This is a genomic window from Subtercola lobariae (assembly GCF_014640255.1).
In the GTDB taxonomy this organism is placed as follows: domain Bacteria; phylum Actinomycetota; class Actinomycetes; order Actinomycetales; family Microbacteriaceae; genus Subtercola; species Subtercola lobariae.
The window spans coordinates 1-57671 of the sequence record NZ_BMGP01000008.1; the positions used below are offsets into that span (position 1 = coordinate 1).

The 57671-nt window shown below is 64.6% G+C and carries 51 protein-coding genes (1 of these 51 running past the window's edge); 40 read left to right on the top strand and 11 right to left on the bottom strand.

The window, feature by feature from the left end:
• Positions 1-347: 347 nt before the first annotated feature.
• Positions 348-1514, bottom strand: a complete 1167-nt coding sequence (locus tag IEX24_RS18325; protein WP_188681019.1) for a winged helix DNA-binding domain-containing protein — start codon at positions 1512-1514, stop codon at positions 348-350.
• Positions 1515-1598: 84 nt separating this feature from the next.
• The gene (locus IEX24_RS18330) at positions 1599-2669 is read right to left on the bottom strand and encodes an App1 family protein phosphatidate phosphatase (protein WP_229715549.1); all 1071 of its coding nucleotides are present in this window, start codon (positions 2667-2669) and stop codon (positions 1599-1601) included.
• A gap of 202 nt (positions 2670-2871) precedes the next feature.
• On the opposite strand from IEX24_RS18330, the gene IEX24_RS18335 reads away from it, so the two are divergent.
• The 5 genes from IEX24_RS18335 to IEX24_RS18355 all read left to right on the top strand — a co-directional run bounded on the left by IEX24_RS18335 (position 2872) and on the right by IEX24_RS18355 (position 6885).
• Positions 2872-3531 carry a TetR family transcriptional regulator gene (locus IEX24_RS18335; RefSeq protein WP_229715551.1) on the top strand — a complete coding sequence of 220 codons (660 nt, stop codon included), beginning with the start codon at positions 2872-2874 and terminating at the stop codon, positions 3529-3531.
• A gap of 173 nt (positions 3532-3704) precedes the next feature.
• Positions 3705-4517: an ABC transporter ATP-binding protein gene (locus IEX24_RS18340; protein WP_188681021.1), complete on the top strand. Its 813-nt coding sequence runs from the start codon at positions 3705-3707 to the stop codon at positions 4515-4517.
• Between the two features lie 13 nt (positions 4518-4530).
• Positions 4531-5223 carry an ABC transporter permease gene (locus tag IEX24_RS18345; RefSeq protein WP_188681023.1) on the top strand — a complete coding sequence of 231 codons (693 nt, stop codon included), beginning with the start codon at positions 4531-4533 and terminating at the stop codon, positions 5221-5223.
• The gene (locus IEX24_RS18350) at positions 5220-5957 is read left to right on the top strand and encodes an ABC transporter permease (RefSeq protein WP_188681025.1); all 738 of its coding nucleotides are present in this window, start codon (positions 5220-5222) and stop codon (positions 5955-5957) included. The genes IEX24_RS18345 and IEX24_RS18350 overlap by 4 nt, the downstream gene beginning before the upstream one ends.
• A gap of 1 nt (position 5958) precedes the next feature.
• Entirely contained in the window at positions 5959-6885 is a 927-nt protein-coding gene (locus tag IEX24_RS18355) for an ABC transporter substrate-binding protein (protein WP_188681026.1), read from the top strand.
• 106 nt (positions 6886-6991) lie between these two features.
• Here the strand turns inward: IEX24_RS18355 and IEX24_RS18360 are convergent, their stop codons facing one another.
• Positions 6992-8005, bottom strand: a complete 1014-nt coding sequence (locus IEX24_RS18360; protein ID WP_188681028.1) for a M56 family metallopeptidase — start codon at positions 8003-8005, stop codon at positions 6992-6994.
• A gap of 166 nt (positions 8006-8171) precedes the next feature.
• Positions 8172-8573, bottom strand: coding sequence for a BlaI/MecI/CopY family transcriptional regulator (locus IEX24_RS18365; RefSeq protein WP_188681030.1), 402 nt, complete (start codon positions 8571-8573; stop codon positions 8172-8174).
• Between the two features lie 143 nt (positions 8574-8716).
• Between IEX24_RS18365 and IEX24_RS18370 the strand changes: the two genes are divergently transcribed.
• The 4 genes from IEX24_RS18370 to cydC are packed head-to-tail and all read left to right on the top strand — an operon-like array spanning position 8717 to position 14725.
• Complete coding sequence (locus tag IEX24_RS18370) at positions 8717-10126, top strand: cytochrome ubiquinol oxidase subunit I (RefSeq protein ID WP_188681032.1); 1410 nt, start codon at positions 8717-8719, stop codon at positions 10124-10126.
• A gap of 2 nt (positions 10127-10128) precedes the next feature.
• A complete protein-coding gene (gene cydB / locus IEX24_RS18375; protein ID WP_188681034.1) occupies positions 10129-11223 on the top strand; it encodes a cytochrome d ubiquinol oxidase subunit II in 1095 nt (364 codons plus the stop codon).
• Positions 11223-12998 (top strand): thiol reductant ABC exporter subunit CydD, encoded by a 1776-nt coding sequence (gene cydD / locus IEX24_RS18380; RefSeq protein ID WP_188681036.1) that lies wholly within the window; start codon positions 11223-11225, stop codon positions 12996-12998. The genes cydB and cydD overlap by 1 nt, the downstream gene beginning before the upstream one ends.
• Positions 12998-14725 (top strand): thiol reductant ABC exporter subunit CydC, encoded by a 1728-nt coding sequence (cydC, locus tag IEX24_RS18385; RefSeq protein ID WP_188681038.1) that lies wholly within the window; start codon positions 12998-13000, stop codon positions 14723-14725. Before cydD ends, cydC begins: the two co-directional genes overlap by 1 nt.
• 210 nt (positions 14726-14935) lie before the next feature.
• Here the strand turns inward: cydC and IEX24_RS18390 are convergent, their stop codons facing one another.
• On the bottom strand, positions 14936-15811 hold the full coding sequence (locus IEX24_RS18390) for an aminotransferase class IV (RefSeq protein ID WP_188681040.1): 876 nt from the start codon (positions 15809-15811) through the stop codon (positions 14936-14938).
• 21 nt (positions 15812-15832) lie between these two features.
• Between IEX24_RS18390 and pabB the strand changes: the two genes are divergently transcribed.
• The 5 genes from pabB (at position 15833) to holA (ending at position 24655) form a co-directional block, all read left to right on the top strand.
• Positions 15833-17248: an aminodeoxychorismate synthase component I gene (gene pabB, locus IEX24_RS18395; protein WP_229715553.1), complete on the top strand. Its 1416-nt coding sequence runs from the start codon at positions 15833-15835 to the stop codon at positions 17246-17248.
• 175 nt (positions 17249-17423) lie between these two features.
• The gene (gene leuS / locus IEX24_RS18400) at positions 17424-20060 is read left to right on the top strand and encodes a leucine--tRNA ligase (RefSeq protein ID WP_268236297.1); all 2637 of its coding nucleotides are present in this window, start codon (positions 17424-17426) and stop codon (positions 20058-20060) included.
• 63 nt (positions 20061-20123) lie between these two features.
• Positions 20124-21083, top strand: coding sequence for a ComEA family DNA-binding protein (locus IEX24_RS19740; RefSeq protein WP_229715556.1), 960 nt, complete (start codon positions 20124-20126; stop codon positions 21081-21083).
• 22 nt (positions 21084-21105) lie between these two features.
• Positions 21106-23589, top strand: coding sequence for a ComEC/Rec2 family competence protein (locus tag IEX24_RS18410; RefSeq protein WP_188681042.1), 2484 nt, complete (start codon positions 21106-21108; stop codon positions 23587-23589).
• 7 nt (positions 23590-23596) lie between these two features.
• Positions 23597-24655, top strand: a complete 1059-nt coding sequence (gene holA / locus IEX24_RS18415) for a DNA polymerase III subunit delta (RefSeq protein ID WP_188681044.1) — start codon at positions 23597-23599, stop codon at positions 24653-24655.
• A gap of 89 nt (positions 24656-24744) precedes the next feature.
• On the opposite strand, the gene rpsT is transcribed toward holA, so the two are convergent.
• Positions 24745-25005 (bottom strand): 30S ribosomal protein S20, encoded by a 261-nt coding sequence (gene rpsT, locus IEX24_RS18420; protein WP_188681046.1) that lies wholly within the window; start codon positions 25003-25005, stop codon positions 24745-24747.
• A 211-nt stretch (positions 25006-25216) separates the two neighbouring features.
• On the opposite strand from rpsT, the gene IEX24_RS18425 reads away from it, so the two are divergent.
• Positions 25217-26365: a pyridoxal phosphate-dependent aminotransferase gene (locus IEX24_RS18425; RefSeq protein WP_188681048.1), complete on the top strand. Its 1149-nt coding sequence runs from the start codon at positions 25217-25219 to the stop codon at positions 26363-26365.
• A 79-nt stretch (positions 26366-26444) separates the two neighbouring features.
• On the opposite strand, the gene IEX24_RS18430 is transcribed toward IEX24_RS18425, so the two are convergent.
• Both IEX24_RS18430 and IEX24_RS18435 read right to left on the bottom strand, forming a co-directional pair.
• The gene (locus tag IEX24_RS18430; RefSeq protein WP_188681050.1) at positions 26445-27896 is read right to left on the bottom strand and encodes a putative Ig domain-containing protein; all 1452 of its coding nucleotides are present in this window, start codon (positions 27894-27896) and stop codon (positions 26445-26447) included.
• Positions 27897-28192: 296 nt separating this feature from the next.
• Positions 28193-28795: an NAD-dependent epimerase/dehydratase family protein gene (locus tag IEX24_RS18435; protein ID WP_229715559.1), complete on the bottom strand. Its 603-nt coding sequence runs from the start codon at positions 28793-28795 to the stop codon at positions 28193-28195.
• A 186-nt stretch (positions 28796-28981) separates the two neighbouring features.
• On the opposite strand from IEX24_RS18435, the gene lepA reads away from it, so the two are divergent.
• The 3 genes from lepA to IEX24_RS18450 are packed head-to-tail and all read left to right on the top strand — an operon-like array spanning position 28982 to position 32806.
• Entirely contained in the window at positions 28982-30832 is a 1851-nt protein-coding gene (gene lepA / locus IEX24_RS18440) for a translation elongation factor 4 (RefSeq protein WP_188681052.1), read from the top strand.
• 11 nt (positions 30833-30843) lie between these two features.
• The gene (locus tag IEX24_RS18445) at positions 30844-31509 is read left to right on the top strand and encodes a DUF1990 domain-containing protein (protein ID WP_188681054.1); all 666 of its coding nucleotides are present in this window, start codon (positions 30844-30846) and stop codon (positions 31507-31509) included.
• Positions 31502-32806, top strand: a complete 1305-nt coding sequence (locus IEX24_RS18450; protein WP_188681056.1) for a coproporphyrinogen-III oxidase family protein — start codon at positions 31502-31504, stop codon at positions 32804-32806. The genes IEX24_RS18445 and IEX24_RS18450 overlap by 8 nt, the downstream gene beginning before the upstream one ends.
• Before the next feature lie 4 nt (positions 32807-32810).
• On the opposite strand, the gene IEX24_RS18455 is transcribed toward IEX24_RS18450, so the two are convergent.
• Both IEX24_RS18455 and IEX24_RS18460 read right to left on the bottom strand, forming a co-directional pair.
• Positions 32811-33239 carry a DUF4870 domain-containing protein gene (locus IEX24_RS18455; protein ID WP_188681058.1) on the bottom strand — a complete coding sequence of 143 codons (429 nt, stop codon included), beginning with the start codon at positions 33237-33239 and terminating at the stop codon, positions 32811-32813.
• 15 nt (positions 33240-33254) lie between these two features.
• Positions 33255-33668: a DUF4870 domain-containing protein gene (locus IEX24_RS18460; protein ID WP_188681060.1), complete on the bottom strand. Its 414-nt coding sequence runs from the start codon at positions 33666-33668 to the stop codon at positions 33255-33257.
• Positions 33669-33928: 260 nt separating this feature from the next.
• Here IEX24_RS18460 and hrcA point away from each other — a divergent pair, with 260 nt between their 5' ends.
• The 21 genes from hrcA to dapF all read left to right on the top strand — a co-directional run bounded on the left by hrcA (position 33929) and on the right by dapF (position 55472).
• Positions 33929-34951, top strand: coding sequence for a heat-inducible transcriptional repressor HrcA (hrcA, locus tag IEX24_RS18465; RefSeq protein WP_188681168.1), 1023 nt, complete (start codon positions 33929-33931; stop codon positions 34949-34951).
• Between the two features lie 66 nt (positions 34952-35017).
• Entirely contained in the window at positions 35018-36133 is a 1116-nt protein-coding gene (gene dnaJ / locus IEX24_RS18470; protein ID WP_188681062.1) for a molecular chaperone DnaJ, read from the top strand.
• 31 nt (positions 36134-36164) lie between these two features.
• On the top strand, positions 36165-36956 hold the full coding sequence (locus IEX24_RS18475; protein WP_188681063.1) for a 16S rRNA (uracil(1498)-N(3))-methyltransferase: 792 nt from the start codon (positions 36165-36167) through the stop codon (positions 36954-36956).
• Positions 36957-37053: 97 nt separating this feature from the next.
• Positions 37054-37422, top strand: a complete 369-nt coding sequence (locus IEX24_RS18480; RefSeq protein ID WP_188681065.1) for an HIT domain-containing protein — start codon at positions 37054-37056, stop codon at positions 37420-37422.
• A 91-nt stretch (positions 37423-37513) separates the two neighbouring features.
• Complete coding sequence (locus IEX24_RS18485) at positions 37514-38623, top strand: PhoH family protein (protein ID WP_229715568.1); 1110 nt, start codon at positions 37514-37516, stop codon at positions 38621-38623.
• A complete protein-coding gene (ybeY, locus tag IEX24_RS18490; protein ID WP_188681069.1) occupies positions 38620-39087 on the top strand; it encodes an rRNA maturation RNase YbeY in 468 nt (155 codons plus the stop codon). The genes IEX24_RS18485 and ybeY overlap by 4 nt, the downstream gene beginning before the upstream one ends.
• On the top strand, positions 39084-40382 hold the full coding sequence (locus IEX24_RS18495) for a hemolysin family protein (protein ID WP_188681072.1): 1299 nt from the start codon (positions 39084-39086) through the stop codon (positions 40380-40382). Before ybeY ends, IEX24_RS18495 begins: the two co-directional genes overlap by 4 nt.
• Complete coding sequence (era, locus tag IEX24_RS18500) at positions 40379-41293, top strand: GTPase Era (RefSeq protein ID WP_188681074.1); 915 nt, start codon at positions 40379-40381, stop codon at positions 41291-41293. Before IEX24_RS18495 ends, era begins: the two co-directional genes overlap by 4 nt.
• Positions 41294-41328: 35 nt before the next feature.
• The gene (dapA, locus tag IEX24_RS18505; RefSeq protein ID WP_229715562.1) at positions 41329-42333 is read left to right on the top strand and encodes a 4-hydroxy-tetrahydrodipicolinate synthase; all 1005 of its coding nucleotides are present in this window, start codon (positions 41329-41331) and stop codon (positions 42331-42333) included.
• Positions 42334-42384: 51 nt separating this feature from the next.
• A complete protein-coding gene (locus IEX24_RS18510) occupies positions 42385-44061 on the top strand; it encodes a ribonuclease J (protein ID WP_188681078.1) in 1677 nt (558 codons plus the stop codon).
• A gap of 71 nt (positions 44062-44132) precedes the next feature.
• Positions 44133-44615: a hypothetical protein gene (locus IEX24_RS18515; RefSeq protein WP_188681080.1), complete on the top strand. Its 483-nt coding sequence runs from the start codon at positions 44133-44135 to the stop codon at positions 44613-44615.
• 138 nt (positions 44616-44753) lie between these two features.
• A complete protein-coding gene (locus IEX24_RS18520) occupies positions 44754-47771 on the top strand; it encodes a DNA translocase FtsK (RefSeq protein ID WP_188681082.1) in 3018 nt (1005 codons plus the stop codon).
• 4 nt (positions 47772-47775) lie between these two features.
• Entirely contained in the window at positions 47776-48456 is a 681-nt protein-coding gene (pgsA, locus tag IEX24_RS18525; protein ID WP_372435819.1) for a CDP-diacylglycerol--glycerol-3-phosphate 3-phosphatidyltransferase, read from the top strand.
• Complete coding sequence (locus IEX24_RS18530; RefSeq protein ID WP_188681088.1) at positions 48453-49013, top strand: CinA family protein; 561 nt, start codon at positions 48453-48455, stop codon at positions 49011-49013. The genes pgsA and IEX24_RS18530 overlap by 4 nt, the downstream gene beginning before the upstream one ends.
• A 162-nt stretch (positions 49014-49175) precedes the next feature.
• Positions 49176-49481 (top strand): helix-turn-helix domain-containing protein, encoded by a 306-nt coding sequence (locus tag IEX24_RS18535; protein ID WP_188681090.1) that lies wholly within the window; start codon positions 49176-49178, stop codon positions 49479-49481.
• 16 nt (positions 49482-49497) lie between these two features.
• Positions 49498-49722 (top strand): DUF3046 domain-containing protein, encoded by a 225-nt coding sequence (locus tag IEX24_RS18540; RefSeq protein ID WP_188681092.1) that lies wholly within the window; start codon positions 49498-49500, stop codon positions 49720-49722.
• Between the two features lie 428 nt (positions 49723-50150).
• Complete coding sequence (gene recA / locus IEX24_RS18545; protein WP_188681094.1) at positions 50151-51230, top strand: recombinase RecA; 1080 nt, start codon at positions 50151-50153, stop codon at positions 51228-51230.
• Positions 51231-51232: 2 nt separating this feature from the next.
• A complete protein-coding gene (locus tag IEX24_RS18550) occupies positions 51233-51820 on the top strand; it encodes a regulatory protein RecX (RefSeq protein ID WP_188681096.1) in 588 nt (195 codons plus the stop codon).
• A gap of 74 nt (positions 51821-51894) precedes the next feature.
• On the top strand, positions 51895-53592 hold the full coding sequence (miaB, locus tag IEX24_RS18555; protein ID WP_188681098.1) for a tRNA (N6-isopentenyl adenosine(37)-C2)-methylthiotransferase MiaB: 1698 nt from the start codon (positions 51895-51897) through the stop codon (positions 53590-53592).
• Between the two features lie 14 nt (positions 53593-53606).
• Positions 53607-54581 (top strand): tRNA (adenosine(37)-N6)-dimethylallyltransferase MiaA, encoded by a 975-nt coding sequence (miaA, locus tag IEX24_RS18560; RefSeq protein WP_188681100.1) that lies wholly within the window; start codon positions 53607-53609, stop codon positions 54579-54581.
• Positions 54582-54590: 9 nt separating this feature from the next.
• Positions 54591-55472: a diaminopimelate epimerase gene (gene dapF, locus IEX24_RS18565; protein WP_188681102.1), complete on the top strand. Its 882-nt coding sequence runs from the start codon at positions 54591-54593 to the stop codon at positions 55470-55472.
• On the opposite strand, the gene IEX24_RS18570 is transcribed toward dapF, so the two are convergent.
• Positions 55459-56079, bottom strand: a complete 621-nt coding sequence (locus tag IEX24_RS18570; protein ID WP_188681104.1) for a class I SAM-dependent methyltransferase — start codon at positions 56077-56079, stop codon at positions 55459-55461. The genes dapF and IEX24_RS18570 overlap by 14 nt on opposite strands.
• Positions 56080-56119: 40 nt before the next feature.
• Here IEX24_RS18570 and hflX point away from each other — a divergent pair, with 40 nt between their 5' ends.
• Positions 56120-57671: the 5' portion of a GTPase HflX gene (hflX, locus tag IEX24_RS18575; protein ID WP_188681106.1), read on the top strand. It continues 38 nt past the right edge of the window; the window shows 1552 of its 1590 coding nt (coding positions 1-1552); it begins with the start codon at positions 56120-56122; its stop codon lies off the right edge, out of view.

The following is a 57671-nucleotide window of genomic DNA, read 5'->3' on the forward strand; positions in this document are numbered from 1 at the left end:
CACGTCCGGCCACACGAAGCGATCGCCTGGAACCGGCCCGCCGACGTTCACGCCGGCCTCGCCGACCCCACCATCCCCAACTTCGAAAAAGAAGAAACCCTGCCAACTACTTGACGCGGGACACGGTCACGCCCCCGTGCTGCCGGGGTGGGTGTCGGGCGATTGTTTGGCTGCCTGTCGAGTTATGGATGCCAGCGCCGCCGCACCCCAACGCTCCCGCACAAACAGCGCTGACATTCATTGTTTGAGCTGGGCAGACAAATTATCGCCCGACACCCACCCCACCACCCCAAAACCACCCCACCACCTCAAAACCACCCCACAACGCCGAACCCAGCAAAGGCGGGCTACTCAGCGAGCGGCACCCCGAGATACCGAGAGTAGGTGCGCGCAGCGGAAGAAGCACCCGCGAGTTGCGCAGCCGTCAGCGTCACGAAGGGGTCGAACGTGACCGTCACCTTTTTCGCCGTGGCGCGGCGCGACCAGGTGCCGAGAACGCGGCCACCAGCCACGATGGTCGGCAAGAACATCCCGTTGCCCCCGGGAACGATCCGCTCGAAGTGCGCCGCATCGAGGGCAGCGCTGCGGTCGGTGTAGCCGAGGAGGTACTCGTCGAACCCGGGCAGCAGGTGCACGGGAGGCTTGCGCGGTGGGCGGGCGGCAGCGACCGCCGGAATGCCGGTACTGTCGCTGACAGGCGAGCCCGGGTCAGAACCGCCTCGCGAGGCGGCGTCGAGCGTGCCGGCGCCCATCCAGTACGTCACACCGTCGAGTTCCAGCGACTCGAGACCCGGCCGAGCGATGTTGAGACCGGTGGCCGCCTCTTTCGCCAACACTTTCGACCACCAGAGAAAGTCTTTCAGCGTTGCGGGCCCGTGGCTGGTGAAGTAGCGCTGCACCAGTTCGCCGAGACTCTCGTCGCGCTGCAAGCGGCGAGGCGCGGTAACCCACTCGTCGAGCAGCACCAGCGCCTGCGCATTGCCGATCATCGGGCCGAAGCACAGCGTTTTGGTGTGGCTGAGGTACCAGAGCACGTGCACCCCGCGTTGGCCGTCGGTCGCGACTCCGCCTGCGGCGAACTCAGCGAAGAGTTCGTCGCGGGTCAGTGCCCGCCCACCCGAGAGCGCACTCTCGGCGATGACCCGCGCTTGCTCGAACGTCGACGTGTCGAGACCGAGGCCTCGGTGTCTGGTTGCCGCACCGGCTATCGTTCGCGAAGCCGTCAGATCGAGCATCCAGCCCAGGTCTTCGCCTGCCACGAAATGAAGCGTGCCCCGAAACGGCCACGATCGCACGAACTCGCCACCGTTCAACGACGCGTCGACGTCGGCGAGCGTGCAGCCGGGTGTGCGCAGCCCGACCGACCACTTCGCGCCCGGCAGGTCTTGGGCTTGCATCGCGGTCATCCAGCGCACGGTTTCGCTGGCCGAGGCCGGCGTTGCACCGGGCGCGATGCGCTGGCTGGCCAAGCGCAACCCGGTCAGTCGCTTGCGGTCAGCATTCGTTTTCGCCATCGTTCGCCTCGCCCCGCTCCGCCTTACCCTCGCCTCGCCTTACCGTCGCTCCGCCTCGCCCAGCCCCGCCGAATGCCGCTGCGCTCAGAGCAGCCCGGCGGCCCGCAATTGCTTGGCGAGACCGGCACCGTCGGGCGCGTACACCCACAACGCCTGCGACTTCTCTGACATGTCTTCGGCCTTTGAACGACCGCCGGCGAGTACCGCCTCGCTTGGCGAAAGCTGTCGTATCGCGATAGCCGCCACGTTGTTCGGGTACAGCTCTTCGAATTCGCCGTAGATCTCTTCGTCGTGCTGGCCGTCGTCACCCACCAGCAGCCACTTCATCTCAGGAAACTCCTCGGCGAGCCGGTGCAGGTTGTCGCGCTTGTGCTCCCGCCCGCTGCGAAAAAGCCGGTCGTGCGTGGGCCCCCAGTCGGTGAGCAGCAGGGCGCCAGAGGGGTAGAGGTTGCGCGACAAGAACCGGGTCAACGTGGGTGCCACGTTCCATGCTCCCGTCGAGAGATAAATTGTGGGCGAACCCGGATGCACGGAGGCAAGCCGATCGAGCAGCACGGCCATGCCGGGCGTCGGCATACGAGCGTGCTCGTCGAGCACGAACGTGTTCCACGCGGCCAGCAGCGGCCGGGGCAACGCCGTCACCATCACGGTGTCGTCGATGTCACTGACCACGCCGAACTTCGCTGAAGGGTCGATGACGAACACGGGGGCTTCGACGATCTGCGAGTCTTCGGCTTGCAGTTGAATGGTGTGCCAGCCGGGTTCGAGCGAAACGGCGAGTTCAGCATCCACTACCCCGCCGCGGTCGGCCTTCACCTGGTGCACGACCCCGTCGACGGTCACCGTGACCTCGACCTCGTTCACAGGAACGCTTGTGAAGCTGCGCCAGCCACGCACGGTCTCGTCTCGCCGGCCGATAAGGGGCAGCCGACGGCGATGCTTCTTGTCGCGGGTCAGCAGCACGCGGCTGAGCACCCGAATCCAGGTGGTCGAGCCGTAGCCGGTGTACGGGATGACCGTGGTGTAGTACCCGCGTTTGCGCGCCCTATTCTCGCGAAATTCGTGAAACGCGTCTTCGATTCGGGCAGCCCTGTGCAATATGAGTTCAGGGGTGACCTTGGTTACGGGGAAGGTCGGTGCTGGCTCGGTTGACACCCGCACAGTCTGTCAGATCAGGCTGAAGACTTCGGAGATTGGGCTCTCAGTCGTGAAGATAAATCGAAAATGAAATGTTGTTCGGCCACTTTTCCTGGCAAACGCGAGAGAATTTACTCAGACTCGGTGACTCGTACGTAGATGATTCCTCGCCTGCGAGTAACATGAGACTTACTTGTTACAACGAAGGGGATGGCCCAAAGTGTCGCTCAGTAAGCTCATCGACGAAACCCTGCTCGAGATGGTCAACGTTCGAAACGAGCCTGTTCAGGTTCGCAGTTCGACACGTATTTCTGCCTTGGTCGATGCCGCAGCCGAGGTCGTCGAAGAGGTCGGCGTCGAGCGCATGACGACGGCCATGGTCGCCGAGCGAGCGGGCGCCTCCATCGGCACCGTCTACCGCTACTTCCCCGACCGCATCGCGGTGCTCTCGGCGCTGAGTCTTCGCAGCATGGATCGCTTTTTGCGCCAGACCCGTGAGAACATCCTCCGTGAGAAGCCCGAGTCGTGGATCGACCTGCTGATGGTCTCGTTCGACACCGGCGTCGAGATGCATCGCACCGAGGTCGGCTTCACGTCGATTCGTCTGGGCGACTTGGTCTCGTACCCCGATGTGGAGCCGTCGGGCATCCGGTCGGCCCGCATCGCGAAGGCGTTCGCGGCCATCATCAGCGAAGACTTCGGCCTGGCCGAGACCGACGAACTGACCCTGCGCATCGAGATGTCGGTGAACATGACCGACGCCTTGCTGACCCGGGCCTTCGTTGCCGACAAGAAGGGTGATGAGACCATCATCGCCGAGGCTCGCAAGGTCGTTCGGGGTTACCTGACGTCGGTCAGCGAAGACGCGCCGGTCAAGTAGCGGGTCTCGCCTGGTACGGGTCGCCCCTTCGGTAAGGCTCTCGTAACCTTTTCACCGTTGTGAATGTCGGTGGTGTGCGTAACACTGCGTCAAGCCCGGCTTTTGGCTTTGCCAATCGCCCGCAATGATGTTTTGCTTGGCCCACACCGCCCATCACGACGAGAGACGACCACATGATCGAATTCACAGCGGTCACCAAACAGTTTTCTGACGGAACCGTGGCTGTCGACGAGTTCAGCCTGGTGATTCCGGCGCGCCAGACCACGGTGCTCGTCGGCTCGTCTGGGTCAGGTAAAACTACGCTTCTGCGCATGATCAACCGCATGGTGGAGAAGACCAGCGGCGAGATCGAGATCGACGGCGAAAGCATCTACAAGCTCAACCCCGTGAAGCTCCGCCGCAGCATCGGCTATGTCATGCAGAACTCGGGGCTGCTGCCGCACCGCAAGGTGGTCGACAATGTCGCGACCGTTCCTCTCTTGAACGGCGTCAAGAGAGCGGATGCCCGGCAGGCAGCCCTCGCCCTACTCGACACCGTGGGCCTCGACCGCGCCCTCGCCGACCGTTACCCCAGTCAGCTCTCTGGCGGCCAACAGCAGCGCGTCGGCGTAGCTCGTGGCCTCGCTGCCGACCCCAACATCTTGCTTATGGACGAACCGTTCGGCGCCGTCGACCCCATCGTCCGCGCCGAACTGCAGCAAGAGCTCGTACGAATTCAACGTGACCTCGGCAAGACCATCGTGTTCGTGACCCACGACATCGACGAGGCGTTTCTGCTCGGCGACCAGGTGGTGCTGCTCGAAAAGGGTGGCCGTATCGCGCAGGCGGGCACGCCGGCCGAGATTCTCTCGAAGCCGGCCAACGACTTCGTGGCAACCTTCATCGGTGCCGACCGCGGCCGCCGGGCGCTGAAGGTCGAGGTGGTGAACGGCCGCAACGTGGTGGTCGACGCCGACGGCCGGCCCACGGGGGTACTGCAATCGTGAGGAACGCACTCTCGTGAACTGGGTCGTCAACAACTTCGATCTCATCTGGCAGCTCACGCTGATTCAGGTGACGCTCGCCATTCCGCCCATCATTCTGGGTTTCATCATCTCGCTGCCGCTGGGCTGGGTCGCCAACCGCTTCAAGCTGACCCGTGGGGTGCTGCTGACGGTCAGCGGGCTGCTCTACACGATTCCCTCGCTGCCGTTGTTCATCGCTCTGCCGGCCATCATCGGCACGGGCATCCTCGACCCCATCAATGTGGTCGTGGGCCTCACCATCTACGCCGTGGCATTGATGGTGCGGCAGACTGCGGATGCTCTGGCCTCCGTCGACCCCGGAACCCGTCAGGCCGCCACCGCCATGGGTTTCTCGGGCTGGAGCCGATTCTGGCGGGTCGAGTTTCCCCTTTCCGGGCCCGTACTACTCGCCGGGATTCGGGTGGTGTCGGTCAGCACGGTCAGCCTCGTGAGCATCGGATCGGTCATCGGCGTCACAAGCCTGGGCTACCTGTTCTTGAACGGCCTGCAGCGCGACATTCCGGGCGAGGTCATCAGCGGTATCGTGGCGACGCTGGTGATCGCCATCGTGTTCGACCTGGTGCTGGTCTTCATCGGGCGGCTGTTGATGCCGTGGACGCGGGCTGACAGAGCGCGCGTCTCGAAGCGCCGCGTGCGCGAGGCGCAGGCCGAGGCGGTGCTGTCATGAACTTCATTCAGCAGGGCTTCGCGTGGATCTTCGATCCCGTGCGCTGGAGCGGCCCCGGTGACATTCCCAGCCGCATTCTCGAGCAACTCGGCTACACCTTCGGTGCGGTAGCCATTGCGGCGGCCATCGCCATACCCCTCGGCCTGCTCATCGGGCACACCGGCAAGGGCCGTGACGTTGCGGTCGCTCTCTCGGGCGGACTGCGTGCGCTGCCGAGTCTCGGCCTGCTCATCATCTTCGCGCTCGCCATCGGCATCGGGTTCAAGGCCCCGTTGCTCGCGTTCGTGATTCTGGCGATTCCACCCGTGTTGTCTGGTGCCTATGCCGGGGTCGAGGCCGTCGACAAACGCACGGTGGATGCCGCACGAGCCATGGGCATGACCGAGTGGCAGGTGCTGACGAAAGTAGAGGTGCCGCTCGGGGCGCCGTTGATCGTGGCGGGCATCCGATCGGGCATTCTGCAGGTGGTGGCGACAGCGACACTGGCCTATTTCGCCAGCGGCGGGGCCCTCGGCGTGTTCATCAACGACGGGCTCGTGACGCGCGACTACAACGAGCTTTTGGGCGCCTCGATTCTGGTCACTGCGCTCGCATTGGTTCTGGAGGGCATATTCGCCCTTCTTCAGAGGTTGATCGTGCCACGCGGTGTCACCGCAGGGCAGATCGCAGAAGTTCGGTCGCGACCAACCCGGTCGAGACCGACGGTGGGATCCCCCATCCAAGAAGGGAAATAGCATGTTCACAGCAGGCAAGAAAGGCCGTATCGCCGTTATCGGCGCTATCGCGGTCAGTGCGGCAATCGCACTGGCAGGGTGTTCGTCGAGTAGTAGTACCCCGCTCGGGTCGAGTGCGTCGGCTAGCGCAGGCACCATCGTCATCGGCTCGCAGGCGTACTACTCCAACGAGATCATCGCCGAGATCTACGCGCAGGCGCTCGAGGCCAACGGCCAGACGGTGACCCGCCAGTTCAACATCGGGCAGCGTGACGCATACCTGCCGTCGGTGGAGAACGGCACCATCACGCTGTTTCCGGAGTACACCGGAAACCTCTTGCAGTACCTCGACAAGACGGCTACCGCCACCACATCGGCTGATGTCTACGCAGCGTTGCAGAAGGCCGTTCCCGACAACCTGACGGTTCTCGACCAGGCTCCTGCTGCCGACCAAGACGCGTACGTCGTCACCAAGGCATTCTCTGACGCCAACGGTGTGACGAGCATCGCCGACCTCGCCAAGGTGCCGAACCTGACGCTCGGCGCCAACCAGGAGTTCTCGACCAGGCCCTACGGCCCCACGGGTGCTCTGAGCACCTACGGTGTGACTCTGGGATTCACCCCGATCAACGACTCCGGCGGACCCCTCACGGTTCAGGCGCTGCAAAACAACACGGTTCAGGTTGCTGACATCTACACCTCGTCATCGGCCATCACCAAAGACAACCTCGTTGTGTTGAGCGACCCGAAGGGCCTCATTCTGGCCTCGAACGTCGTTCCGCTGATCAACAAGGCCGCTGCAACCCCTGAGGTCACCTCGGTGATCAACAAGGTCGACGCCGCGTTGACCTCGTCTGAGCTCGCTGCGCTGAACGATGAGAGCACGGTCGACCAGAAGTCGTCTGCAGACATCGCGAAGGCCTGGCTGGCGAAAGAGAAACTGTTCTAAGAGGCTCTGCTTCTAAGAGGCTCTGCTTCTAAGAGGCTTTGCTTCTAAAAATTTGTGCGTCTGAGCGCCGGGTTGCTTCCCTCGGGAGGCGGCCCGGCCTCGTTCGTTAAGAAGCCAGCAACAAAACCGTGGGTATGGCCAGCATGACGACGGCGGTGCCCACGATGAACGCCCGTGTTGCGACGTTCAAGGGGGGCTCCGGATGCACGAGGCGGGCCACCCGCGCAGTGACGGGGTCGAGCGACCAGCCACCCGCGTTCTCGCGCGACGAACCGCCAGAACTGGCACCGACGCCAGCGCCTCGGCGATCGGCCAGCGCTACCGCGGCCGCGCGGCCGTTCGGGCGCCGCACGATGGCCTCGGTCTCAGCCGAGCCCACCAGCGCGATCGCTTGCGCCAGAGTCTCGTCGTCGGTGAAACGGCGGCTCTGATCATCCGCCAGCATCTCGACCAGCAGTGAGACGGCGACCTGGGCGCGGGTCGCGATGGGAAACCAGGGGAGGGCGCTGCGCCACGACTCGAAGGCGACGAGCACGATGTGGTGTTGCTGGCGCAGGTGGCCGCGCTCGTGGGCGATGACGGCCTCGAGCTGATCGGTGCTGAGCAGAGTGACCAGGCCCTCAGAGAGCACGGTGACGGTTCGGGCTCCGGGCAGGCAGTAGGCAACGGGTGCGGGGGAGTCGATGATGTGCGTTCCCGGGCGGCCCTGCAGGGGAGTGCTGAGCAACTCGACGAGTGCGCGGTGGCGGCGGCGCTGCCGTTCGGTTCGGGTCGTGGTGACGGCCAGGTTCAGCAGCAGGTGTGCGGTGAGCAGGGCGGCGCTGCTGAGGGCGAAGATCTGAATCAGACCGACATCGGGGGGCAGCGGACCGGTGACGAAGAGGGGCGGCAGTTCGCGCAGCCCACGGATGAGACTCGAACTGAACGGCGCAAGGCCGAAGGTGACGAGCGAGCCGATCATCGAGAATCCACCCGCGAGGGCGATGGCCGACCAGACACCGAGTGCGACTCCCGGCGAGCGGCTCGGCCAGTGCGCTTTGGCGAGCAGCACCGGAACCGGCCAGGCCAGCAGAACGGCGAGCGCGGCAAGTAGCACCGATGCGATGAGCATCGAGTTCATGGCAGCTCTACTGTCAACCGGGGAAGCACGCGCTCAGCGTACCCGCATTGCCTCGGTCTCATCCCAGCCTCCACGCCTCGGGGTTTGACTCGTGAGCCCAATGCGACGCAGTTGAGCCGTTAGAGCGGACTCAGTGTGGTCGTAACGGACTCACTGCGGCGCAGAGTTACGCCGGGTCGACAAGCGAGGGGGCGGGGGATTCGCTGGCACGAGCATCCAGCAGCTGGCGCAGCGTTTCGGCCTCTTGGGGTGTCACCTGGCCTACGAAGTGGGCGAGTGCCGCAGCGCGGTCGGGCTCTGCGCCCAGGGCCTGCTGCAGCAGCTCTGAGGTGTGGTCGGCACGAGTCGTGACCGCGTAGTAGAGGTGCGGGCGCACCTTGCGGTTGCGATCGACGAAACCTTTGCGCTCGAGCCGCGAAAGCACGGTGAGCATGGTGGTCAGTGCGAGCTCATTGCCGGCGCTGGTCTTGTGAGCCAGTTCGTCTCGCAATTCGGCTGCCGATACAGGTTCGTCGCTCGACCACAGTCGCTCCATGATCGATCGTTCGAGGTCACCCAGGGTTGCCATGCTTTTACATTACCGCCTTTCGCAGAATTGTTCTACACTCGGTAGAAGTTGCTTTTCTACACAATGTAGAACTACCGGATTCACCCGGGAAAACGCACAATAGTAGCTCAGAAACAGCTGAGCAGTTGACACGCGGAGGCGCTGTGAACGACTTGCTTGATCCGTTACTGCTGTCACGCTGGCAGTTCGGCCTGACAACGATCTATCACTTTCTGTTTGTGCCCCTCACCATTGGGCTGGCACTGACCGCTGCCATTTTTCAAACGGCATGGGTTCGCACCAATAAGGCGCAGTACCTCCAGCTGACGAAGTTCTTCGGCAAGATCTTTCTGATCAACTTCGCCATGGGCGTGGTGACCGGCATCGTGCAGGAGTTTCAGTTCGGCATGAACTGGTCTGACTACTCACGGTTCGTTGGCGATGTGTTCGGCGCTCCGCTGGCGCTCGAGGGGTTGCTGGCGTTTTTTCTCGAGGCGACGTTCATCGGGTTGTGGATCTTCGGCTGGGATCGATTGCCGAAGAAGCTGCATCTCGCCACGATCTGGATCACCGCGCTGGCGAGCATCCTGTCGGCGTATTTCATCATCGCTGCCAACGCGTTCATGCAGAACCCGGTGGGCTACCAGATCAACCAGGCCAAGGGCCGTGCCGAGCTGACCGACATCTGGGCGCTGTTGACGAATAAAGTGGCGCTCGCCGCGTTTCCGCACACGATCTTCGCCTGCTTCATGGTGACCGCGGCGCTCATCATCAGTGCTGCGGCGTGGCATCTGACTCGTAAACAGCACGTTGACACGATGCGCCCGGCGCTGAAGTTCGGGCTCTGGATGATGGTGATCGCGGGTATTCTGACCATCTTCACCGGCGACCAGCTCGGGCTCGCCATGGTGCAGACGCAGCCCATGAAGATGGCTGCGGCCGAGGCGTTGTACAACACGGCGACGGGCGCGAACGCTTCGTTCTCACTGTTCACACTCGGCACGCCCGACGGGGTGAGCGAGTTGTTCTCGATTCGAATACCGTATCTGCTGTCGTTCTTGTCGACCCATACGCTGAACGGCACGGTCGAGGGCATCAACGATCTGCAGGCGCAGTACACGCAAACGTACGGGCCGGGCGACTACACACCGATCATCTGGGTCACCTACTGGGCGTTTCGGTACATGATTCTGTTCGGCGTGCTCTCGATCGTCACTGCAGTAGCGGGTCTGTGGTTCACCCGGAAGGGTCGTGAGCCGAAGCGCTGGATGTGGAAGGTCGCCATTTGGGCTGTGCCGCTGCCGCTGGCCGCCATGATCGTGGGCTGGGTGTTCACCGAAATGGGCCGTCAACCGTGGCTCGTGTTCGGCCTGCTGAAGACCAGCGATGGCGTCTCGCCCAACACGACCGGGCTCGAGGTGCTGATTTCGCTCATCGCGTTCACGCTGATCTACGGCATTCTGGCCGTGGTCGAATTCAGGCTCATCAAGAAAGCCGTGCACCAGGGGCCAGAAGAGCCGCCCGAACCTGACGAAGTGACGGGCGAAATCGCCCACGAAGCGACGGTGTACTGATCATGGATCTGCCTACCCTCTGGTTCTTCATTCTCGGCTTCTTCTTCATTGGGTACTTCGTGCTCGACGGGTTCGACTTCGGCGTCGGCATGACGCTGCCGTTTCTCGGTCGCGACGATACTGACCGCCGAGTGCTCATCAACACCATCGGGCCCATCTGGGACTTGAACGAGACCTGGGTCATCGTGGCGGGAGCCGTGATGTTCGCGGCGTTCCCCGAGTGGTACGCCACGCTGTTCAGCGGCTTCTACCTGGTGATGCTCGCTATTCTGCTGGCGCTCATCCTTCGCGGGGTCTCGTTCGAATACCGGCACCAGCGGCCCGAGGCGTCGTGGAAGAGACGATTCGACCGGATGATCGTGATCGGCTCGGCCGTGCCCGCCTTCTTGTGGGGGCTGGTGTTCGCCAACGTCGTTCGGGGTGTGCCCCTTGATGCCGGTTTCAACTTCACCGGCAGTCTGCTCGACCTGTTCAACCCGTACGCGATTCTCGGGGGGCTCACCACGCTGCTGCTGTTCTTCACGCACGGAGTGATCTTCGTGTCGTTGAAGACGTCGGGGTCGATCCATGAACGAGCTCGGGCGCTTGCCATGCGGTCGGGGCTGCTGACCATCGTGGTCGCGGCGGCGTTCTTGGTGTACACGACGGTGTCGTACGGCACTGTGTGGTCGGGCATCCTCTCGGCCGTCGCAGCAGTGACGTTGATCGGCTCGTACATCGCGAACCTGCGGACCGCCGATCGATGGGCGTTCGCTCTGATGGCGACCACGATCGCCGTGGCGGTGCTGAGCCTGTTCGTGTCGTTGATGCCCGATGTGATGCCCGCGACGAACGACCCGGCGAACAGTCTCACGATCGCGAATGCGTCGTCGTCGGGGTACACGCTGACGATTATGAGCTGGGTGGCGCTGATCTTCGTTCCACTGATTCTGCTGTACCAGGGGTTCACGTACTGGGTGTTTCGAAAGCGGCTCAGCAGGGCGAGTATCACGGAGGAGGTTGAGCCTGGCGCTGCTGGGGCTGGTGGCGGTGGCGCTGGCGCTGGGCCGTCGGGCGCTGGGTCGTCGGGGTCTGGCGAAGCGGCGGCGAGCGCCTGATGAAGCCTGTAGATCGGCGACTTATGCACTACGCGGCGGCCGCGCGAGCGTTTTTCGGAGTGGGTGCGGTGCTTGCGCTGGCGCAGGTGGTCTGCGTTGTCGCATTCGCGTGGCTGGTGAGTTCGATCGTGGTGTCGGCCATCGAAGGCGCGCCCCTCACCGCGCTGGCCGGCTCGCTCGCGTGGCTCGTGGTGGTCGTGCTCGTGCGTTCTGCGCTGGCATGGCTGATGGAGGTCAACGCGGCGCGCGGCGCGACTGTGGTGAAGAGTCAGCTGCGGCGTGAAGTGCTTCAGGCGCTGCCGCGGCTCGGGCCGTCGTGGCTGTCGACGCGAAACCGTGCGGCGGTGTCGACGGTGGTGACGAGTGGGTTGGATGCCCTCGACACGTATTTCTCGAAGTACTTGCCCCAGCTCATCCTGACCGTTGTCGTGACACCCGTTGTGCTCGTCGTGCTGTTTTTCTGGGATTGGGAGAGCGGCTTGACGGTGCTGCTGACGTTGCCGCTCATTCCGTTGTTCATGGTGCTGATCGGTTGGGCGACGCAGAAGGCGCAGACCGAGCAGTGGCAGCAGCTCGGCCGGCTCTCGGGCGCGTTTCTCGATGTGGTGGAAGGGCTGTCGACCCTCAAGGTGTTCGGGCGAGAAAAGCGGCAGACCGCGCGAATTCGTGCGGTGACCGACGAATACCGCTCCGCCACCATGAAGGTGCTGCGCATGTCGTTTCTGAGCGGATTCGCCCTCGAGCTGGCGGCGAGTCTGGCGGTAGCTCTCGTGGCGGTGTCGATCGGGCTCCGGCTGGTGAACGGATCGCTGGCGCTCGGCGTCGGGCTCTTCGTGCTGATGCTGGCGCCCGAGGCGTTTCTGCCGCTGCGGCAGGTGGGGGCGCAGTTTCACGCGGCGGCCGACGGGGTCGCGGCAACCGATGATGTGTTCGAGATTCTGGATGCGGCGGGGCGCGGTGCGGTGGGTGCGGATTATTCGGCCACCCGCGCTACCCGCGCTACCCGCGCTACCCGCGCTACCCGCGCTACCCGCGCTACCCGCGTGAGTGTCTCTGACGTGAGCGTGCGATACGCAGACCGCGTCGCGGTGGAGCATTTCTCGGCGACGTTCGCTGGCGGCGCGCTCAGTGTGTTAGCCGGGCCGAGCGGAGCCGGGAAGTCGACTCTTGTCGCAGCGCTGTTGGGCTTTGTGGAGTTCGATGGCAGCGTTCAGCTTGGCGACCGCAGAGGGGGCGGAGGAGAGTCGACACCTCTGCGCTCGATGCCCCTGCACCGAGAGGCAATCGCGTGGGCGGGCCAGCGGCCTGGGCTCCTGGCGGGGTCGATCGCGTCGAACGTGTCGCTCGGTGACGTGTCTCCGTCGGCGGCCCTCGTGGCAGAAGCGCTGAGGTTGGCTGCCGCGGGCGATCTAGCGAAGGATTTCGTGCTCGGCGTGAACGGTACCGGGCTCTCGGGCGGTCAGGCGCAGCGCGTCGCCGTGGCGCGAGCCTTCTACCGGCATCTTTCGCGCGGCTGCCCCGTGGTGGTGCTCGACGAGCCCAGTTCTGCGCTCGACAGAGCGACCGAGGCGGCGCTGATTGCAGGAGTACGCGAGGTGGCCGAACGAGGCGCCATCGTCGTCGTCGTCTCGCATCGCCCTGCCTTTCGCACGGCGGCCGATCAGGTCGTGCGCATGGTGGCTCCCGTCGGGATCGCGGAACCGATAGCCGCTGCTGCTGCCGCTGCTGCCGCTGCCGCTACCGCTGGCGCCCCGCTCTCGGCGAAGGTCGGCTGATGCTCACCTCAGAAGTACTTCGGCTCGCCCAGCCGCGCTGGCGTGCTTTCGCACCCGGGCTGATCTTCGGTGTGCTCAGCGCGGCCGCAGCGGTGGCGTTGCTCGCAACGTCGGCGTGGCTCATCACGAGGGCGGCCGACGAGCCGCCGATACTGTTTTTGTCTGCGGCGATTGTCGGGGTTCGCGCCGCGGCGCTCGGGCGAGCATCCTTTCGGTATCTCGAGCGGCTGCAGAGTCACGACGCCGCCTTTCGCGGGCTGGCCGACCTGAGGGTATCGATCTACGAGCGGCTGATTCCGCTCGCTCCCGACGGACTGCGCGGCACCCGCCGGGGCGACCTGCTCGCACGGCTCGTGGGCGATGTGGATGAGCTGCAGAACCTTCCGCTGCGAGTGGTTCAGCCGCTGGCCACCTCGCTCATCGTGGCCGTTGCCGCTGTGGTTGGCGTGAGCATCCTGCTGCCCGCGGCCGGGCTCGCGCTCGCCGTCACCTTGGCGCTCGCCTTCGCGCTCGGCACCCTCGTGAACGCTCGCCTCGCAGGCCGCGCCGAACGCGACCTTTCGCCAGTGCGCGCCGACTTCGCCGACGGCACCCTCGACGTCGTTTCGAACCTCGACGTGCTCGTCGCTTTCGGGGCAGTGGATGCCCGGCTCGACCACCTGCGAGACACCGAGTCACGACTCACCCGCGCCGCCCTCGGTACGGCGTCGGGTACTGGCGCGGTGGCGGGCGTGGTGTCGCTGCTGGCGGGGGCGGCGACGTTCTGCGGGCTGCTCTTCGGCGTTCCGGCGCTCGGCGTCGTGACGGGGGTGGCAGGTTCTGCGGGCGCGGCTGCTGTCGCCGCTGCCGCCGGAGCCGGTACGTTCGGCGCCGTTTTCGCCGGCGGCGCGATCGACGGGCCTGTGCTCGCGATGCTGGCGCTCGTGCCCATTGCGGTGTTCGAGGTGTTCGGCATGGTTCCGCTCGCTGTCGGAGCGTGGCGCCAGGTGCGGGTGAGCGCCGAGCGCGTCGCGCAGGCGGTGCCGACCGTGGTGCCGCCAGAGATTCCCGCGGATGTGCCCGTGCAAGATCTACGCGTGGGCGCAATCGCGTCGGCGATAGAGCTGCGCGGGCTGTCGGCCAGGTGGCCGGAAGCGCGGGGCGATGCGTTCGGAGGTGTTTCGCTGAGCATCCGGCCCGGAGATCGGGTGCTCGTCACCGGGCCGAGTGGAGCAGGTAAAACGACTCTTGCGCACGCGCTCGTGAGGTTTCTCGACTACGGAGGCGAATACACCATCGGCGGGGTGGAGGCGCGTGCGCTGCCGGCCGAGGAGGTGCGCCGCACGGTAGGGCTGTGCGAGCAGCAGCCCTACCTGTTCGACGCGAATCTGCGGCAGAACCTGCTGTTTGCGCGTGAATCTGCCACAGATCACGACCTGCTGAACGTGCTTGAGCGAGTGGGGCTGCGCGATTGGGCTCTCGAGCGTGGCGGGCTCTCGGCCCACGTCGGGGAGCGCGGCGCGCTGGTCTCGGGCGGGCAAGCTCAGCGCATCGCGCTCGCCCGGGCGCTGCTCGCAGGCTTTCCCGTGGTGATCTTCGACGAGCCGACCGCGAACGTCGACCCCGACCAGGCCGACCTTCTGCTCGCCGATCTGCTCGCGGTCGCGGGCCCTCGGCGTTCGGTGGTGCTCATCTCGCACGCGGACGTGCCGCAGGCCCTCGTAACGCAGACGCTGCGGCTCGCCTGACCTGCACCAGAAACCTGACCTGCGCCAGCCACCTGACTTGTACCAGCGACCTGACGTGCGCCAGCGACCTGACGTGCGCCAGCCACCTGACGTGCGCCAGCGACCTGCGCCAGCGACCTGGGCGTCCCGGCCTCCCCTGCCGCATCCCCGCCTGCTCAAGTCGGCGGCTTGGCCACGGCCGCCAGCCGGCGCTGCCGCATCTCCGCCCGCTCAGGTCAGGGGCCTGGCCAGGGCCACCAGCCGGCGTTGCCACTCGGCAGAACGGCGGGGGTCTGCCGTGACAGCAGGGCCGCCGGGCCACGAGGTCACGAGCCGAATGCCGTACAGCGCGTTGACCGCCCAGACCTCGCAGCCGTCGAGCTGGGCTGGGGCGGAGCGCTCCTCGACCACACGCACGCCCGTCGCCTGCGCCAGAACCCGAATCGTTCGCGCGGTCACGCTGTCGACGCGCGCGAATTCGGCGGGGGGTAGGTGCAACTCGTCGCCACGCCACCACAGAACGGCCGTGGTGGTGCCCTCGATGATCTCGCCCTCGCCGGTGAGAATCACCAGGTCGTCGATGCCCTCGGCGCGCGCTGCGTCACGAAGTTTCGTGAGCCGCACGAGGTCTGGCCCCTTCACGCTCGGGATGCTCCGCGGGTCTTCTCCCTGATGAGTGCCCAGAACGGCGGTACTCGAGGGTTGTGGCGCGAGCCGCATGAGCAACGAAAGCTCCCGGCGCTTGCCGCCCCGACCAGCACCGGCACCAGCGCGGGCGCCGCTCACGCCTGCCGCAGCGCTCAACTCAACCCGCGGAAACCACCGGTGGATCGGCGGAATCGCTTCGAGCGCAGCAGCCCAAAAGGCTTCGAGCAGGGTCGGGTCGGTGTCTCCGCTGGCCAGAGCAGAGCGCACGAAACGGTCGTGGTGAAGTGCCACCGCACGGGCGCGGCCCTCATCGACGAGCCACGAGTCTGCGACCAGAAGGCGCTGCCGGGCATCCGGAACCGCAGCGAGCTGCTGAAAGGCTCCGCCCCGAAAGACGAACCGGCGAGAGGTGGGGCCGGCCGGCTCGGGGGGCGCGGCGGGAGGGGGAGGCTCGGTCATGACACGCCCTACGCTAATACAGTGTCACGCCGACTGATCAGCTCGAACCTCGGCTGCTGGGTCGACCCGGCGGTGGCGTTTGAGGCGCTCTACGCTGGCGCGCAGACGGCGTTCTGGCTCGATTCGGGGCCAGATGCGGTCGTCGGAATGAGTTATATCGGGGCTGCGGCGAGCTCGGCGGCTGGCCGCCTTGGGGCCAGTGCGGTTGATCACGCGGGGGCGGCGGTGCTCGACGACATCGAGAAGTCGCTTGCGGTGGAGCGGGGCGGTGCCCCTGGTTTCGGATTTGGCGGGTTCGCTGCCGCTGCCGCTGCCGATGCTGCTGCTGCTGCCGCTGCCGGACTGCCCGCGTTTCAACTCGGCTGGGTCGGCTGGCTTGCCTATGACGTCGAAGACTCGCGCTTCATGTTCGTCGATCGGGCGATCGCCTTCGACCATGCCGCCCGCACTGTGACGCTGCTCGCGCTGGCGGAGGATGACGAGGCGCCCGAGCCCTGGCTCGAAGCGACTGCCGAGCAGCTGCGCGTGGCCGGCAATCGGGGTGTAGATCACAGTGGCCGATTCGCCGATTCCGTGGCATCTGCATCGACCCTGGCGGCACCGGCCGCCCGCTGGCGCCACAGCCCGCCCGAGTACCTGCGGCTCGTTCGTGAATGCCAGCGGCTCATCGGCGAGGGTGATGCGTACCAGTTGTGCCTCACCAACGAGGTGACGGTGGCAGTGCATCCCGAGCCCCTCGCCACCTACCGAGCGCTCAGAGCCGCGAACCCCACCCACCACGGCGGGTTCATGCGGTTCGGTGAGATGTCGCTGCTCAGCTCGTCGCCCGAGCAGTTTCTCGAAGTGACGGCCGGCGGCGCTATCACCACCAAGCCCATCAAGGGCACCCGCCCGCGCGGCAGCACGCCCGAATCAGACGCAGCGCTGCGCGACGAATTGCGCGAGAACGTCAAAGAGCGCGCCGAGAACGTGATGATCGTCGACCTCATGCGCAACGATCTGGGCAGAGTCGCGCAGACGGGCACCGTGCGCGTGACCGCGCTGTTCGAGGTCGAATCGTTCAGCACCGTGCACCAACTCGTCAGCACTGTCACGGCTCAGCTCGCCGACGGGTTGACGGGGGTGGATGCGGTTCGGGCGAGTTTTCCGGCTGGTTCGATGACCGGCGCCCCGAAGATCAGCGCGATGCAGATACTGAACCGGCTCGAACGGGGTCGGCGCGGTATTTACGCGGGGGCGTTCGGTTACTTCGGGCTCGACGGCCGGGTCGACCTCGCCATGAGCATCCGGAGCATCGTGCTCAGCCCGACGGGAGCCTCGATCGGCACGGGAGGCGGAATCACGGCTCTCTCGGTGCCCGAAGACGAGCTCGCCGAGATCGAGGTGAAAGCTGCGCCCCTGCTGGCTGTGCTGGGCGTCGTGGATGCTCGGGGCTGATGCCTCCGCGACGCAGGCGTTCTGGCTCAGCTGACTCCGCACGGCTGTCTGCTGTGGGCGTATTCGAGGCTGACGCGCAGCGGAGCATCGTTTAGTACTCTTGACTGTTGGAGTTGTGCGGGGCTCGCTGTCTGCCCGAACGCGCGCGGCTTCTTCCCGACGAATTGAGACTTACGTGACTATCGAACACGATAACGCCGTGCGCGGCGCCGAGGCCGGCGAAGGCCGTACCGCCGGCGAAGGCCGCACCCCCGCAGACGAGGCCGCCGACCCGAACCGGTACGACTTCGATCGCCTGCAGAAGAAGTGGCTGCCGCGCTGGGATGAGCTCGAGCCCTACCGCACCGACCTCGACGGCGACAAACGCCCCCGCAAATACGTGCTCGACATGTTTCCGTACCCCTCAGGCGACCTGCACATGGGTCACGCCGAGGCGTACGCGCTCGGCGACGTCATCTCGCGCTACTGGCGTCACCAGGGCTTCAACGTGCTGCACCCCATCGGCTGGGATTCGTTCGGGCTGCCCGCAGAGAACGCCGCCATCAAGCGCCAGATCGACCCGCGCGAGTGGACGTACGCGAACATCGACCAGCAGAAGGCGAGCTTCAGGCGCTACGCCGGCTCGTTCGACTGGTCACGCGAGCTGCACACCTCTGACCCCGAGTATTACAAATGGAACCAGTGGCTCTTTCTGAAGCTCTACGAAAAGGGCCTCGCCTACCGTAAATCGAGCTGGGTGAACTGGGATCCGGTAGACCAGACCGTTCTCGCGAACGAGCAGGTGCTGCCTGACGGCACCTCCGAGCGTTCGGGCGCCATCGTGGTGAAGAAGAAACTCACCCAGTGGTACTTCAAGATCACCGACTATGCCGACCGGTTGCTCGACGACCTCAAGCAGCTCGAGGGCACCTGGCCGGCCAAGGTCATCGCCATGCAGCGCAACTGGATCGGCCGTTCCATCGGCGCCGATGTCGACTTCGCCATCGAGGGCCGAACCGAGCCGGTGACCGTGTTCACGACCCGGCCCGACACCCTCTACGGCGCCACGTTCATGGTCATCGCGCCCGAATCTGAGCTGGCGGCAGAGCTCATCGCCGACCCGTCGGTCTCTACCGAGGCGCGCACGCGCTTCACCGAGTACCTCACGGAGGTGCAGAAGAGCACCGAACTCGAGCGGCAGTCGACCGACCGCCCGAAGACCGGCGTCTTCATGGAGCGTTACGCCGTCAACCCGCTGAGCGGCGAGCGGCTGCCCATCTGGGCGGCCGACTACGTGCTGGCCGACTACGGCACCGGCGCGGTCATGGCGGTGCCCGCGCACGACCAACGCGACCTCGACTTCGCTCGTGCCTTCAACCTGCCTGTGCGCGTTGTGCTCGACACGAATCAGCCGGTCACGGGCGCTATTCCGGTCTTTCCCGACGGCGAGATTCCGGATGATCTGCCCCCACTCGACCCGTTCAGCACCGGTAAGGCGCTGACCGGCGACGGTCGCCTCATCAATTCGGGAGCCCTCGACGGCCTCTCGAAGGGCAAGGCCATCACGAAGGTCATCGAGCTGCTTTCGGCCGCAGGAACCGGTCGTGCCGCGAAGAACTACCGCCTGCGGGATTGGCTGATCTCACGCCAGCGGTATTGGGGTACGCCGATTCCGATCATCCACGGGGCAGATGGCGCCGAGCTTCCGGTGCCCGAGGATCAGCTGCCGGTACTTCTGCCGCCGACCGAGGGCCTGAATCTGCAGCCGAAGGGCACGTCACCGCTGGGTGCCGCCGCCGATTGGGTGAACGTGCCCGACCCGCGCGACGGCTCGCCTGCACTGCGCGACGCCGACACGATGGACACCTTCGTCGATAGCTCGTGGTACTTCTTGCGCTTCTTGTCACCCACCGACGAGACGAAGGCGTTCGACCCGCGCGAGGTCGACAAGTGGGCGCCCGTCGATCAGTACGTCGGCGGCGTGACACACGCCATCTTGCACCTGTTGTACGCCCGATTCATCACGAAGGTGCTGTTCGACCTCGGTTATGTCTCGTTCACCGAGCCGTTCAGCGCGCTGCTCAACCAGGGCATGGTGCTGATGGACGGCTCGGCCATGTCGAAGTCGAAGGGCAACCTGGTTCGGCTCAGCGACCAGCTCGACGAGCACGGTGTCGACGCCATTCGTCTGACCATGGCGTTCGCCGGCCCGCCCGAAGACGACATCGACTGGGCCGACGTGTCGCCGGCCGCCTCGGCGAAGTTCTTGGCTCGCGCTTGGCGGCTCGCGGGTGACGTGACCACCGCTCCAGAGGTCAATTGGCGCGCCGGTGACATCGCGCTGCGCCGCGTGACGCACCGGTTCTTGGCTGAAGCGCCGGGCCTGGTCGAAGCGTTCAAGTTCAACGTGGTCGTCGCTCGCATTATGGAGCTCGTCAATGCGGCCCGCAAGGCGATCGACAGCGGCCCTGGCGGCGGTGACCCTGCCGTGCGCGAGGCCGTTGAGACCATCGCTCTGGGGCTGTCGTTGTTCGCGCCATACACCGCAGAAGACATGTGGGAGCGCTTGGGGTACCCGGCATCCATCTCGGCGTACAACTGGCGCGGGGCCGACCCCGCTCTGCTCACCGAAGAGTCGGTGACGGCCGTGGTGCAGGTCGACGGCAAGGTGCGCGACCGCCTCGAGGTCTCGCCCAAGATCTCGTCGACCGACCTCGAGGCGCTCGCGCGCTCGTCGGCTGCTGTTGCGCGCTTCCTCGGCGATCGCGAAATCGTGAACGTCATCGTGCGCGCGCCTAAAATCGTCAACATCGCCACAAGGCCGGCCTCCTAGCAGTTCTCCACAGATCGGGGGCCGGGCGGATGCTCGGCCCTTCCTGTTTCGTACGGTCGGGTCATGGCATTTTTCCCTCGGCGCACTAGCGCTACACCTACTGCAATTCCGCTCGCCATGTCTGACGACGAACCGTCAGACGCCGAAGCCGCCGCCGCCGACGATGGGGTTCCCGGCGGCGACGCTGCGCCGCAGCGGTCTCGGGTTCGTATCGGGGTTGGGGCGGCCGTCGTGCTTGTGCTCGTGGCGCTCGTGTGCGCGGTGGTCATTTCGTTGGTGACACCGCACGGGCGAACCGACACCATTGCGCTCGCCGCTGCGACGAGTGGGCGGGTAGCTTCTTCCGGAGGCGCTGCCGTGCCGGCGAGCGTGAGCGGCGCATCGAGCGAAGGTGGCCCTACCGGTACTTCGTCAACCACCGCTTCGCCTTCGCCGACCAGCGCGACTGACGGCGCGGGCACCAGACCAGGCGCGACAGCCGGAGCTGGGGCCACTACTGCGGGAGCTGCGCAAACGGGAGCGGCGATCATGGTTCACGTTCTGGGGTCAGTCGTTCGGCCTGGGCTCTATCAGCTGAAGGCGGGCGATCGAGTGTTCGACGCTGTGGCCGCGGCCGGCGGATTCAGCGCGAATGCCGATCAAGGGCAGCAGAATCTCGCGCGAGTGGTGAAAGACGGCGAACAGCTTGTGATACCCGAGACCGGTGTAGCGCCGCCTCTGGGGTCGGTTGCAGCGGCGGCCGGCGCAGGTGCTGCCGGGGCTGCTGGGGCGGGCGGGTCTGGCAGCCCAGGTGCGAGCAGCGGCTCGGGTGGCGCGAGTTCGGCTACGCCCGCGATCGTCAACATCAACACCGCTGACGAGACGACTCTCGAAACACTTCCGCATGTGGGCCCGCAAGTGGGTGCTCGCATCATCGCCTGGCGAACGGCCAACGGCCCTTTCACACAGGTCGAAGACCTGAAGAACGTCTCCGGAATCGGCGACAAGACCTTCGCCGAGCTCCAACCGCTCGTCACCGTCTGACCCGCAGACCGAGGCTCCCGCGATGATCTCCGATCTCCGCCTCGTCGCACCGGCAGCCGCGTGCTGGCTCGCCGCTGCGATTCTGGTGGGCTTCTCACCCGACGTGGTTGGCAACTGGGCACTTCCTCTCGGCGCGAGCGCGTTTCTTGGCGCGCTCATCGTGCCAGCAGCAAGCACACTGGTGGCTCACCACAAGAAACGCATCAGACCTGGCCGCTTTCGATCTTTGGCAGTCGGCGTCACCACTCTCACCTTGGCCAGTATCGGCGTGCTGTGCATCTCCATTGCGACACAGTTGCCGGTGCGCAGCCCTGACAATGTCGCCGCCCTCGACGGGCACAGTGTCACGCTGATCGTCACCGTGGGCTCAACGTCCGTCGAGTCTGACGCAGAAGGCTTTTCGGGCCCCGAGTCGTCGATACGTTTCTCTGCCACGGCGACTCGGGTCGATGCGGGTGGGCACGAGAGCGAGCTGCGGATGCCCGTACTCGTGTTTCTGCGAACGAGCGACGACACGAGCATCCACCCCGACCTCGGCAGTCAGCTTCGGCTGACCGGCACACTCAAGGCGACTGACCCCGGCGAAAGCGTGGTGTACCTGGTTTTCGCCGAGGGCTGGCCCGAAACCGTGACGGTAGCGCCCGCGTACCTCGCCTGGGCGAATCAGCTGCGTTCGCAATTTCGAAACAGTGTCGGCGGCCTTTCGGGCGATGGTGCACAGCTGGTTCCGGGTCTTGCCATCGGCGATGTGAGCCTGGTGAGCGAAGAACTCAACTCGAGCATGATCACGAGCGGACTGAGTCACCTCACCGCAGTGTCGGGAGCGAACTGCGCCGTCGTCGTGGCCGCCATCATGCTGCTCGGGGGAGCCATCGGTCTGTCGAAACGATGGCGCATTGTGCTGTCGCTCGTGGTCATGGCGGGTTTCGTGGTGCTCGTCACGCCGTCGTCGAGCGTGGTGCGGGCCGCGGTCATGGCCACCATCGTGCTGATCACCCTCGCCTCAGGTCGATCGCCTCGCGGGCTGCCTGCGCTCTCGCTCGCGTCGATCGTCATGCTCGTCGCCGACCCGTGGCTGGCTCGAAACTATGGGCTGGCGCTCTCCGTGCTCGCCACGGGCGGCTTGCTGCTGCTCACGAGGCCGTTGCAGCAGTTGCTCTGCCGCTGGCTTCCGGCGGGGCTTTCGCTTGTCATCGCCGTGCCGCTCGCCGCGCAACTCGCGTGTCAGCCCGTTCTGGTGCTGCTCTCGCCCAGTATTTCGCTCTACAGCGTGCCGGCCAACCTCCTGGCTGAGCCGGCCGCACCTGTCGCAACCGTCGTCGGGCTGATCTCGTGTGTGGTCGGGGCCGTCGTTCCCGGTGTTGCGCCCGTCGGAGCCTGGCTGACATGGGTTCCGGCCTCGTGGATCGCCGGCGTATCCACGTTCTTCGCCCAGGCGCCCGGGTCGAGCATCCCGTGGCCGGGTGGTGCCCTCGGCGTTGCGCTGGTCGTGGTCTTGACCGCAGCAGCCTTCGTGGCAATCTTCGCGCGAGAGTCTGCGGCGGCCCGCGCTCGCCGGATCAGGCGCCACACTTCGCACCCGCGCACGCGGCTTGCGCGTCGCGGCCGCCTTGCGCCAGTCACGCTGCTGCGCATCGGGTCGGCCGCCGTCGTGGTTCTGACGGTCACGATCTACGCGGGTGCCGGCATCGGCGGGGCGCTGGGCGGTGGCACCGGGGGTGGTCTAGCCGGCAGCAGCTGGCCCGCTGGATGGCACATCGCGGCCTGCGACATCGGGCAGGGCGACGCAGTCGTGGTGCGTGACCCCGATACCGGCCACATCGCCCTCATCGACGTCGGCCCCGACCCGGCACTGCTCACCGTGTGCCTTCATCGGCTCAGCATCACGACCATCGACCTGCTCGTTCTGACCCACTACGACCTCGACCACGTGGGAGGCCTCAGTGCGGTGCTCGGCCATGTGGTGACCGCGATGCTCGGCCCACCCGAAGATGGGCACGATGCTGCCATGGCCGATTCGCTGACGAAGGGCGGTGCGGATGTTCGGCACCCCACCCGCGGAGACACCGGCGTTCTGGGTGACCTGAGTTACAGCATCCTCTGGCCAGAACAAGGCACTACGCTTCGCGGAAACGACGCCTGCGTGACCGTTCAGTTCACGGGCGCGATCAGGTCGTTGTTTCTCGGCGACTTGGGCGAAGACTCGCAGCGCCTGGTGATGGCCGCCAACACGCTATCGCACGAAGACGTGGTGAAGGTCGCGCATCACGGTAGCGCCGATCAGAGCGAAGACTTCTATCAGGCGATCTCTGCCACGGTCGGGCTCATCTCGGTGGGCATGAACAACCGGTACGGGCATCCCACCGACCGACTGCTCGGAATACTCGCCAGGGCACAGACCATCGCCTACCGAACCGACCTGTTGGGAATGATTGTGCTCACCCCGACCGCGGCCGGGCTTTCGGTGTGGTCAGACGGTGCGGCTAGGGTTGAAAAGAAGAAATGAGGTGGTCATGGCGGTAACGCGAGGCTCACGATCGGCGCCCGCGCGGGGCGCGGCGAAGGAGTCTGCCAAGTCACCGGCGCCGGTGATTCCGCAGCTCTCGTGGGAGCAGATTCGGCCCGCGGCTGTCATTCTCGTGTCGGGCACCGAGTCGTTTCTGGCTGAGCGCTCGATTCGCCAGCTGCGCGACCTGTTGAAGGCCGAAGACCCGAGTCTCGAGATCAGCGACATCGACGCAGCGAGCTACGCGCCCGGTGAGTTGCTCACCATGGCGAGCCCTTCGCTGTTCGGTGAGCCCCGGCTCATCAGGGTCTCGTCGGTCGAGAAGAGCACTGACTCGTTCATTCTCGAAGCCATCGAGTATCTGTCGTACCCGGCTGATGACACCTACGTGGTGTTGCGCCACGGTGGGGGAGTGCGCGGCAAACGGCTGCTCGACGCGGTGCGCGCGAGCACGGGCGACGTGATCGAGATCGTCTGCGCGGAGTTGAAGAAAGACACCGAGCGGTACGACTTCTCGGTCGCCGAGTTTCGGGCCGCGGGGCGCCGGGTCTCGCCGAGCGCCATACGCGCACTGGTCTCGGCGTTTGCGGATGATCTGGCTGAACTCTCGAGCGCCTGCGGGCAGCTCATCGCCGACACGAGCGACGAAATCACCGAAGCCACCGTTGCCCGCTACTACTCCGGGCGCGTCGAGACCAACGCCTTCGCCGTCGCAGACAGCGCCATCGCTGGTCGGTACGGTGAGTCGCTGGCACTGCTGAGGCACGCTCTCGCGACCGGCGCAGACCCTGTGCCGATGGTTGCCGCTTTCGCCATGAAGCTGCGCACCATGGCGAAAGTGCTCGGCACCCGGGGCGGCTCAGGGCAGCTCGCGGGTCAGCTGGGCCTTGCGCCCTGGCAGATCGACCGGGCGCGCCGTGACCTTCAAGGGTGGACGGGCGAGGGCCTCGGCCGCAGCATCCAGATGCTGGCGGAGACCGATGAGAACATCAAAGGCGGCGGGCGTGACCCGGTGTACTCCCTCGAGCGGATGATCGCGACAGTGTCAGCGCGCGGCGAGCGCTAACACGCGGTGCCTCCGGCGCACAAACGGCCTGGCTGCTAGCGCACAACAAAAAGCCCCGCCGGCCGACGGGGCTTTTCGAGAGGTTGTGGCTACAGCGCGGCGACGCTCTTCGCGATGGCCGACTTGCGGTTCGCGGCCTGGTTCTTGTGAATGACGCCCTTGCTGGCGGCCTTGTCGAGCTTCTTGCCGGCCAGCGCGAGAGCGGCAACAGCCTTGTCTTTGTCGGCTGCGGCGACGCTTGATTTGACGGCGCGAATGGCGGTCTTCAGCTCGCTCTTGACGGCCTTGTTGCGCTCTTGCGCCTTCTTGTTGGTGCCGTTGCGCTTGATCTGCGACTTGATGTTTGCCACTGAAATACCCTCTGTATCTGATCTGGTTGAAGTGTGTGATGTCGTGGTCTGCATTGCAAGAGCCGGAGCCCGCTAGACAAAGGTCATGAGAGACAAAGGTCATTAGCGTAGCGGCGTCAGGCAGTTGTGCAGAGCACGCAAGCCAACAACCAACATTACCAGGTGCGAGCCCGAACAACAATCTCGCGGCGCGTCAACTAGCGTTTCGTACATGCCCAGTCTCGCAGCACACATGGATTCTGTTCCCCCTTCTGGCATCCGGCGCATTTTCGAGCTCGCTCAGTCGCTCGACGACGTCGTGTTTCTGGCCGTCGGCGAGCCAGATGTCGAGGTCGCACCGCACATTCTCGAGGCGGCTGCTGCGGCCTGGCAGGCCGATGAGACCAACTACACGCCGAACGGCGGCATCACGCCACTGAGGGCCGCCATCGTCGATAAGCTCGCCAGTCAGAACGGCATGGTGGTCGACACCGAGCAGGTGTGGGTGACGAACGGCGGTATGCACGCGCTGTTCCTCGCCATGACCCTGGTCCTCGGGCCAGGCGATGAAGTGCTGCTGCCCGACCCGGGTTACTCGACGTTCGCCATGAACGCTCGCATGATCTCGGCCGTTCCGGTGCCGTACACGCTGCGAGCATCCGGAGCATTCTTGCCCGACCTCGACGAGCTCGAACGGCTGATCACGGCGCGTACCCGCATGATCATCATCAACTCGCCCTCGAACCCGCTGGGCGCCATCTTTCCGAAGTCGGTCATCGAAGAATTACTGGCATTCGCCAAAAAACACGACCTGTGGATACTCAGCGACGAGGTCTACGAATGTTTCACCTATGGCGCGCTGCACACCAGCGTGGCGTCACTCGACACCGACGACCGTGTTTTCTCGGTGTTCTCGCTCTCGAAAACCTACGCCCTGACGGGTGCCCGGGTGGGCTATCTCGTGACGCCGCCCGGAATGGCACCGCTGATGCGCTCCGCCCAAGAGGCGATTGTCAGCTGCATCAACACCCCCGCTCAGCTCGCCGCAGTGGCCGCAATCACGGGCCCGCAAGACCACGTGGTGTCGGCGGCGAATCACTACCGCGACAACCTCGCCGCGGCCACCGAACTCTTGCGCGAACTCGGCATCGAGTACCTCGAGCCGTCGGGAGCTTTCTACCTCTGGGTGAACATCTCCTATGCCACCAACGGTGACGTGGCGGAGTGGGCCGAGCGCTTTCTGCTCGAAAAACGTGTTGCGGTGGCGCCCGGCAGCGCCTTCGGCCGCCACGGTGAGGGCTGGATTCGCCTGTGTGTAGCTGCGGATGCCCGTGACATCGAAACGGGCATCCGTCGACTACCTCGACCGCGGCTCGCGTGACTTTCGGCTGAGCACAGCCTTTTCGCCGGCAATACCGCGGCACATGGCCTCATCTCCGCCGAAAGTGGTTCCGATCTGCCTAGCCACTGACCGTGGGGAGGTGACCGCCGCTGCCATCGCCGCCCGCCGCGCCACTGCCCGCAGACCCGCCTCCACTCGGCGGAGCCACGGCATCGTCAACGGCGAGCGAATAAACCATCGACGCGGCGGGCGCGATTGTGTTGCTCGCGGTCACGGTGATCGCGAAGGTGCCCGCTGTCGTCGGTGTACCTGAGATCGTTGCGGTCGCAGGGTCGAAGGCGAGGCCATCGGGCAAGGAGCCCGTCACCGCGACGGTGGGTGTCGGCGCTCCGGTCGCAGTAAAGGTGAACGAGTAACGCTGACCTACGGTTGCAGCGGGCGGTGCCGCCGACGTGATCGCCGGGCTTGATCCGGTGCTGACCACCGAGACAGTCGCGTCAGTGCTGTTGGCAACGTATGCCAGATGCGCTTGTTCGTCGGTTGCGATACCGAGGGGGAAAGCGCCGATGCCGTTGTTGGCGTTGTAGGCAATCAACGAAGTGACCTTGTTCGTCGAGGTGTCGATAACAGAGACGGTGTCGTCTCTCGAGTTAGTGACATAGGCCCGGTCAGTGGTCGAGTCCACCGCGACTCCTAGCGGATTGGTGCCGATTCCTCGAATCAAGTCGTGAGCGATGACGTCGACCACCGCGTTCGTGGACGTGTCGATCACAGACACTGTGCCGTCTACGGCGTTTGCTACGTAGGCCTCGTGGCGACCTGAGTCGATGGCCACGGATTGCGGATTCAAACCGATGCCGGTTGCACTGTCGTGAGCGATTACGTTCGTCACGGTATTCGTGTCGGTGTCGATCACCGAAGCGGTCGAGTCGAGTGAATTCGCCACGTAAGCTTCGTGCTTCGCCGCGTCGACCGCGATTCCCATCGGCTTGCGGCCGATACCCATCGTGCCGCTCGACGCAATGATGGTCTTCACCGCGTCGGATTCGGCGTCGATGACCGCGACCGTTCCGTCATTGAACATGCTCACATAGATGTAGCCATTACCCCCGTCTGCGACCCCGATCGGTCCCGAGCCGATGCCTCGAGGGTTCGAGATGGTGTCGATCACCGTGTCGGTGAGGGTGTCGTAGACCGAGACCGACTCGCTGTTCGTGTTCGCTACGAAAAGCTTGTGCGCAGCGGGATCCACTGTGAGGCCGTTCGGTGTGGGTGTCGGGCCCGCGTTCATATCTTTCGGCAGCACGGTGGCAACGTTCGTTGTCGTGTCGATCACCGACACCGAGCCGTTCACCGCGTTCGACACATAAACGCGATGAGCCGCGGGATCGGCGGCAACACCGACCTCTGATCCGTCGATGACGGGAATCGGATTGTGGACCACATCGACGACCACGTTCTGGTCACGAGCCATCGCTGACACGCCGGGAATGAGGAGTGCCACTGAGGCTAGGCCGACGGCGAAGCACGACAAGACGGCGCGGCGGCCGCGCGGATTGGAGTATTTCATTCCCAGACAATAACAGAGATTTACTCATTAAAAGAGTTCAGGTGAGGTTTGCCGGTGCGACACCCACCCCCAAGCCATCCAAACGGGCATCCGTCGCCTGTCGCTGCCCCCGGCACGCGCCTGACGGCCCCGCCTGCGAACGCGCTCGAACCTCCGCTCCACCATCGCGCTTGATTCCGCTTCGACGGAAAACAGCCCATCTGCGCGCAATAGTGCGTCAGACCCCGCGATCCCGTTCGAAAGTGCAGTCGCGTGACGCGGCCGTGCGAGCGGCTGCTGCGGCGGCGGCGGCGGCGTCAGCGGCCAGGCGCGTAGGAGCCGGTGCGCAACTCGTCGGTGAGCGACGGGCCCTTCGGTTCCCAGCCGAGGTCGGCGCGAGCCAATGTTCCGGCTGCCTGCTGGTCGAGCAGCCGAGCGTCGCCGAACGGCTGGCCGAGCACGGCGTAGGTTTCCTCGGCCGTCGACGGCTCGACGCGCCCCTCGAGCCCCGCAGCGAACGACGCGGCTACCCCCAGCTCACGCACGATGGGGTTTTGCCCCCCGACGCCGAGGTAGATGCTGCCGGCCGTCGCACGGTCGAAAGCGAGCACGTACAGCGCGGCGAGGTCGTCGACGTAGACCGTCGTCCAATGCTGCGAGCCGCTGCCGATGAGCTTCAGCGCGGGCGCGCCGTCGCCCCCGTCGCCCGAGGTACGCGGGGCGTCGACGACGGTGTTCGGGATGCTCGCGCCGTAGCCATAGACAATGCTCGGCATCACGATGGTGGTCTTGACCCCTTCGGCATCCAGAACCCGTTTCTCGACCGCGGCACGCCATGACGTAATAGCCGGCGGGTTCGTCGGCGACTGCTCGGTGATCGAGGCCCCATCGCCGAACACCCAGATTCCGCCGGTGTGCACGTAAGGCTTGTCGCTGCCCTCGAGCCCGGCGAAGATCGCCGTGACGAACGCGTCGTCGCGCCGGTGAGAAAGATGCTCATGCCCCAGCCAACACCCACAACGTGCCCGCGATTCCCGACCAGAACCACGTGCCCAGGTTGATCTCGTAAACTAAGGGGCACTAATGCCGAAAAGCCAGAGGAACGCGTGAGCCCCAGAGCAGTACAGCAACTCCAGCCTGCGTCGACCGACCCCGCGCTCATCCGCAACTTCTGCATCATCGCGCACATCGACCACGGCAAGTCGACTCTGGCCGACCGCATGCTGCAGATCACCGGCGTCGTCTCCGATCGCGACATGCGCGCCCAGTACCTCGACCGCATGGACATCGAGCGCGAACGCGGCATCACCATCAAGAGCCAGGCCGTGCGCATGCCCTGGGCCCTCGACGGCCAGACCTACGCGCTGAACATGATCGACACCCCCGGCCACGTCGACTTCACCTACGAGGTCAGCCGCTCGCTCGCCGCGTGCGAGGGCGCCATTCTGCTGGTGGATGCGGCGCAGGGCATCGAGGCGCAGACGCTCGCCAACCTCTATCTGGCGCTCGACAATGACCTCACGATCATCCCGGTGCTCAACAAGATCGACCTGCCGGCCGCCGACCCTGACAAGTACGCGGCAGAACTCGCCGGCCTCATCGGCGGCAAGGCCGAAGACGTGCTGCGGGTCAGCGGCAAGACCGGCATGGGCGTTGAAGAGCTGCTCGACCTCGTTGTAGCGAGCATCCCGGCCCCGAAGGGCGATGCGGATGCTCCTGCCCGCGCCATGATCTTCGACTCCGTCTACGACGCCTACCGCGGCGTGGTCACCTATGTGCGCATGATCGACGGCAAGCTCACGCCGCGCGAGAAGATCATGATGATGAGCACCAAGTCGACGCACGAGGTGCTCGAGATCGGCGTGAGTTCACCCGAGCCGACGCCGTCGAAAGGTCTCGCGGTCGGCGAGGTGGGCTACCTGATCACGGGCGTGAAGGATGTTCGGCTCAGCAAAGTCGGCGACACCGTCACCACATTCGCGAAGCCCGCGACCGTCGCACTGAAGGGCTATTCCGAGCCGAAGCCCATGGTCTTCTCGGGCCTCTACCCCATCGACGGCTCGGATTACCCCAACCTTCGCGAAGCCCTCGACAAACTGAAGCTCTCTGACGCCGCACTCGTCTACGAACCGGAGACCTCCGTCGCCCTCGGGTTCGGCTTCCGCTGCGGATTTCTCGGCCTGCTGCATCTCGAGATCATCACCGAGCGCCTCGAGCGCGAGTTCGGCCTCGACCTCATCGCCACGGCGCCGAGCGTGATCTACGAGGTGACCACCGACGACAAGAAGAGCGTCACAGTCACCAACCCGAGCGAGTTTCCGGGCGGAAAAATCGCGAGCGTGAGCGAGCCGATGGTGAAGGCGAGCATCCTGGCGCCCAAAGACTACGTCGGAACGATCATGGAGCTCTGCCAGGGCCGCCGCGGCACCCTCGACGGCATGGAATACGTGGGCACCGACCGCGTCGAGCTGCACTACAAGATGCCGCTCGGCGAGATCGTGTTCGACTTTTTCGACCACCTGAAGAGCCGCACGCAGGGCTATGCGAGCCTCGACTACGAACCCATCGGCGAGCAGGTCGCTGACCTTGTGAAGGTCGACATTCTGTTGCAGGGTGAGGCCGTCGATGCGTTCAGCGCCATCGTGCACCGCGAAAAGGCGTACGCCTACGGCGTGCTGATGACCGAGCGGCTCAAGAAGCTCATTCCGCGCCAGCAGTTCGAGGTACCGATTCAGGCGGCCATCGGCGCGCGTATCATCGCCCGCGAGTCGATCAGCGCCATGCGCAAAGACGTTCTGGCAAAGTGTTACGGCGGTGACATCACCCGCAAGCGCAAACTGCTCGAGAAGCAGAAAGAGGGCAAGAAGCGCATGAAGATGGTGGGTCGCGTCGAGGTTCCGCAGGAGGCCTTTATTGCAGCACTCAGTGGAGATACCGAAACAAAAGACAAGAAGTAAGCTCGCAGATCATGGCAAGTGAGCAGATTCGAACCCGGTCGACGCACAGCGGGCAAGCGCTGACGTATGCCGCCATCGGGGCGAGCCAGGCCGACGACCTGATGTACTACCCGCCGAAAGGGTTTCGGCCGTTCGAGGCGACCGTGCGGCTGGGCTCAGGTGACGAGCGGTTCGAGTCGGCGGCTGAAGCCGTGCTCACCTGGGGCATTCAGCGCGGCAGCGGTATGACGATCGAGAACATCGAGCTGCCGCCGGGCACCGGTTCCGAGTACGCCGGGTTGATCTACGACGCCGATGGCACCCCGATCGGTCCGCGCGAACCGGGCGAGGGCCATGTCTACACCGAAGACGGCACGCCTCACGTGGCGCCCGGTGTTTCGGCGGAGCTGGTGGTGCACGTGTTCGGGGTGAAGTTCGTGGCCCCGGTGCGCGTGGTCTCGGTGACCAACGACGAACATCGGGTGGGTTTCGCCTACGGCACCCTGCCCGGGCATCCTGAGACCGGCGAAGAGAGCTTCATGGTCGAACGGCGTGCCGACGACTCGGTGTGGGTGACCATTCGGAGCTTCTCGCGGCCCAGCACGTGGTACTTCAAGCTCGGCAGCCCGCTCGTTCGGTGGCAACAGCGCAAGGCAACGAAGCAGTATCTGCGCGCGCTGCTGCCTGCTCGTGGGTAGCGCGCTTCCGCTCGGCGACCCCGCGCCGGCCGACGGGAGGTTGCCCGAGGGAACGAGTGAACTCTCGCACGGGCATCCGTTCGGCGTGTATGTGCACGTGCCGTTCTGCCGGGTGCGCTGCGGGTACTGCGACTTCAACACCTACACGTCGAGTGAGCTGCGGGGCGCGAAACAGGTCGATTACTCGGGGCAGGCGATTCTCGAGGTCGAGTTCGCCGCGCGCGTGCTCGCCGAATCGCAGATCGCACCGCGGCCTGTCTCGACCGTGTTCTTCGGCGGCGGCACGCCCACCCTGCTGCCCACCCATCAGCTCATCGAGATGCTGCGCGCCGTCGACGATGCCTGGGGGCTGGCGACTGGAGTCGAGGTCACCACCGAGGCGAACCCCGACTCTGTCGACGCCCGCTACCTCGCCGACCTCGCGGCCGCCGGATTCACGCGGGTGAGTTTCGGCATGCAATCGGCCGTGCCGCACGTGTTGCAGACCCTCGACCGCACCCACGACCCCGAACGTGTTCCGCAGGTCGTGGGCTGGGCGCGCGACGCCGGGCTTCAGGTTAGCCTCGACCTCATCTACGGCACCCCGGGCGAGACCCTCGACGACTGGAGCCGTTCTGTTGATTCGGCGCTCGCGATGGCCCCCGACCACCTCTCGGCTTACGCGCTGATCGTCGAGCAGGGCACCAAGCTCGCCCGCCAGATTCGCTCGGGCGTCTACCCCGAACCCGACGACGACCTCGAAGCTGACATGTACGAGCTGGTGGATGCCCGGCTCGACGCCGCAGGCTACGAGTGGTACGAGGTGAGTAACTGGTCGCGTGCCAGTGTGGCGGCAGATTCAGGCGCGGCGCCAGGGTCGTCGGCCGGTCCCCGCCCCGACGCTCTCACCGGCCCTGCCACCCCCGCAACGGAGTTTCGCTCCCGCCACAACCTCGCCTACTGGCAGGGGCACGATTGGTGGGGAATCGGCCCTGGCGCCCACAGTCACATCGGCGGCACGCGCTGGTGGAACGTCAAGCACCCCGCCGCCTACGCCGACCGGATTCTCGCCGGAGTTTCGCCCGCGGCGGGGCGTGAAACGCCAGGCGCCGATTCGCGCGAGATCGAGCGGGTGCTCTTGCTCGCGCGCATCCGCTCGGGCCTCACAATCGACTCTCTCGCGCCCGAGGCGCGCCGCGAGGTGGCCGGCCTCATTGCAGACGAGCTCATTAACGCCAAAGCCGCCTTCGCCGGGTCGATAGAACTGACCCTGCGAGGGCGGCTTCTGGCCGACGCCGTGGTGCGGCGCCTGACCTAGAGAATTATTTGATGAACTGAATCGTGCACCACTTCGGGTACGAGTACAGCTCGCCCTTGTTCGCCGCGATCGCTCCCATGATGCTGAAGATGATGATCACGATGATCACCGCGAAGTACAAGATGATGCCGATGATCACGAAGGTCAGAATCGCTGCGACGATGTAGGCGATGAGCATGGTGATCTGAAAGTTGAGCGCCGACTTCGTGTGTTCTTTGATGAACTCACCGCGGTCTTTGAGAACCAGGTACCCGATCAGCGACGGCAAGAACGCGAAGAGGATGCCGCCGACGTGAATCAGGGTCGCCCAGAGACGCTGGTCTTCTGGCCGTAGCGGCGGCTGTGCCGCATAGGCACCCTGAGGTGGCTGAACAGGCGGCCCGGCCGGTGGCACGGGCGGCCCTTGGGGCGGGGGAGGAGGAACGTTCGACATGTCAGGCCCTTTCGATTACTTGATCCACCGGTAGTTGAACGGATAGCGATAGGTACCGCCGCCATTGACCCGCACTCCACCGATGATGGCGAATACCAGGTTCACAATCAAGACCGCGACCCAGACCAGAGTGAGCAGGAGGCCGAGAATCGCGCCGACAAAGGGAATGAAGCCGAAAATCGTCGAGAGAATGTTGATGACGATGATGGCGCCGGTGACGTTGATCGTCCAGTTCAGAGCCTCTTTGCTCTCTTGATTGACCAGCGCACCGCGGTCTTTGAAGACCAAATAGATGATCAGTGCGGGAATCAGCAGAATGATGTTGCCGAAGTGCGCGAGGCTCGCCCACAACTTGTCGTCGGCGGCCGAGAGAGGGGCGCCGGCCGCTGACTGCGGCTGGTAGGGCGGCGTCGCGTTTGGGTCAGACATGGTGATAGAGGGCCTTTCGTACGTTTCCCCACATGATGTTTCCCACAAGATAACGCGCGCAGGTAGCCCGATGCAATGATATTTGCTCAGTGTGTCGTTTACTCGCCACAATCTTGACCGGGCGGTCAGGCGCCGTGGATGCTCGGCGGTGCAGGCGCGCACCGAACGCCGCACGCGGCAGACCTCAAGCCTCGCGCTATATAATTGGCACTCCGAATACTGGAGTGCTAAGCGCCCGGCGGCGAGAAAGGTGGCACGTGGTGGTTTCTGAACGCAGCCTCGAAGTGCTTCGCGTCATCGTGCACGACTATGTCGCCTCGCGCGAACCGGTCGGCTCGAAGTCGATCGTCGACAGGCACTCGTTCGGCGTCTCGGCCGCCACGATTCGAAACGACATGGCCCTTCTCGAAGAAGAAGAGCTCATCGTCGCACCGCACACCTCGTCGGGCCGCATTCCCACCGACAAGGGTTACCGCCTCTTCGTCGATCACCTGAGCGAGCTCAAGCCGCTGTCGAGCGCACAACGGCAGGCCATCGAGACCTTTCTCGGCTCATCTGTCGACCTCGACGATGTGCTCGCGCGCACCGTGCGGCTGCTCTCCCAGCTCACCCAGCAGGTCGCGCTCGTGCAGTATCCGTCGCTCTCGCAGGCCAAGGTGCGGCACGTCGAACTCGTCGCCCTCTCGAGTAGACGCCTGCTCACGGTGGTCATCACCGACACCGGCCACGTCGAACAGCGCATTCTCGAGCTCCCCGTCGACGCAGACGACGCCTTTCTGGTGGATGTTCGTGCCCGCGCCAACTCCACCATCTCCGGTCTCGGGCTCGATGAGGCTGCCGCCGCGCTGCCCCACTTCGCCGACCACTTCCTTCCTGAGTGGCGGGCGAGCGTGAACCTCATCGCTGCAACACTCGCCGAGCAGATCGTGGCCAATCGGCAGGAGAAGCTGATCATCGCGGGTGCCGCGAACCTGGTGCGCACCGAGGGTGACTTCGTCGGCAGCGTTCTGCCCGTGCTCGAAGCGGTCGAAGAGCAGGTAGTGCTGTTGCGCCTGTTCAGCGAGATGCAGGCCGATGAGCACGGCATCTCTGTGTCGATCGGCCGCGAGAACGCCTCGTTCGGTCTGGCTGAGACGTCGGTGCTCGCGAGCGGTTACAGCTCGGCGGGCGGCGCGGTAGCCCGGCTCGGAGTGCTCGGGCCGACCCGCATGGACTATTCCACGAACATCCAGGCGGTTCGCGCCGTCGCCCGCTATCTCTCGAAAAGCCTCGGCGAATCCTGATTCCGCTCGAAGGCTCCCTCAGTACTTCCTTACCAACATCCCCCCAGAACAAAGGAGAAGCCCTTCGTGGCTGACCACTACGACGTTCTCGGCGTCGAGCGCACTGCGACTCCCGACGAGATCAAGAAGGCCTACCGCAGGCTGGCCCGTGAGCTGCACCCTGACGTGAATTCGAATCCGGATGCCGAAGAGCGCTTCAAGGCAGTGACCCACGCCTATGACGTTCTGAGTGATCCCGGGCAGCGCCAGAGCTACGATCGCGGGCCGCAGGCCGGTTTCGGCGGTGGTGGCGGGGGCGCTCAGGGATTCGGCGGGTTCGGCGACATCTTCGAAACGTTCTTCGGCGGCCAGCAGGGTGGTCAGCGCGGGCCTCGCTCGCGGGCCGAACGCGGTCAAGACGCCCTGCTGCGCGTCGAGGTCGACCTCGGCGAAGTCATCTTCGGCACGCACCGCGACCTCGAGGTCGACACCGCAATTCTCTGCGAGACCTGTCACGGTAGCTGCGCTCAGCCCGGCACGTCTGAGGTGACCTGCGACATCTGCCACGGAACGGGTCAGATCTCGCGCACCGTGCGTTCGCTGCTCGGCAACGTTCTGACGAGCTCACCGTGCGGCACCTGCCGTGGCTTCGGAACGATCATCCCGGCGCCGTGTGTCACCTGCCAGGGTCAAGGGCGCGTGCGAGCTCGCCGCACAATTCCGGTCGACATTCCGGCCGGCGTCGACACTGGTCTGCGACTGCAGATGCCGTCTCAGGGCGAGGTCGGCCCCGCCGGCGGGCCGCAGGGCGACCTGTACCTCGAGGTCAAGGTGCGGCACCACGACATCTTCAGCCGAAACGGCGACGACATTCTGTGCACGCTCGAGGTGCAGATGTGGGATGCGGTGCTCGGCACGACCACCACGGTCAATGCGCTCGACGGCGACGTCGAGGTCGAACTGAAGCCGGGCATCCAGAGCTCTGAGGTTGTCACGGTGAAGTCGCGTGGCGTGACGAAGTTGCGCGGCGGTGGTCGCGGTGACCTCAAGATCGGCATTCAGGTGGTGACGCCCACGAAGCTCGACCACAAGCAGAAAGAGCTGGTCAAGCAGCTGGCCGCCGCGCACAAGTACCCCGCGCCCTCGCTCGGGCAGTTTCAACAGGGCCTCTTCTCGAAGCTGCGCGACCGGTTCTTGAACTGACCGGTCTCGAAAGCATCGATAGGCTCTGGGCGTGAGTTCTCTCTACCTGCGCGATGATTTGCGCGACATTCCGCACGACGTGAGCTGCGTCGTTTCGCTGCACGGCGACGAACAGAAGCACGCCGTCAAGGTCAATCGGATGCGCGTGGGCGAAGAGACCAGCATCGGCGACGGGCGTGGCCTGTTGGTGCGTGGCCCGGTCATCGCCGTGTCTGCAACGGTTTTGAGCATTGCGGTGACGCAAGTGATCGACGAACCGGTGCCCGAGCTGACCATTTGGCTGGTTCAGGCCCTTGCCAAGGGCGATCGTGACGAACTCGCCGTGCAGACGGCCACCGAGCTGGGTGTGAACGGTGTGGTGCCGTGGGCTGCCGAGCGTTCGGTGGTGCGCTGGGCGGGCGACAAGGTGGCGAAGGGTGTCGAGCGGTGGCGCACCATCGTGCGCGAGGCGACGAAGCAGTCGATTCGCGCCTGGGTTCCGGAGGTTGCGGGGCTGCATTCCACGAAAGATCTCTTGGCCCTCGCCTCGTCGACGTGCGTGCTGGTGCTCGAGCCGACTGCGGAGGTTTCGCTCAGCGATGTCGATCTCTCTGGGGTCATTCAGAGTGAGGTCGCCGGTGCGGGAGTGCCCCAAAACGCCGACCAGACGCTGCCCGACATCGTGCTCGTGGTGGGGCCAGAGGGCGGCATCAGCGAGCGCGAGCTCGACGACCTCACGAAGGCGGGCGCCACGGCCGTGAAGCTGGGGGAGGGCATCCTGCGCACCTCGACGGCGGGGCCGGCCGCGCTCGTGGCGCTGAACGTGCTGCTGAAGCGCTGGTAGTCGCTATCTCTTCCTGCACAAGCGTCACGCTACGTGGATTATCCACAGGGTGCCGCCTGGCGGGCGGCCTGTCAGCTGGGCCGCTTAAGATGGAGGTATGTCAGCTTCAGCCGAACCGTCGATCTTCAGCCGCATTGTGGCGCGCGAGATTCCGGCCACCATTCTCGCCGAGACCGAGCGCGTGATCGCCATAGCCGATATTGCTCCCAAGGCGCCGGTGCACATTCTCGTCGTGCCGAAGACAGAGCAGTACGCGAACGTGACAGAGCTCGCTGCGGGCGACCCCGGGCTTCTCGCCGAGGTCGTCGCCGTGTCGAATCAGCTTGCTGCCGAGCATTCCGACGGCGATTTTCGGCTCATCTTCAACTCCGGCCCCGGGGCCGGGCAAACCGTGTTTCATGTACACGCCCACGTACTGGCTTGGCCGGGCGGGGCTAGCGAAGAAGGATCACTTGGCACGTTCTGACCATCAGGCGGCAGGCGGCGGTCTGCGTGCGAGCTCTCGGCCCCGAGCGGGCACCCTGTCTGACGCCGTCATCCACGTCGACGGGCTGGCCATGGTGCGTCTGCTCGGCCCGCAAGACAGACTCGTCACTCTCGTCGAAAAGCAATACCCGAATGTGGGGCTGCACGTGCGAGGCAACGAGATCACGCTGCAGGGCCCCGAAGACGACGTGGAGTCGGCCAGACGCCTCGTCGAAGAACTCGTCGAGATGGTGCGAAACGGCAACGAAGAGCTGACCGAGATAGAGGTCACCGCCTCGGCGCGCATGCTCGATTCGGGTACGTCGCAGAGCCCGTCAGACGCGCTCGGCCAGCCGATCTTGAGTGCCCGCGGCCGCACGGTGCGTGCGAAGACGCTCGGTCAAAAGCAGTACGTCGACGCTATCGACGAGAACACCATCGTGTTCGGCATCGGGCCGGCCGGCACTGGTAAGACCTACCTGGCCATGGCGAAGGCCGTTCAGGCGCTGCAGCGCAAAGAGGTCAACCGCATCATCCTGACCCGGCCCGCGGTTGAGGCTGGCGAGCGTCTCGGTTACCTGCCCGGCTCGCTGACCGACAAGATCGACCCCTATCTGCGCCCGCTGTTCGACGCCCTCAACGAAATGCTCGACCCCGAGGTGGTGCCGAAGCTGCTGGCCACGGGCACCATCGAGGTGGCACCGCTGGCGTACATGCGCGGTCGCACGCTCAACGACTCGTTCATCGTGCTCGATGAAGCGCAGAACACCACGCCCGAGCAGATGAAGATGTTTCTCACCCGGCTGGGTTTCGGCTCGCACATGGTGGTCACCGGTGACATCACTCAGGTCGATCTGCCCATGGGCACCAGCGGGCTGCAGGTGGTTCGCGGGGTGCTCGACGGCATCGACGACATTCACTTCGCTACGCTCACCAGCGCCGATGTGGTTCGGCATTCGCTGGTCGGTCAGATCGTCGACGCGTACACCGGGTACGAGCAGACTCAACTCGCCAATCGAGCCCAAGCCGCCGAGCGGCGAGCGACAGCGGCGGCCGTGGCGGCGGCGACAGTCGCGGCGCAAGCCGCGCAGGTGGCGCCGGTTGCGCAAGTGGCGCCGGCTGCGCAGGCGCCGCGGGATTCGGCTGCTGCGCCGGTGGCCCAGGCAGTACACGACGGCATGACCCAGGGAGACCCCGAATGAGCATCGAAGTGAACAACGAGTCGTCGATCGAGGTAGATGAGAACGCACTGCTGCGGCTCTCGACCTACGCGCTCGAGCAAATGCACGTGCATCCTGATGCCGAACTGGCGATCGTACTGATCGACGAAGCCGCCATGGAGCAATTGCACGTGCAGTGGATGGACGAACCGGGCCCCACCGACGTGCTCAGCTTTCCGATGGACGAACTGCGCCCCGGCACCGAAGAGGCGCCGACGCCGCCCGGGCTGCTCGGCGACGTCGTGCTCTGCCCGCAGGTCGCGGAGTCGCAAGCGCAGGCCGCCGGCCACTCCACCCTCGATGAACTGCTGCTGCTGACCACGCACGGAATTCTGCATCTGCTCGGCTTCGATCACGCTGAGCCGGCCGAAGAAAAAGAGATGTTCGGCATTCAGGGCGACATTTTGGTGGGCTTTGCCATGAAGGAGCGCCGCCGCCGCACATGAACTCCCTCTCGCTCGTCGGCCCGTTCATCGCGGTTGCCATTGTGTTCGTCGTCTTAGGCGGCCTCTTCGCCTCCGCCGATGCCGCAATGACGTCTCTGTCGCGTGCCGACATGCTCGAGCTGGCCGAACACTCGCGTGCCAAACGCTCCCTGCGGGCCATCGCCGAAGACACCGGCGCGCACGTCAACGTGGTCAACTTCGTTCGAGTCGTGGTCGAAACGTCGGCTGCAGTGCTCGTGACCATTGCCTTGGCGTTCAGTCTCGACGAGATCTGGCTCGCCCTCGTGCTCTCGATTCTCATCATGACCGGGGTCTCGTTCGTGCTGGTCGGGTCGAGCCCACGCAGTGTCGGCCGCGTTCACTCCCGAACGGTGCTGCGGCTGACTGCAGTGCTCGTGCACTTCTTGCGGGTTCTGCTCGGGCCTATCGCGAACGCGCTCGTCGCCATCGGCAACCGGGTCACGCCAGGGCGCCCTCGTTCGGCGACGTTCTCGTCTGAAGAACAGTTGCTCAGCATGGTCGATGAGGCGACCGAGCTCGACGTGCTCGAAGAAGACGACCGCGAACTGATCCATTCCATCATCGAGTTCAACGACACGGTGGTTCGCGAAGTCATGATTCCGCGCACCGACATGGTGACGGTCGAACAGGGCGCAACGGTCGGCCAGAGCATGGGGCTTTTTCTCAGCCGCGGGGTGAGCCGGATGCCCGTGGTCGCCGAATCGGTAGACGAGATCACGGGCATCCTGTACCTTCGCGACGCCGCGCGTCTCAGCCATGAGAAGCCGAAAAAGGTCGACGTGGTGACCGTGGCCGCGCTCGCGAAGCCGGCGCTGTTCATACCGGAGTCGAAGAAGGTCGACGATACGCTGCGACAGATGCAGCTCGAGTCGAACCACCTGGCCATGGTCGTCGACGAATACGGCGGAATCGCCGGGCTCGTGACACTCGAAGACCTCATCGAAGAACTCGTGGGCGACATCTCCGACGAATACGATCGTGAGGTCGTCGAGGTCGAAGAGCTGTCGATCGGTGTCTACCGAGTGAGCGCCCGCCTTCCGGTTGACGAACTCGGTGAGTTGTTCGGGCTCGAACTCGACGACGACGACGTCGACTCCGTGGGCGGCCTGCTCGGCAAGGCACTCGGCCGGTTGCCGGTGCAAGGCTCGGTCGCCGAGGTCGCGGGCCTCACCCTCACTGCCGAACGAACCGACGGCCGCCGCAAACGCATCAGCACGGTCATCGTGCAAAGACAACCCGAACCACAGAAAACACCCGAAAAGGGGCTCGCATGATCGGCTCAGAAATCGTAGAAGACCCCGACTTCAGGGCGGGCTTCGTCTCGTTCGTCGGCCGGCCGAACGTCGGCAAATCAACCCTCACCAACGCGCTCGTGGGCGAGAAGGTCGCCATCACCAGCTCGAAGCCGCAGACCACACGGCGGGCGATTCGCGGCATTGTGCACCGCGCCGACGGCCAGCTCATTCTGGTCGACACCCCCGGCATGCACCGCCCGCGCACGCTGCTCGGCGAACGGCTGAACGCCGTGGTGCAAGACACCCTGGGCGATGTCGATGTGATCGGTTTCTGCGTTCCCGCCGACGAGAAGCTCGGCCCGGGCGACAAGTTCATCAACGAGCAGCTGGATGCGTTTCCTCGTGCCAAAAAGATCGCCATCGTCACCAAGATCGATGCGACATCGCGCCCGGCGGTGGCCGAGGCGCTGCTCGCCGTGTCGCAGCTGCGCGACTGGGAGGCCATCATTCCTATCTCGTCGACCAGCAACCTGCAGCTCGACATTCTGACGGCCGAGCTGATCAAGCTGCTGCCGAAGTCGGAGAAGCTCTACCCCGACGACCAGAAGACCGACGAAGGCATCGAGGCGCGTGTCTCCGAGCTCATTCGTGAGGCGGCGCTCGAAGGCGTGCAAGACGAGCTGCCGCACTCCATCGCGGTGACCATCGACGACATGATCGAGCGCGACGACCGCGACCTGATCGAGATCTACGCGAACCTCTTCGTGGAGCGCGACAGTCAGAAGGGCATCATCATCGGCAAGTCGGGGGCACGGCTCGGCGAAGTCGGTGCGCGGGCCAGGGCCTCGATCGAACCACTTCTGGGCAAGCAGGTGTTTCTGAGCATCCGTGTGAAAGTCGCAAAAGACTGGCAGCGTGATGCGAAGCAGTTGGGCAGACTCGGATTCTGAAGAGTCGCGGCATGATTCACCGCTACCCTGTAGACGTGGCTGTATCGACCAATTCTGTGCGCAATTCTGAAACCAACCCGTTCGGGCAGGTGCTCGTCGCTCTCGTGACGCCCTTCACCGCCGACGGCGAAGTCGACTGGGTCAGCGTAGAGAAGCACATCGACACGGTGATCAACGACGGTGCCGATGGCATCGTGGTTTCGGGTACGACGGGCGAGACATCCACTCTCACCGACGCCGAGAAGATTCGCCTGGTCGAGGTGGGCAAATCGGTCGCCGATGGCCGCGCGAAGATCATCACGGGCGGCGGCTCGAACGAAACGGCTCACGCCATGCAGCTCGCCAAGCAGAGCGAGAAGGCGGGCGCCGACGGCAACCTCGTGGTGACGCCGTACTACAACAAGCCGACGCAGGCGGGGGTGCTCACGCACTTTCGCATGATCGCCGACGCCACCGATCTGCCAGTGATCTTGTACGACATTCCGGGCCGCACGGGCGTTCCCATCAGCTACGACACGATTCTGCGCGCGGCGAAGCACCCGAACATCCTCGCCATCAAAGACGCGAAAGGCGACTTCAGCGAGGTCAGCCGAGTGCTGAACCAAACCGACCTCATGTACTTCTCGGGTGACGACTCGAACGTGCTGCCGCACCTCGCGGTGGGCGCTACCGGGCTCATCGGCGTGACGAACAACATCGCTGCGCGCCCGTACCGCATCATGATCGATGCGGTGAACGCGGGCGACCTGGCGACGGCGACAGAGATGCATAAGGCTCTCGAACCGCTCGTTCGAGCCACGATGACCCATGTACCGGGTACCGTTGCGGCCAAATACATCTTGCACGGCCTCGGGCGCATCTCAAGCCCCCGGGTCAGGCTTCCCCTCGTGGGCCCCGAAGAGTGGGAGGCAGCGAAGATCGAAGACGAAATCGATCTCGTGCGCACTATTCCCGGGGTCTCGTTTCAGAACTTCCGCCCAGATCGCAATGCAGCTGCCGGTGGCGCATTGCCGAAAATTCCGGGCACCACGCGCGAATAACGCGCGCTGGCTCACGCACCGAACCATGCTTTTCACACATTAGGAGGGCATATGCCCAACGCCGTATATCAACCTGCCAAACTCACGCGAGATACCCTGCGCGTCATTCCCATCGGCGGTCTCGGTGAGATCGGCCGCAACATGACCGTCTTCGAGATCAACGGAAAACTGCTTATCGTCGACTGCGGCGTGCTCTTCCCCGAAGAGACGCAGCCGGGCGTCGACCTGATTCTGCCCGACTTCTCGCTCGTTCGCGATCGCCTCAACGACGTGGTCGGAATCGTGCTCACGCACGGTCACGAAGACCACATCGGTGCGGTGCCGTACCTGCTGCGCTTGAAGAACGATATTCCTTTGATCGGTTCGGGCTTGACCCTCGCGCTGGTCGAGGCGAAGCTCAAAGAGCACCGCATCAAGCCCTACACCTTTCAGGTCGAAGAGGGCCAGACCGAGCACCTCGGCCCGTTCGAGCTCGAGTTCGTCGCTGTGAACCACTCGATTCCGGATGCTCTGGCCGTCGCCATCAAGACCGTCGCCGGTGTCGTGCTGCACACCGGCGACTTCAAGATGGACCAGCTCCCTCTTGACGACCGCATCACCGATCTGCGGGCCTTCGCCCGGCTCGGCGAGGCCGGCGTCGATCTGTTCCTCGTCGACTCGACCAACGCCGACGTGCCCGGGTTCACCCCGTCAGAGCGCACGATCGGGCCGGTGCTCGACAGCGTCATCGCGCACGCCCCGCGACGCGTCATCGTGGCGAGCTTCTCCTCGCACGTGCACCGCGTGCAGCAGGTTCTGGATGCCGCACACGCGAACGGGCGACGAGTGGCTCTGCTCGGACGTTCCATGGTGCGCAACATGGGCATCGCTGCTGAACTCGGGTACCTCAAGGTTCCCGACGGCGTGCTCGTCGACTTCAAGAAGGCCGGCGACATTCCCGACGACAAGATCGTCTACATGTCGACGGGATCGCAGGGCGAGCCCATGGCGGTGCTTTCGCGCATGGCCAACCTCGAACATCAGATCGAGGTCGGGCCGGGTGACACGGTCATCCTCGCGTCGTCGCTGATTCCCGGCAACGAGAACGCGGTCTACCGAGTCATCAACGGGCTCACCAAGCTCGGTGCGACCGTCGTGCACAAGGGCAACGCGAAGGTGCATGTTTCCGGTCACGCGGCAGCGGGCGAGCTGCTCTACTGCTACAACATCTTGAAGCCTCGCAACGTGCTGCCGGTGCACGGCGAATACCGTCACCTCGTCGCGAACGCTCAGCTCGCCATCGACACGGGCGTGCCGCGCGAGAACACGATCCTCGCCGACGATGGCACCGTCATCGACCTCCGCGACGGCGTCGCGACCGTGGTGGGCCAGTACGATCTCGGCTTCGTCTACGTCGACGGCACGAGCGTCGGCGAGATCACCGACGACGACCTCAAAGACCGCCGCATCCTCGGCGAAGAAGGCTTCATCTCCATCATCGTGGTCGTCGAGGCGGGCACGGGTCGCATCGTGGTCGGCCCCGAAATCCACGCCAAAGGTTTCGCCGAAGACGAGTCGGTCTTCGACAAGGTCAAGCCCAAAATCGCCGCCGCTCTCGCCGAAGCCGCGGGCAACGGCACCCGCGACACCCACGCCCTGCAGCAGGTCGTGCGCCGCACCGTGGGCCGCTGGGTGAACACCTCCTACCGTCGTCGCCCCATGATCGTGCCGGTAGTAATTGAGGCATAATTTTCGCTGAAGTGCCGTAATGGCGGGCCCCGGCCGGTGTCTCTCAGGTAAGACTCCTGAAAGGAACCCCCATGACCCACAAACTTCGCACCCGCCTCAGCGCCACCCTGCTCACCGGGGCTGCCACCGTGGCGCTCGCTTGCGCAGGCACAGCGACGGCCCAAGCCGACGTCGGCCAGCCGACGACATCGAACTATGTCGTGTTCACCGTTCTCGACCCGGGCGCAGTGAAGCCTGCCACAGCAGTGTTCGAGGGTGGTTTATTCGTGATTCCTCCGACGATGGCTGCCAGCGACCTACAGCTGACCCTGCTTTGCGATGACGGGGTGCCATATCCGCTCACCTTCACGCGCTACGACAACGACCTGTCTTTTCGGGCAGACCTGCCGCTTCGGCTGGTCGGCCACACCTGCACCCTGACGTCGTTTCCGAAGAATGGGCAGACGGTGCTGTTCTCGACGCCCCACCCCGATGGTGACAAGGGCGCTCACGTCACAAACGTCAACGGCCAGCTCGTGACGGTTGTTCCGCCAAGGCGCGGTGGGCAGTACTGACCCTGATTCGGTCGTCTCGACACCAGGCTCTTGCGTCATCTGGCCACGGCGACGTCGCGATGAGGCGACGGATACGGAATCGGCGCGCTGCCGGAGCGGCTTCATCGCGAAACGGCGCGGCGACAGTAGCGTAGGCGCATGGCTACGAGTACCAGGTCGAACTCACGCGCCCGCGGCGCGGGAGCGGCGAAGAGCGGTGCCGCGGCGAGTTCGCGCAAGCCCGCCACGAGAACCGCACCGACTACGGTGCAGAAGACGCTGAAGTATCCGGTCGAGGAGCACGGGCCGGGGCCGTTCGGCGCCATGTACCTCGGGCTCGCTCACCTCGCGGGTGGGGCGGCGCGCGCCCTCGGCCACGAGAAGCTGGCGAAGGAAGAACGGCGTGACGGGTTTCCGTTTCTGCTGCTGATTCTGGCGATCGCGGGCGCCGTGGTCGAGTGGTTCTTGGTGGCCAATCCGGTGGCCGACCTGCTCGACGCCTACACGTTCGGCGGCCTCTTCGGGCGCGTCGCCTACGCACTGCCGGTGGTCATGTTCTTGCTCGCCATCTGGCTCTTCAGGCACCCCAATTCGGTCAACGACAACGGCCGCATCGGCATCGGCCTGGGCATCCTCTTGCTCAGCGTTTCGGGGCTCTGCCACGTCTTCAGTTCGCAACCGTCACCGGCCGGCGGAATGGAGGCGCTGGCGAGCGCCGGGGGAGTGCTCGGCTGGGTCATCGCCGCCCCATTGGTGCTGATCACCACGTCGATCGGCGCGACCATCCTGATCTCCCTGCTGCTTCTGCTCTCGCTGTTCATCATCACGAAGACCCCACCGAACAAGGTGGGGGTTCGTGTCAAAGAGCTCTACAACTACCTCTTCGGGGCCGCATTCGGCGAAGCGCCAGGCGAGGGCAAAGAGGCCAAAGACGCGAAAGCGCTGAAGGCAGCGGCCAAGAACGCCGACGCCTCGAACGCCCATACCGGCGACCTGCAGCTCGACTTCGAAGACGTCGACGACTCTCTGCCCTGGTGGCGCCGCAACAAGAGCGGCCGCGAAGAAGATCCCGCGTTCGACAGCCCCATCATTCCCACCACAGCCGTCCCGAACACGATCGTCGACCGCACTTATGTCGAAGACCGTACCCCGCCCACCGAAGTCATCGACAGCACGGCGAGCTTCGGCGCGGCCCTGCTCGACGACATGGAGGCGGCCGAGAACGCGGTCAAGCGCTTCACGGGTGAGATCCTGCCCGGCTCGAAGTCGGCCACGGGCATCCGCGACGATTCAGCGACCGATACCACGGCCTCGTTCACGGGCATCCTGTTTCCGGATGCCGTGGCAGGCACGGCATCCGCCGCCGGCCCGGCCGCAGGGTCGGCGTCGCCCTCGGAGCCAGGCAGCGCGGCCACAGGCATCTCGTCGGGTGAAGCCGCAGCAGCCGAAGGCAACGGATTCAAGCCGCTCGCCGAGGTGAAAGAGCTCGAGGCACAGAACTACGCGCTGCCTCCCGCGGCGAGCCTCACGCTCGGCGAGCCGTCGAAGGCCAGGTCGCAGGCGAACGACGACATCGTCGCCGCCATCACCAATGTTCTGCAGCAGTTTCAGGTCGACGCGAAGGTCACCGGGTTCTCGCGCGGCCCGACCGTCACGCGCTACGAGATCGAGCTCGGCCCCGGCGTCAAGGTCGAGCGCGTCACGGCCCTCAGCAAGAACCTGTCGTACGCGGTCGCTAGCAACGAGGTGCGAATTCTCTCGCCCATTCCGGGTCGCAGTGCCATCGGCGTCGAAATTCCGAACACCGACCGCGAGATCGTGGTGCTCGGTGACGTGCTGCGCTCGGCCAAAGCCACGAACGACCATCACCCTATGACCATCGGCGTCGGCAAAGACGTCGAAGGCAAGTTCATCATCGCGAACCTCGCCAAGATGCCTCATCTTCTGGTCGCGGGGTCGACCGGATCGGGTAAGTCGAGCTTCGTCAACTCGATGGTCACGAGCATCCTCATGCGGGCAAAGCCTTCTGAGGTGCGCATGGTGCTCATCGACCCGAAGCGCGTGGAGCTCACTGCGTATCAGGGCGTTCCGCACCTCATCACGCCCATCATCACGAACCCGAAGAAGGCTGCCGAAGCGCTGGCCTGGGTCGTGAAAGAGATGGATATGCGGTACGACGACCTCGAGAGCTTCGGTTTCAGGCACATCGACGACTTCAACCGTGCCGTGGTGAATGGCGAGATCATCTTGCCGGTGGGCAGCCATCGCGTGCTCAAGCCGTACCCCTACCTGCTGGTCGTGGTCGACGAGCTCGCCGACCTCATGATGGTGGCGCCGCGAGATGTCGAAGACTCCATTGTGCGTATTACGCAGCTTGCTCGGGCATCGGGTATCCACCTCGTGCTCGCCACCCAGCGGCCGTCGGTCGACGTCGTCACCGGTCTCATCAAGGCAAACGTGCCGTCACGGCTCGCGTTCGCCGTGACGAGCGTCACCGACTCCCGCGTCATTCTCGACCAGCCTGGCGCCGACAAACTGATCGGGCAGGGGGATGCTCTGTTTCTGCCCATGGGCGCCTCGAAGTCTATTCGGGTTCAGGGCGCGTGGGTCAGTGAGCGCGAGATCGAGAAGGTCGTTCAGCACGTCACGCGTCAGGCTCGCCCCGACTATCGCAATGACGTGACGGTCGCGGCTGTCTCGAAGCAGATCGACTCTGACATCGGCGATGATCTCGAGGTGCTGCTGCAGGCTGCAGAGCTCGTTGTGAATACCCAGTTCGGCTCGACGTCGATGCTGCAGCGGAAGCTGAAGGTGGGCTTCGCGAAGGCGGGTCGCCTGATGGATCTGATGGAATCGCGCGAGATCGTCGGCCCGTCAGAAGGCTCGAAGGCACGCGATGTTCTTGTCAAGCCTGAACAGCTGCCCGAGGTGCTCGCCATGCTGCGCGGGTCGGATGTAGCGGCTGCCGTCTCGGCCAACGACTCTGCTTCAGCGCAGTACTCTGCACCTGCACAGAACTCTGCTCCTGCACAGTCGTCTGCTCCTGCACAGTCGTACTCGAACGACGACTCTGCACAGATGTCGTACGCCGACCCTCTCGCCGAACCCGGCTCCGAGTATCCTGAAGAAGAGGCAGCATCTGACGAAGACGCGTGGGGCCTCACCGGCAGAGAGTAGCACCATGACCCTTCCAGGCGATTCCGAGGCGGGCGCCTCCGTGCCCAGCCGCGAGCCGACCGGCACGCCCGGCGCTGTGCCCGTCATGACCAGCAACTGGAACCTGCCGAATGCGATCACCATCGTTCGCATTCTGCTTGCGCCGGTCTTCTTCATCATGCTGCTGGCCGACAACGGCAACGACGGGCTGCTGCGCTATCTCGCCGCGATTCTGTTCGTGCTCGCCATCGCGACCGACGGCGTCGATGGCCACCTCGCACGCAAGAACAACCAGGTCACCGACCTGGGCAAGATTCTCGACCCCATCGCCGACAAGGTACTCACGGGTGCCGCGCTGGTGGGGCTCTCGATTCTGAACGAGCTGCCCTGGTGGGTGACCATCATCATTCTGATCCGCGAAATCGGTATCACCGTGTGGCGGTTCGCCGTCATCAAGCGCCGGGTCATTCCGGCTTCGCGCGGTGGCAAGCTGAAGACGCTGGCGCAGTCGTTCGCCATCTCATTCGCACTCTTCCCGTTCTCCACGCTGTTCGGCGGGTCTGAGCCGGTGGTGATTGTCTTCAACGTGATCAATATCGTGCTCATGTCGATCGCGTTCGTCTTGACGGTGATCACGGGCATCGATTACCTGATTCAAGACCGTAAGCTCAACAAAGGAACACCGGCCGGCACCGCCACGGCATGAGCGAGCGAGAAGCGGAGCAAGCGCCGGCGCTTGCGAGTGTTCCTGAGCTCGAAATCGCGTCTGACTCCGAACCCGAATCCGTCGACCTGACAGCTCGACTCATCGCCGACCTCACCCGGCGCGGCGAAACGATCGCCATAGCCGAGTCGCTCACCGGCGGGCTTCTCGCGGCCGAGCTCATTCGGCCGGCCGGCGCCTCGAACGTCGTGTTCGGCGCAGTGGTGGCCTACAACACCGCGATCAAGGCGTCGGTGCTCGGCGTCGATGCGAATCTCTTGCGACTGCAGGGCCCCGTGCATCCACAGGTCGCAGAGCAAATGGCCGAGGGCGTGCGTTACGCGCTGGCGGTCGACGGCCGGCCGGCCAGCATCGGCATCTCGACCACCGGAGTCGCAGGCCCCGGGCCGCAAGACGGGCATGCGGCAGGCACAGTCTTCGTCGGCTTCGCCTCTGCTGACGCATCGCGCAGTTTCGCGCTGCACCTCGATGGCACACGAGACCAGATTCGGGCCGGGGCCGTCAGCGAAGCTGTGCGAATACTCCGAGCGCAGCTCTAGAAATGTTGCGTGGGAATGACTCAGGTTTCAATCTCGTTACACCTGGTGTCATTAACAAGCAAAGTCCAGTCTTCGTCGTTTAGAGTTTGAGCATCGGGAGAGTAGTCTTACAAACCCCGATTGATCAACGTTCGACTGAGATAGACACGCAAGGAGGCTCCAATGATTTTAGTTCGCCAAGAGATCGGCGACGTGCTGCGGGACTTCCGTCTTCAGAAGGGCAGAACCCTTCGCCAGGTCGCAAGCAAGGCCAGTGTCGCACTCGGGTACCTGAGTGAGGTCGAACGCGGTCAGAAAGAAGCGTCCAGCGAAATTCTCGCCTCTGTGGCAGAAGCGCTCGACACGCCCATTTCTGTGATCATGCGCGAGGTGGGCGACCGCCTCGCTGTCATTGAGGGTATCGACACGATTCCCGACACTGTGCCTGACGAGTTCGTGGCCGGCTTCGACGCGATGGCAGCACGCTGACCGAGCCCGCCGTTTCGTGAGACTGAGTGAGTTTCGGCAAGCAGTTGCCGATGAATTCGGTGTGTCGTATGGCCGTGTGGTGACGGGCGACCTCGTGCTTGACGAGCTCGCGGGCCACACCGCCGAGCAGGCGCTGGCTGCGGGCGAAGACATTCGTGAGGTGTGGCTGGCGCTCTGCCGGGCCGCCGACGTGCCGCCTAATCGCCGGTATGGCGCGGGTCTGCCTCTTCCTCGTAGTTGAGGCTGGTCGTACCTGATGCTGGTCGTACCTGACGCTGGTCGTCCTTGACGATGGTCGTACCTGGCGCGACTCGTATCTGACGCCTCGTACCTGACGCCGCTCGAACACGTCTCTCGTCGCGAAGCGACACGCCGGCGCACACAGTCGAAGATATGTTCGGATGTTGCTAGTCTCCTTCACAGCAACGCGTTTCGCATCGTTCTCCACAGAATGGATGCCCGTCGACATCAGTGTCGGTGGTGCTTCCTATCGTGGTGAAGGTAAGAAACACAACGCGAATATGCCTTGTCGTCAGCCGCATCGCATCCGAGGCCTCGGGTGCGAGGGCAGGCGCGACAGCCTATAGGCGCACCGAAACCGCGGCGCGGGTTCGACCCACCTCACAAGGTGACTCGAACCAGGCGAGCACCTGATCGAAGGAGACCGAAATGCCCTCAGACGCTACTCGTGAGAAGGCTCTCGAAACAGCACTCGCCCAAATCGACCGCCAGTTCGGCAAAGGCTCGGTGATGCGCCTCGGCAGTGATGAGCGCGCGCCCGTCGAAGTCATTCCGACCGGCTCCATCGCACTCGATGTCGCGCTCGGCATCGGTGGTCTGCCGCGTGGTCGCATCGTCGAGATCTACGGCCCGGAGTCGTCGGGTAAGACCACGCTGACGCTTCACGCCATCGCCAACGCCCAGCGCGACGGCGGCATCGCAGCGTTCATCGACGCAGAGCACGCACTCGACCCGGAATACGCCAAGAAGCTCGGTGTCGACATCGACGCGCTGCTCGTGTCGCAGCCCGACACCGGTGAGCAGGCACTCGAGATTGCCGACATGCTCGTGCGCTCAGGCTCCATCGACCTCATCGTCATCGACTCGGTGGCGGCGCTGGTGCCTCGCGCTGAGATCGAGGGTGAGATGGGTGACTCGCACGTCGGCCTTCAGGCTCGCCTCATGTCGCAGGCGCTTCGTAAACTCACCGGTGGCTTGAACCAGACCAACACCACAATGATCTTCATCAACCAGCTGCGCGAGAAGATCGGCGTGTTCTTCGGCAGCCCTGAAACCACCGCCGGTGGTAAGGCGCTGAAGTTCTATGCGTCGATTCGCCTCGACATCAGGCGCATCGAAACCCTCAAAGAAGGCACCGAGGCTGTGGGTAACCGCACCCGGGTCAAGGTCGTGAAGAACAAGATGGCTCCGCCGTTCAAGCAGGCCGAATTCGACATCATCTACGGCATCGGTATTTCTCGCGAAGGCAGCCTCATCGACTTCGGTGTGGAGCACGAGATCGTTCGCAAGTCGGGCGCCTGGTACACCTACGACGGTGAGCAGCTCGGCCAGGGCAAAGAGAACTCCCGCCGGTTCTTGAAAGAGAACCCTGAGGTGGCTAATGAGATCGAGAACAAGATCAAGATGAAGCTGGGTCTTCTCGACGATCCGAACGCACCGGCAATTGCCGCCGCGGGCTCGAACGTCGAACCGTTGGCGCCGAAGATCGCCGCACGAAAAGGCGCCTGATCGTGGCGGCGAAGGTCATCTACCTTCCGGGCGTCGTGTCTCCGCCCCCGCTCGTTGACGACTCGGCAGATTTCGAAGAGGCTGCCGAGCCTCGAATGAGCGAGGGGGAGCGTTCGGCGTTTCTCGAGAACATCGTCGTTCGGGCCTTGGCACGAAAGTCGCTGTCTGAGTGGGAGGTGACCCGCCTGCTCGCCGCGAACGACGTCGACGAAAGCGAGTACGAACTCTTTCTGAACCGGTATCGCGCGAATCGTTATGTCGATGACTACGACCTCGCCGAGACTCTGGTGGAGTCGCTGAACCGCCGCAAAGGTTACGGGCGGTCACAGATCAGGAACGAGTTGACCACTCGGCACATTCAGCCCGAGATCATTGCGGCGGCCCTCGAGGCCCTCAACGATGACGACGAGCTGCAGCGGGCGATCGGCCTGGCAGAGAAACGCGCACCTTCGCTCGCTCGGCTTGACGCGGCAACCGCCGAACGTCGGCTCACCTCGTTTCTGATGCGCAAGGGGTATTCGTCTGCGACGATTCGGGTGGCCGTGACGACCGCGCTGAGCCCGCAGCCTCGTAAGGTGCGCTTCCGGTAGACGCTGCGATGCCGGCAGCATGGCTCGCGGCGTCCGGTGAACGTCACAGATTGCGAACGTAGACTAGAGGCACTATGAGCAGCGTCAGTGAAGCACCCACCCTCATCACGCCGTCGTCTGCGGCTGTCGATTCCGCCGGGCGGGTTCGCACCTATGAGGTTCGCACCTATGGCTGCCAGATGAACGTGCACGACTCAGAACGGCTGAGTGGTTCACTCGAGGCTGCAGGGTACGTGCGCGACGAGTCAGGTGAAGCTGATGTCGTCGTCATCAATACCTGCGCCGTGCGTGAGAACGCAGACAACAAGCTCTACGGCAACCTGGGGTACCTCGCTTCGGTCAAGAAGCGACACGAGGGTATGCAAATCGCCGTGGGCGGGTGCTTGGCGCAGAAAGACAAGTCGGTCATCCTCTCGAAGGCGCCCTGGGTTGACGTGGTTTTCGGCACCCACAATATGGGCGCGCTGCCCAGTCTGCTCGAGCGTGCCCGCCACAACGGCGAAGCTCAGCTCGAGATTCTCGACTCGCTCGAGACTTTTCCCTCGACTCTTCCGACGAAACGCGACTCGAGCTACAGCGGCTGGGTTTCGATTTCTGTGGGTTGCAACAACACGTGCACGTTCTGTATCGTTCCCGCGCTGCGCGGCAAGGAGAAAGACCGTCGCCCGGGCGAGATTCTGCGCGAGATTCAGACCCTCGTCGATGACGGTGCGGTCGAGGTGACTCTGCTCGGTCAGAACGTGAATTCGTTCGGCGTCGAGTTCGGCGACCGCCAGGCATTCGGCAAGCTGCTTCGGGCGGCTGGCGAGATCGAGGGGCTCGAGCGCATCCGTTTCACGAGCCCGCATCCGGCGGCGTTCACCGACGACGTCATCGACGCCATGGCCGAGACTCCGGCCGTGATGCCGCAGTTGCACATGCCGCTGCAGTCGGGCTCCGATCGCATTTTGCGCGCCATGAAGCGCTCGTACCGGTCAGAGAAGTTCTTGGGCATCCTCGACCGAGTGCGAGCACGCATGCCGCATGCCGCCATCAGCACCGACATCATCGTCGGCTTCCCTGGTGAGACCGAAGAAGACTTTCAAGAGACGCTTCGCGTGGTCGAGCAGGCTCGGTTCGCCACCGCTTTCACCTTCCAGTACTCGATTCGGCCGGGCACACCGGCAGCCACCATGCCCGATCAGGTGCCGAAAGAGGTCGTGCAAGAACGCTACGAGCGCTTGATGGCGCTGCAAGACCGCATCGCGTGGGAAGAGAACGAGAAGGTCGTCGGCCGCGAGGTCGAGCTGCTCGTTGCGAACGGCGAGGGGCGCAAAGACGCCGATACGAAGCGCATGAGCGGTCGCGCCGAAGACAGCCGACTCGTGCACTTCGAGGTACCTGAGGGTTCTGTCGTGCCTCGCCCCGGAGACATGGTCTCGGTAGTCGTCACCGGCGCCAAGCCCTACTACCTCATCGCCGATTCACTCGATGGTGCGCCGCTTCGGGTACGCCACACCCGTGCCGGCGACGCCTGGGAGCGAGACCAGAGCGACTCGTGCGCGGTGCCGGCCAGTGGCACGGGGTCGGCAGAGAGCGGTCAGAAGGCGAAGGTCTCGCTCGGACTGCCGTCGCTGCGCGTGCTGTCGTCGGCTGATTCATTCGCAGACGGGTCGACTGGTCAGCCCGGCTTGATTGAGCACGCGGCGAATCAGCACAACGCAAATCAGCACGCGGCGAATCGGCACGCTACGACCGTGCCGATCTACGACTCCGCCGACGGATTGCGCTGATTTCTGAGCAACCGGTGCAGCGCGTACTGACCATCGTCGGCGCCACGGGCACTGGCAAGTCAGAGCTCTCGCTCGCCCTTGCAGAGTTCCTGGCCGCAGCGGGTCGCCCGGCCGAAATCGTCAACGCCGACGCGATGCAGCTCTACCGCGGCATGAACATCGGCACAGCGAAGCTCTCCGTCGCTGAGCGACGCGGCATTGCGCATCACCTCCTCGACGTGCTCGACGTCACAACTGACGGCTCCGTCGCTGCCTATCAGGCCGACGCCCGAGCAGCCATCGACGATATCGTCGCCCGCGGCGCGGTGCCGATTCTTGTGGGCGGCTCGGGTTTGTACGTGAGTTCGGTGATTTACGATTTTCAGTTTCCGGTGCGCGATGAGGGCGTTCGCCAGGCGCTCGAAGACGAGCTCGAGCAACACGGGGTGGGGCTGCTGTATCGGCGGCTGGCTGACGCAGACCCGGCGGCTGCAGCATCCATTGGCCCACACAATGGGCGCCGAATCGTGCGTGCGCTCGAGGTGATCGAGCTGACCGGGGTGCCGGTGAGCGGTCAGTTGCCTGAGGTTCCGGTGCCGTGGCGCGAGTCGTTCATCGTGGCACTCAGTCACCCGCGCGAGCTGCTCGTCGAGAGGCTCGATGCACGCGTCGAACAGATGTGGCAGAGCGGGCTGGTCGCCGAGGTCGAACACTTGGTTCCGCTCGGCCTCGAGCGCGGGGTCACCGCGAGTCGCGCCATCGGGTATGCCCAGGCCCTCGGCCAGTTGCACGGCACGAAGACCGAATTAGAGGCCATAGCCGAAGCACAGGCGCTGACACGCCGGTATGCCCGGCGCCAGGTGAGCTGGTTCAAGCGCTACCGCGAGGCCGAGTGGATGCCCGCGGCCGACCCCGCGCTGGCCGACACCGCCTTCGCCGCCTTTGTGAGCGCTGAAAGCACTGATCAGGCAGCGAACCCCTCGGCAAGATCTCGCAATGACAGCCTCTAGGCTGGAATCATGGCAATCGATCTGCATTTCACCAAAGGCCAGGGCACGGGCAACGACTTCGTTCTGTTCGCTGACCCCGAGGGCGCTATTTCGTTGAGCCCCGAGCAGATCGCCTCCCTCTGCGACCGTAACTTCGGTATCGGAGCAAACGGCCTCATTCGCGCAGTCAAGTCGGCCAACCTGCCGGAGGGTGCGGCATCGCTTGCCGAAGACGATGCGGCCGAGTGGTTCATGGACTATCACAACGCCGACGGATCGCCTGCGGAGATGTGCGGCAACGGCATCCGGGTGTTCGTGAAGTACCTGCTCGAGAACGGCCTCGCCGAACTCGAACAGGGCGATACGTTCGTCGTGGGTACGCGCGCTGGTGTCATCGATGTGCAGCGCAACCTCACCGGGTTTCAGGCCGATCTCGGCCGGTGGCGGCTCGACGGCGGCGAACCCCTGGTTCGGGCGAAGAACCTGCAGGTCGCGCGGCCCGGTCTCGGCGTGAACGTCGGTAATCCGCATGTGGTGGTGGCGCTGGCCGATGAAGAGGAGCTCGAGTCAGCCGATCTCACGTTCATTCCGCAGCTCGACCCGCAGCCGCCCGAGGGCGCCAATGTCGAGTTCGTCGTGCCGCTCGAACCTCTCGTTCGTAACGGGGTGGGGCACATTCGCATGCGCGTGCACGAGCGGGGCAGCGGTGAAACGCTGTCATGCGGCACGGGCGCGGCGGCGGCTGCTCTCGCCATTCGGTATTGGGCCGGGGCAGGAGCGCCGAACCAGTGGCGGGTCGAAGTGCCCGGAGGCGCGGTGGGCGTGCGCATGTACGCCACCGAAGACGGCGAGCACGTGGCGCTCTCAGGCCCCGCTGAACTCGTCTTCGAGGGCGACGTCACCCTCGTCTGAGGCGCGCCCGCAGCACGCGGTAACCCTTGCTGGTGGCCGTGCGCGTCACTGAGAAGCTCGGCGGCAGGGCGCCCTCGAGCCAGCGGTGCAGCGAATCCGACCCGAGGTTGCGCTGCACCACGAGCCACGCGTCAGACCCTGGGTCAAGCCGCGGCAGCCAGGTGAGCAGCAGGTTGTGCAGCTCGTCTTTGCCCACCCGAATAGGCGGATTCGACCAGATGGTCATGAACTGCAGGTCGGCGGGAACATCTGCGGGCAGCACAGCGTTGATGTTACCGAGGCCGAGTTTGGCAGCGTTGGCCTTCACCAGATCGAGAGCACGTTCGTTGACGTCAACAGCCCACACGGTGGCGTGGGGTGACAACAGAGCGAGGGCGAGCGAGATGGGGCCCCAACCGCAGCCCACGTCGAGCAGATTGCCGCCGGGTGGCGGCTCAGGGGTATTGGCAAGAAGAACCTGGGTTCCGGCATCCACTCGGTCTGGGCTGAAAACGCCACCAGCCGTCGTCGCAGAGAACGATCTGCCGGCGATGGTCACGGCGATTTCTTTGAGCTTCAATTCCGTCGACGGACGCGCTTGAAAGTAGTGCCCATTGTCGGTAGCCATAGAGGGAATGTAGCAAATGAGAGGGCTAGTCTTTACATCAATGACTGAACACAATTCACTTTCTGACGGCGACGAGGCCGTCGTGGCGGCGCCGGCGAACGCGTCGGCAAACGACTCTGCGAACGACTCTGCGACCGTCGACCGCATTTTGCAGCGCGCAGAAGCCCGCTCATCGGGTTACGCGCTGTTCACTCCGGGCAGTGCGCTCGCAGTGAACGACCGTTCTGCTGGGGGTACGGATGCCCGGGGCACCCACAATCATGACGGCGACCAATTCGACCTCGCCGACCGCCAGGCGCTTCGCCGCGTCGCCGGGCTCTCAACCGAACTCGAAGACGTAACGGAGGTCGAATATCGTCAGCTGCGGCTAGAGAATGTCGTGCTGATCGGGGTATATACCCAAGGCACAATCACTGACGCCGAGAACTCACTTCACGAACTCGCCGCACTCGCCGAGACGGCAGGAGCAGCTGTGCTCGACGGACTCCTTCAGCGCCGCGCGAACCCTGACCCCAGCACGTACTTCGGTAAGGGCAAGGCTGAAGAGCTCGCCGGCGTGGTCAAGGCGCTCGGCGCCGATACGGTGATCGTCGATAGCGAGCTGGCCCCGAGCCAGCGTCGTGCGCTCGAAGACATCGTGAAGGTGAAGGTCATCGACCGCACTGCCGTCATTCTCGACATCTTCAGCCAGCACGCGAAGAGCCGTGAAGGTAAGGCGCAGGTCGAACTCGCGCAGCTCGAGTACCTGCTGCCGAGGCTCCGTGGCTGGGGCGAATCGATGTCGCGCCAGGCCGGTGGCCAAGTGGGTGGCACGGGGGCCGGAATGGGCTCGCGTGGGCCGGGTGAAACGAAGATCGAGCTCGATCGTCGCCGCATCCACACCCGCATGTCACGACTGCGTAAGCAGATCGCTGCCATGAAGCCTGCCCGCGAGGCAAAGCGTGCCAATCGCAAACGCAACACCGTGCCTTCGGTAGCAATTGCGGGCTACACCAACGCCGGTAAGTCGTCGCTGCTCAATCGCATCACGGGCGCTGGGCTGCTGGTCGAGAACGCGCTCTTCGCGACCCTCGACGCCACCGTGCGTCGCACCCAGACAGCGGATGGCCGGGAGTACACCTTCGTCGATACCGTCGGTTTTGTGCGCAGCCTCCCGACGCAACTCGTCGAGGCGTTTCGGTCGACACTCGAAGAGGTCGCCGATGCCGATGTGATCGTGCACGTAGTCGACGGCTCGCACCCTGACCCGGCCAGCCAGCTCACGACGGTGCGCGAAGTCATCGGCGAAGCGGGGGCACGCGGCATTCCGGAGCTGGTCGTCTTCAACAAGAGCGACCTCATCTCAGACAGCGACCGCATTGTTCTGCGCGGGCTCGAGCCGAACTCGCTGTTCGTCTCTGCGCGCACGGGTGAAGGCATCGATGAGTTGCTCATTGTGCTCGATGGCATGCTGCCGACGCCGTCGATCGAGGTCGACGTACTCGTGCCGTACGACCGGGGTGACCTGGTTTCGCAGATGCATCAGCACAGCACGGTGCTGAGTACGGAATACGAAGAGGGCGGTACGCACGTGCGGGCGCTCGTGAACGCTG

Bases quoted from the DNA above. Each gene is read 5' to 3' on its own strand.
- IEX24_RS18480 (WP_188681065.1), top strand. From the start codon at position 37,054: ATGTCAGCTTCAGCCGAACCGTCGATCTTCAGCCGCATTGTGGCGCGC.
- IEX24_RS18455 (WP_188681058.1), bottom strand. From the start codon at position 33,239: ATGTCGAACGTTCCTCCTCCCCCGCCCCAAGGGCCGCCCGTGCCACCG.
- recA (WP_188681094.1), top strand. From the start codon at position 50,151: ATGCCCTCAGACGCTACTCGTGAGAAGGCTCTCGAAACAGCACTCGCC.
- IEX24_RS19740 (WP_229715556.1), top strand. From the start codon at position 20,124: ATGGCATTTTTCCCTCGGCGCACTAGCGCTACACCTACTGCAATTCCG.
- IEX24_RS18495 (WP_188681072.1), top strand. From the start codon at position 39,084: ATGAACTCCCTCTCGCTCGTCGGCCCGTTCATCGCGGTTGCCATTGTG.
- cydB (WP_188681034.1), top strand. From the start codon at position 10,129: ATGGATCTGCCTACCCTCTGGTTCTTCATTCTCGGCTTCTTCTTCATT.
- IEX24_RS18365 (WP_188681030.1), bottom strand. From the start codon at position 8,573: ATGGCAACCCTGGGTGACCTCGAACGATCGATCATGGAGCGACTGTGG.
- IEX24_RS18570 (WP_188681104.1), bottom strand. From the start codon at position 56,079: ATGGCTACCGACAATGGGCACTACTTTCAAGCGCGTCCGTCGACGGAA.
- pgsA (WP_372435819.1), top strand. From the start codon at position 47,776: ATGACCCTTCCAGGCGATTCCGAGGCGGGCGCCTCCGTGCCCAGCCGC.
- holA (WP_188681044.1), top strand. From the start codon at position 23,597: ATGGCGGTAACGCGAGGCTCACGATCGGCGCCCGCGCGGGGCGCGGCG.
- IEX24_RS18515 (WP_188681080.1), top strand. From the start codon at position 44,133: ATGACCCACAAACTTCGCACCCGCCTCAGCGCCACCCTGCTCACCGGG.
- cydC (WP_188681038.1), top strand. From the start codon at position 12,998: ATGCTCACCTCAGAAGTACTTCGGCTCGCCCAGCCGCGCTGGCGTGCT.
- miaB (WP_188681098.1), top strand. From the start codon at position 51,895: ATGAGCAGCGTCAGTGAAGCACCCACCCTCATCACGCCGTCGTCTGCG.
- IEX24_RS18390 (WP_188681040.1), bottom strand. From the start codon at position 15,811: ATGACCGAGCCTCCCCCTCCCGCCGCGCCCCCCGAGCCGGCCGGCCCC.
- IEX24_RS18530 (WP_188681088.1), top strand. From the start codon at position 48,453: ATGAGCGAGCGAGAAGCGGAGCAAGCGCCGGCGCTTGCGAGTGTTCCT.
- IEX24_RS18360 (WP_188681028.1), bottom strand. From the start codon at position 8,005: ATGAACTCGATGCTCATCGCATCGGTGCTACTTGCCGCGCTCGCCGTT.
- IEX24_RS18355 (WP_188681026.1), top strand. From the start codon at position 5,959: ATGTTCACAGCAGGCAAGAAAGGCCGTATCGCCGTTATCGGCGCTATC.
- IEX24_RS18350 (WP_188681025.1), top strand. From the start codon at position 5,220: ATGAACTTCATTCAGCAGGGCTTCGCGTGGATCTTCGATCCCGTGCGC.
- IEX24_RS18510 (WP_188681078.1), top strand. From the start codon at position 42,385: ATGCCCAACGCCGTATATCAACCTGCCAAACTCACGCGAGATACCCTG.
- IEX24_RS18535 (WP_188681090.1), top strand. From the start codon at position 49,176: ATGATTTTAGTTCGCCAAGAGATCGGCGACGTGCTGCGGGACTTCCGT.
- IEX24_RS18325 (WP_188681019.1), bottom strand. From the start codon at position 1,514: ATGGCGAAAACGAATGCTGACCGCAAGCGACTGACCGGGTTGCGCTTG.
- IEX24_RS18445 (WP_188681054.1), top strand. From the start codon at position 30,844: ATGGCAAGTGAGCAGATTCGAACCCGGTCGACGCACAGCGGGCAAGCG.
- IEX24_RS18460 (WP_188681060.1), bottom strand. From the start codon at position 33,668: ATGTCTGACCCAAACGCGACGCCGCCCTACCAGCCGCAGTCAGCGGCC.
- IEX24_RS18485 (WP_229715568.1), top strand. From the start codon at position 37,514: ATGGTGCGTCTGCTCGGCCCGCAAGACAGACTCGTCACTCTCGTCGAA.
- IEX24_RS18520 (WP_188681082.1), top strand. From the start codon at position 44,754: ATGGCTACGAGTACCAGGTCGAACTCACGCGCCCGCGGCGCGGGAGCG.
- IEX24_RS18410 (WP_188681042.1), top strand. From the start codon at position 21,106: ATGATCTCCGATCTCCGCCTCGTCGCACCGGCAGCCGCGTGCTGGCTC.
- IEX24_RS18340 (WP_188681021.1), top strand. From the start codon at position 3,705: ATGATCGAATTCACAGCGGTCACCAAACAGTTTTCTGACGGAACCGTG.
- era (WP_188681074.1), top strand. From the start codon at position 40,379: ATGATCGGCTCAGAAATCGTAGAAGACCCCGACTTCAGGGCGGGCTTC.
- IEX24_RS18430 (WP_188681050.1), bottom strand. From the start codon at position 27,896: ATGAAATACTCCAATCCGCGCGGCCGCCGCGCCGTCTTGTCGTGCTTC.
- ybeY (WP_188681069.1), top strand. From the start codon at position 38,620: ATGAGCATCGAAGTGAACAACGAGTCGTCGATCGAGGTAGATGAGAAC.
- IEX24_RS18425 (WP_188681048.1), top strand. From the start codon at position 25,217: ATGCCCAGTCTCGCAGCACACATGGATTCTGTTCCCCCTTCTGGCATC.
- cydD (WP_188681036.1), top strand. From the start codon at position 11,223: ATGAAGCCTGTAGATCGGCGACTTATGCACTACGCGGCGGCCGCGCGA.
- dapF (WP_188681102.1), top strand. From the start codon at position 54,591: ATGGCAATCGATCTGCATTTCACCAAAGGCCAGGGCACGGGCAACGAC.